The sequence below is a fragment of the Paenibacillus campinasensis genome (assembly GCF_002272015.1).
GTDB classification, from domain to species: domain Bacteria; phylum Bacillota; class Bacilli; order Paenibacillales; family Paenibacillaceae; genus Paenibacillus_AQ; species Paenibacillus_AQ campinasensis.
Genome location: NZ_NPBY01000009.1, coordinates 1 through 57671, shown reverse-complemented (window position 1 = coordinate 57671; position 57671 = coordinate 1). Strand labels below are relative to the sequence as shown.

Annotated in this window: 44 protein-coding genes and 1 pseudogene (1 of these 45 running past the window's edge); 8 read left to right on the top strand and 37 right to left on the bottom strand. The window is 53.6% G+C overall.

The genetic code is table 11. From position 1 onward, the window contains the following. The 8 genes and pseudogenes from nagZ to CHH67_RS02400 all read right to left on the bottom strand — a co-directional run. Positions 1–770, bottom strand: the start of a protein-coding gene (gene nagZ / locus CHH67_RS02430) for a beta-N-acetylhexosaminidase (protein WP_095263381.1). Its footprint begins 850 nt before the window's first position; only the first 770 of its 1620 coding nucleotides appear in the window; the start codon lies at positions 768–770; its stop codon lies off the left edge, out of view. Further along, complete coding sequence (locus tag CHH67_RS02425; RefSeq protein WP_095263380.1) at positions 770–1591, bottom strand: response regulator transcription factor; 822 nt, start codon at positions 1589–1591, stop codon at positions 770–772. The genes nagZ and CHH67_RS02425 overlap by 1 nt, the downstream gene beginning before the upstream one ends. Continuing rightward, complete coding sequence (locus CHH67_RS02420) at positions 1569–3425, bottom strand: cache domain-containing sensor histidine kinase (RefSeq protein WP_095263379.1); 1857 nt, start codon at positions 3423–3425, stop codon at positions 1569–1571. The genes CHH67_RS02425 and CHH67_RS02420 overlap by 23 nt, the downstream gene beginning before the upstream one ends. Next, a complete protein-coding gene (locus CHH67_RS26095) occupies positions 3422–3559 on the bottom strand; it encodes a hypothetical protein (RefSeq protein WP_176475513.1) in 138 nt (45 codons plus the stop codon). The genes CHH67_RS02420 and CHH67_RS26095 overlap by 4 nt, the downstream gene beginning before the upstream one ends. Further along, positions 3543–4898, bottom strand: coding sequence for an ABC transporter substrate-binding protein (locus CHH67_RS02415; protein ID WP_095263378.1), 1356 nt, complete (start codon positions 4896–4898; stop codon positions 3543–3545). The genes CHH67_RS26095 and CHH67_RS02415 overlap by 17 nt, the downstream gene beginning before the upstream one ends. Before the next feature lie 441 nt (positions 4899–5339). Further along, positions 5340–6074, bottom strand: coding sequence for a pyruvate formate-lyase-activating protein (gene pflA, locus CHH67_RS02410; RefSeq protein WP_095263377.1), 735 nt, complete (start codon positions 6072–6074; stop codon positions 5340–5342). A gap of 54 nt (positions 6075–6128) precedes the next feature. Further along, entirely contained in the window at positions 6129–8375 is a 2247-nt protein-coding gene (gene pflB, locus CHH67_RS02405) for a formate C-acetyltransferase (protein WP_095263376.1), read from the bottom strand. Positions 8376–8744: 369 nt separating this feature from the next. Then, positions 8745–11245, bottom strand: a pseudogene (locus tag CHH67_RS02400) (bifunctional acetaldehyde-CoA/alcohol dehydrogenase). Positions 11246–11584: 339 nt separating this feature from the next. Here CHH67_RS02400 and CHH67_RS02395 point away from each other — a divergent pair. Further along, on the top strand, positions 11585–12304 hold the full coding sequence (locus CHH67_RS02395) for a Crp/Fnr family transcriptional regulator (RefSeq protein WP_095263375.1): 720 nt from the start codon (positions 11585–11587) through the stop codon (positions 12302–12304). A gap of 142 nt (positions 12305–12446) precedes the next feature. On the opposite strand, the gene CHH67_RS02390 is transcribed toward CHH67_RS02395, so the two are convergent. The 8 genes from CHH67_RS02390 to CHH67_RS02355 all read right to left on the bottom strand — a co-directional run bounded on the left by CHH67_RS02390 (position 12447) and on the right by CHH67_RS02355 (position 20621). Further along, the gene (locus CHH67_RS02390; protein ID WP_095263374.1) at positions 12447–13274 is read right to left on the bottom strand and encodes a formate/nitrite transporter family protein; all 828 of its coding nucleotides are present in this window, start codon (positions 13272–13274) and stop codon (positions 12447–12449) included. Continuing rightward, complete coding sequence (locus CHH67_RS02385) at positions 13264–13632, bottom strand: nitrite reductase (NAD(P)H) small subunit (RefSeq protein WP_095263373.1); 369 nt, start codon at positions 13630–13632, stop codon at positions 13264–13266. Before CHH67_RS02385 ends, CHH67_RS02390 begins: the two co-directional genes overlap by 11 nt. Before the next feature lie 31 nt (positions 13633–13663). Next, positions 13664–16102 carry a nitrite reductase large subunit NirB gene (gene nirB / locus CHH67_RS02380; RefSeq protein ID WP_095263372.1) on the bottom strand — a complete coding sequence of 813 codons (2439 nt, stop codon included), beginning with the start codon at positions 16100–16102 and terminating at the stop codon, positions 13664–13666. A 199-nt stretch (positions 16103–16301) separates the two neighbouring features. Further along, on the bottom strand, positions 16302–16619 hold the full coding sequence (locus tag CHH67_RS02375; RefSeq protein WP_095263371.1) for a winged helix-turn-helix transcriptional regulator: 318 nt from the start codon (positions 16617–16619) through the stop codon (positions 16302–16304). A gap of 144 nt (positions 16620–16763) precedes the next feature. Then, the gene (locus tag CHH67_RS02370) at positions 16764–17435 is read right to left on the bottom strand and encodes a uracil-DNA glycosylase (protein ID WP_230875556.1); all 672 of its coding nucleotides are present in this window, start codon (positions 17433–17435) and stop codon (positions 16764–16766) included. A gap of 125 nt (positions 17436–17560) precedes the next feature. Next, positions 17561–18286: a ThuA domain-containing protein gene (locus CHH67_RS02365; protein WP_095263370.1), complete on the bottom strand. Its 726-nt coding sequence runs from the start codon at positions 18284–18286 to the stop codon at positions 17561–17563. A 58-nt stretch (positions 18287–18344) separates the two neighbouring features. Next, on the bottom strand, positions 18345–19313 hold the full coding sequence (locus CHH67_RS02360) for a sugar phosphate isomerase/epimerase family protein (RefSeq protein ID WP_095263369.1): 969 nt from the start codon (positions 19311–19313) through the stop codon (positions 18345–18347). A gap of 210 nt (positions 19314–19523) precedes the next feature. Further along, positions 19524–20621 carry a Gfo/Idh/MocA family protein gene (locus tag CHH67_RS02355; RefSeq protein WP_095263368.1) on the bottom strand — a complete coding sequence of 366 codons (1098 nt, stop codon included), beginning with the start codon at positions 20619–20621 and terminating at the stop codon, positions 19524–19526. A 139-nt stretch (positions 20622–20760) separates the two neighbouring features. On the opposite strand from CHH67_RS02355, the gene CHH67_RS02350 reads away from it, so the two are divergent. After that, on the top strand, positions 20761–21579 hold the full coding sequence (locus CHH67_RS02350) for a helix-turn-helix transcriptional regulator (RefSeq protein ID WP_095263367.1): 819 nt from the start codon (positions 20761–20763) through the stop codon (positions 21577–21579). A gap of 415 nt (positions 21580–21994) precedes the next feature. On the opposite strand, the gene CHH67_RS02345 is transcribed toward CHH67_RS02350, so the two are convergent. After that, on the bottom strand, positions 21995–22318 hold the full coding sequence (locus CHH67_RS02345) for a hypothetical protein (RefSeq protein WP_095263366.1): 324 nt from the start codon (positions 22316–22318) through the stop codon (positions 21995–21997). Positions 22319–22475: 157 nt separating this feature from the next. After that, a complete protein-coding gene (locus CHH67_RS02340; RefSeq protein WP_095263365.1) occupies positions 22476–23177 on the bottom strand; it encodes a TerC family protein in 702 nt (233 codons plus the stop codon). A gap of 430 nt (positions 23178–23607) precedes the next feature. Here CHH67_RS02340 and CHH67_RS02335 point away from each other — a divergent pair, with 430 nt between their 5' ends. The 3 genes from CHH67_RS02335 (at position 23608) to CHH67_RS02325 (ending at position 25673) form a co-directional block, all read left to right on the top strand. Continuing rightward, entirely contained in the window at positions 23608–24213 is a 606-nt protein-coding gene (locus tag CHH67_RS02335) for a TVP38/TMEM64 family protein (protein WP_244908062.1), read from the top strand. A gap of 93 nt (positions 24214–24306) precedes the next feature. Continuing rightward, the gene (gene msrA, locus CHH67_RS02330; protein ID WP_095263364.1) at positions 24307–25266 is read left to right on the top strand and encodes a peptide-methionine (S)-S-oxide reductase MsrA; all 960 of its coding nucleotides are present in this window, start codon (positions 24307–24309) and stop codon (positions 25264–25266) included. Between the two features lie 224 nt (positions 25267–25490). Then, entirely contained in the window at positions 25491–25673 is a 183-nt protein-coding gene (locus CHH67_RS02325) for a DUF2188 domain-containing protein (protein WP_095263363.1), read from the top strand. Between the two features lie 176 nt (positions 25674–25849). Here CHH67_RS02325 and CHH67_RS02320 read toward each other — a convergent pair whose 3' ends face one another. After that, complete coding sequence (locus tag CHH67_RS02320; RefSeq protein WP_095263362.1) at positions 25850–26563, bottom strand: YitT family protein; 714 nt, start codon at positions 26561–26563, stop codon at positions 25850–25852. Positions 26564–27089: 526 nt separating this feature from the next. Here CHH67_RS02320 and hmpA point away from each other — a divergent pair. Continuing rightward, positions 27090–28295 (top strand): NO-inducible flavohemoprotein, encoded by a 1206-nt coding sequence (hmpA, locus tag CHH67_RS02315; protein ID WP_095263361.1) that lies wholly within the window; start codon positions 27090–27092, stop codon positions 28293–28295. An 86-nt stretch (positions 28296–28381) separates the two neighbouring features. On the opposite strand, the gene CHH67_RS02310 is transcribed toward hmpA, so the two are convergent. After that, the gene (locus CHH67_RS02310) at positions 28382–28897 is read right to left on the bottom strand and encodes a Crp/Fnr family transcriptional regulator (RefSeq protein WP_095263360.1); all 516 of its coding nucleotides are present in this window, start codon (positions 28895–28897) and stop codon (positions 28382–28384) included. A 259-nt stretch (positions 28898–29156) separates the two neighbouring features. Here CHH67_RS02310 and CHH67_RS02305 point away from each other — a divergent pair, with 259 nt between their 5' ends. Then, positions 29157–29558, top strand: a complete 402-nt coding sequence (locus CHH67_RS02305) for a YhjD family protein (RefSeq protein WP_095263359.1) — start codon at positions 29157–29159, stop codon at positions 29556–29558. A gap of 51 nt (positions 29559–29609) precedes the next feature. On the opposite strand, the gene CHH67_RS02300 is transcribed toward CHH67_RS02305, so the two are convergent. The 15 genes from CHH67_RS02300 to CHH67_RS02230 all read right to left on the bottom strand — a co-directional run bounded on the left by CHH67_RS02300 (position 29610) and on the right by CHH67_RS02230 (position 51195). Continuing rightward, the gene (locus CHH67_RS02300; RefSeq protein WP_244908061.1) at positions 29610–30749 is read right to left on the bottom strand and encodes a GntR family transcriptional regulator; all 1140 of its coding nucleotides are present in this window, start codon (positions 30747–30749) and stop codon (positions 29610–29612) included. Between the two features lie 147 nt (positions 30750–30896). Further along, a complete protein-coding gene (locus CHH67_RS02295) occupies positions 30897–32486 on the bottom strand; it encodes a type 2 periplasmic-binding domain-containing protein (RefSeq protein WP_095263424.1) in 1590 nt (529 codons plus the stop codon). A 77-nt stretch (positions 32487–32563) separates the two neighbouring features. Beyond that, on the bottom strand, positions 32564–33460 hold the full coding sequence (locus CHH67_RS02290; protein ID WP_095263358.1) for a carbohydrate ABC transporter permease: 897 nt from the start codon (positions 33458–33460) through the stop codon (positions 32564–32566). Between the two features lie 34 nt (positions 33461–33494). Next, positions 33495–34463, bottom strand: coding sequence for an ABC transporter permease (locus tag CHH67_RS02285; RefSeq protein WP_095263357.1), 969 nt, complete (start codon positions 34461–34463; stop codon positions 33495–33497). A 586-nt stretch (positions 34464–35049) separates the two neighbouring features. Then, a complete protein-coding gene (locus tag CHH67_RS02280) occupies positions 35050–36156 on the bottom strand; it encodes a glycoside hydrolase family 18 protein (RefSeq protein ID WP_095263356.1) in 1107 nt (368 codons plus the stop codon). Between the two features lie 25 nt (positions 36157–36181). Beyond that, a complete protein-coding gene (locus CHH67_RS02275) occupies positions 36182–37963 on the bottom strand; it encodes a polysaccharide deacetylase family protein (protein WP_244908060.1) in 1782 nt (593 codons plus the stop codon). 36 nt (positions 37964–37999) lie between these two features. Continuing rightward, positions 38000–39829, bottom strand: a complete 1830-nt coding sequence (locus CHH67_RS02270; protein ID WP_155617462.1) for a glycosyltransferase — start codon at positions 39827–39829, stop codon at positions 38000–38002. A gap of 50 nt (positions 39830–39879) precedes the next feature. Further along, positions 39880–41190, bottom strand: a complete 1311-nt coding sequence (locus CHH67_RS02265) for a nucleotide sugar dehydrogenase (protein ID WP_095263353.1) — start codon at positions 41188–41190, stop codon at positions 39880–39882. A gap of 2 nt (positions 41191–41192) precedes the next feature. After that, positions 41193–42665 carry a polysaccharide deacetylase family protein gene (locus tag CHH67_RS02260; protein WP_244908059.1) on the bottom strand — a complete coding sequence of 491 codons (1473 nt, stop codon included), beginning with the start codon at positions 42663–42665 and terminating at the stop codon, positions 41193–41195. Positions 42666–43063: 398 nt separating this feature from the next. After that, positions 43064–43972 (bottom strand): hypothetical protein, encoded by a 909-nt coding sequence (locus CHH67_RS02255; RefSeq protein WP_095263352.1) that lies wholly within the window; start codon positions 43970–43972, stop codon positions 43064–43066. 17 nt (positions 43973–43989) lie between these two features. Beyond that, on the bottom strand, positions 43990–45351 hold the full coding sequence (locus CHH67_RS02250; protein WP_095263351.1) for a nucleotide sugar dehydrogenase: 1362 nt from the start codon (positions 45349–45351) through the stop codon (positions 43990–43992). A gap of 77 nt (positions 45352–45428) precedes the next feature. Beyond that, entirely contained in the window at positions 45429–46223 is a 795-nt protein-coding gene (locus CHH67_RS02245) for a response regulator transcription factor (RefSeq protein WP_095263350.1), read from the bottom strand. Positions 46224–46286: 63 nt separating this feature from the next. After that, on the bottom strand, positions 46287–47675 hold the full coding sequence (locus CHH67_RS02240; protein ID WP_176475512.1) for a glycosyltransferase family 2 protein: 1389 nt from the start codon (positions 47673–47675) through the stop codon (positions 46287–46289). Positions 47676–47697: 22 nt separating this feature from the next. Further along, a complete protein-coding gene (locus tag CHH67_RS02235) occupies positions 47698–48894 on the bottom strand; it encodes a HEAT repeat domain-containing protein (RefSeq protein WP_095263349.1) in 1197 nt (398 codons plus the stop codon). A gap of 54 nt (positions 48895–48948) precedes the next feature. Beyond that, positions 48949–51195, bottom strand: a complete 2247-nt coding sequence (locus CHH67_RS02230; protein WP_095263421.1) for a hypothetical protein — start codon at positions 51193–51195, stop codon at positions 48949–48951. Between the two features lie 1001 nt (positions 51196–52196). On the opposite strand from CHH67_RS02230, the gene CHH67_RS02225 reads away from it, so the two are divergent. After that, a complete protein-coding gene (locus tag CHH67_RS02225) occupies positions 52197–54212 on the top strand; it encodes a beta-galactosidase (RefSeq protein WP_095263348.1) in 2016 nt (671 codons plus the stop codon). A gap of 177 nt (positions 54213–54389) precedes the next feature. On the opposite strand, the gene CHH67_RS02220 is transcribed toward CHH67_RS02225, so the two are convergent. Both CHH67_RS02220 and CHH67_RS02215 read right to left on the bottom strand, forming a co-directional pair. Beyond that, the gene (locus tag CHH67_RS02220; protein ID WP_244908058.1) at positions 54390–55331 is read right to left on the bottom strand and encodes a hypothetical protein; all 942 of its coding nucleotides are present in this window, start codon (positions 55329–55331) and stop codon (positions 54390–54392) included. Between the two features lie 186 nt (positions 55332–55517). Further along, a complete protein-coding gene (locus tag CHH67_RS02215) occupies positions 55518–57089 on the bottom strand; it encodes a cobyric acid synthase (protein ID WP_095263419.1) in 1572 nt (523 codons plus the stop codon). Between the last annotated feature and the right edge of the window lie 582 nt (positions 57090–57671).

The window sequence follows — 57671 nt, the reverse complement described above, 5'->3', positions numbered from 1 at the left end:
ATCTCCTCACGCAGCAGGCCGGTCAATACCGGGCGCGACAATGTAGCAGGATAGCCGCTGTCCTCGATCGCCGGGAAGCTAACATGGGCGGTCATAATCGCATCAACGCCCTCGCGGATCGCTTGTGCAAACGGAACCAGCTCCACCCGGTTCAGCCGCTCCCGGTCATGCGGCACGGAGGCTCTGCCCAGATGGGAATCCACACTTGTGTCTCCATGTCCCGGGAAATGCTTTGCTGTTGCCGACACCGCTTCCTCCTGGTAGCCGCGGATAACGGCGCAGCCAAGGCGGGCAACCGCTTCAGGGTCTTCGCCGAAGGATCTCACCCCGATCACCGGGTTGCGAGGGTTGTTATTGACATCAAGGCATGGCGCAAAATTCATGTTGACGCCTACCGATCGCAGCTCGCGCGCACAGATTTGGGCGGCGATGTACGCATCCTCTTCGCGGCCGGACGCCCCCAGGGCCATGCTGCCCGGAACCCGGTTGACTCCGTCCTGGTCGATCCTCGCCACCATCCCGCCTTCCTGGTCAATCGCGATAAACAGCGGCGGCTGATCGCCGGCGGCCGCCAGCTCCTGCAAGGAATCGGATAAGGCCGACAGCTGGCTTAACGAACGAACATTGCGGCGAAAATAGATGATTCCGCCTACCTGATGTTGCTCCACCAGTGCCCGGGCATGCTCATTAGCTTCAATATCATCAAAGCCGCATATAAACAACTGTCCTACCTTTTGCTCCAAGCTCAACGATTGCAACGTCCACTTCATCAATTGGGCACCTGCTTTCCTATAGTCGATTTGGTTATATGGCTCTTCCCCGTCAGCTCCCGGTACTCGGATGGCGTCATTCCGGTCGCCTTCTGGAACACTCTCGTGAAATATCGCCGTTCATGATAACCGACGTATGCGCCGATCTGGGTAATGCTTCGATCGCTGTTCTCCAGCAGGAACCTGGCTGCCTCCACCCGTTTGCCGGTCAAGTACTCCACAAATGTCTGCCCGACATGGTTCTTAAACAGGAGGCAGAAATAACTCGGGCTGATGCCAAGCAGCTCTGACAATTCCTCAATGCCAAGGTCCTGGCCCATATGCGTGTTGATATATTCCAGAGCGGCGGTCATCATCTGCTCGGGTGTTCTTTTGCCCGTGTCATCCGGCTCCGGCGTATCGTCGAATAGAGGAAGATGGCCGTAATATCGTTCCTTCGCCTGTTTGATGCGAATTTCCTCGCCTGTCTCCCGAATCTTCATCTCAAGCTCCCCGTAATGGATCGGCTTGCTGATATAATCCTTCACACGAAGCTTGATCGCTTCTCTTGCATATTCGAATTCCTCATAACCGGTCAGCAGAAAGATCTCCGCATGGCAACCCTGCTCCCGAAGCTTCGCTATAAACGTCAAGCCGTCCATGACCGGCATGCGTATGTCGCTAAGCACGAGATCGGGCGTATACCGGGCAGCCAGATCCAGCGCCTCCATACCGCTTCGCGCCAGTCCGGACACCTCCATCCCCATCTCGCTCCACGGCAATACCTGGTGAAGGTTGCGCAGAATCGGAGCTTCATCGTCAACCAGCAGTACTTTCAGCATGTTCCCACCGCCTTCCATCGTGATAAGGGATTACGCATTGAATGACCGTGCCGCCAGGACGGCTGGAGCAGATGTACAGCCCGTAATAATCGCCGTACTGGATCCTTATGCGGTCGGCAACACTCCTTATGCCCAGCCCCCGCTGTTCCCGGTTCTCCATCACATGATCCGGCGCTTCATCAACGTGATTGTCCACAGGATCATCGCTCGCCATGTATTCAAAAGCCGCCAGCTGCTCGGCGTCCATCCCGAGTCCGTTATCCTCCACACGTATGATGACGTTGCCCCGCTCCTTCCAGGCCGTGACCCGGATCATACCCTTGTACGGGATGCCTTCAAACCCGTGCTGGATGCTGTTCTCCACCAGCGGTTGCAGCGTCAGCTTCAATATTCGGCTCATTCTGAGCTCTTTCGGGATATCAATCTCGTAATCGAACACGTCCTCAAAACGGAATTTCTGGATCTCCAGATAGCTCACCAGATGCTTGATCTCCTCTTCCAGTGTGATTTCCTCCCGCTCCTGGATGCTGATCCGCAATATGCTGGCCAGCCGGTACACCATCTCGCTCACCTTGCGCCCCTCATTCTGCACAGCCAGAACGTTGATCGACTCCAGCGTATTAAACAGAAAATGCGGCTTGATCTGGGCCTGGAGCAGGCGCATCTGGGCTTCGGTGTTCTGCCTCTGCTCCTGCTTGATCTGGGCAAACAGGCCGTTGATCCGGTTCATTAAATTGTTGAAGCCCTTGGACAGCAGCAGCAGCTCATCCTCGCCCTTTTCCTCCACCCGGGCATTCAGGTCCCCGTCTTCAACCCGGCGCATAAACCTGACGATGACGGCAATGGTGCCGGTAATCCGGTTCATGAACAAGCGGTTGAACACAATTGCCGTTACAAGGCAAGCGCCGATAATGACCAAAAACCATTTGGCAAATGAGGTGACTTCCTGAGACAAGGAATTCCAGTCCGTGAAAGACACCAGATTCCAGGCATAATCATCCAGATGATAGATGGAAACGATATTTTCCTCTCCGTTAAAATTCGCCTTGAAACTTTGGTATCCCTCCCTGAATTCCACATTCTGCCTCAAATATTGTCGAATGTTCTGCCCGTCCATCGTGCCGCCCGGGTCGAAAAGGATAAGCCCGTCGTTGTTGACCAGCATGAAGGAGGTGTTCTGATGATTGTTGGAAAGTGTCAAGTTGCGAAAAATATCCTCGAACTCCCAGGTCTTGATCTGGACAACGAGAAAACCGAGCTTGCGCAGCGTGTTGACATCCTTGACGAGCCGGATCTGCGTGAACACCGGCTCCGTGCCGGTCAGTTCCGGGAATTCATGCGGCGCGAGCCACTTCGGAATCCCGTTCAGTTCGATCACTTCATGATAGAGCCGGTTGTTCTTGAAATCATCAAACGGAAGCGCCTGGAAATTTTCTTTGCTGAAAATCGGAATCGGCGCGGACTCGCGGTTGAAATGGTACAAAAAAGCGTAGTTGATCGCTGGGTGATTGTACAGAAGGTTGCGGAAGCTGCGCTGCCGCTCGTTCAGGTTGAGCAGCTCCGAATCGGTGATCAGGTTCTGGGAATCCGGATCCTTGGCGCTGAGCGCCATCGCAAACACCGAGGTGGCAATCCCGTTGTCGGTGACATACTCCATCTCCTTAAACACGCTCGATATGCTGTAGCTGATCGCCTTTAGCGAATATTCGGCCTGCTGGCTGTATTTTTTCTCGATCGAATTGTAGGTGATGAAAAATGTAAATAAGCCAAGCGCAAATAACGGAATGATGATCAATCCCAAAAATGCGGTAAACAGCTTGTTCCTTAGATTCATGTGTTTGCTCCCGTAATGCTCAAGTTATAGCGGGCCAGCCCCACGCCACGATTGGTGAAATCCACTCCGTCTGCCGGAACAATGCTGCTGCCGGATAACATGACTAACCGCATCCACTCATTCCCTTCCCGCATTGGCTGCCTCCTGTACCTCCTGAACCCGCATCAGCATATCCCTGGCCCCGATCTTGCCGCCAATCACCTGCTGGATGCCGATGCTCAGTTCCGTATTGACCTCAGCTTGGACGAGGGCGTCAAAGGCCGGGTACGACTTGTCGATGTCGTTCAACGCCTTGAAAATGTCCTGCAGCAACGGATCATCCGAGGTGGAATTCATCACGGCCAGGTCCATCTTCATCGCCGGCAGCACGCCGTCCTCCTTCAATCCTCTAAGCTGCATCTCCTCATTCCACATCTGCTTGATAAAGAGCTTGACCGCGTGCAGCTTCCGCGGGTCTTTGGCAACGGCGGCAGAAAAACCGTACCCGTTATTCGCATCCTGCATCACGACAATCGGGTCGTCTTCATGGACCGGTGGAAGGTTAAAGTACCCGATCTGCCCCACCAGCTCACCCGCCTGCTCCGGATCACGAAAGATGGAGTTGGCCCAGGAGCCGTCCATCATCATCACCGCTTCGCCGGAGATGAGCTGCTCTCTCATGTCGGCATAATCAAGGCCAAGCTCCCCTTTTTTGAAATATCCCTTCTCCACCCATTCCTGGTGCTTCTCTACCCCTTCGACCACCTGCGGGTCTGTCCATTTCGTATCGCCGGTCTTGAAGCCGTAGGTGACCCCGGGGCCGGCGTAGTAACTCCACAGGTTGTTGGTCAGCATGAGCGGAATCCAGGCATCCTTGGAAGACTGGGCAAAGGGCACCTTCCCGTCCGCTTTGATCGCATCGGCAATCTGCTCAAGCTCCGCAAGCGTACGGGGAACGCTGAATCCTTTTTCCTCGAAATAAGGTTTGTTGTAATAAATGCCCTCAATCGTGCTTCCGATCGGCAAGCCGTAAATTTTCCCGTCATGGGTGAACGGGTCCAGCGTCGTGAATTTGTCCCTCAGCTCCAGCTCATCCAGAATCGGCGTCAGATCGAGCATCAGCCCTTCCTTGGCATACAGTCCGGCTTCCGGGCTCCCGAACACATCAAAGATGTCCGGTGGCTTGCCCGCAGCCATCTCCCCTCTCAGCTTCTCCTTGCGGTTCACCTCGGCATCCACCGCATCCAGCCGGATGGTCAGGCCAGGTACGGCCGCTTCCGTTTTGCGTACTACCTCATTAAGCAGGGCGAGGCGAAACTTCTTGGAGTCGCCCACCTGTGTATGACGGACGGTCATTTCAAACGGATCGGAGCTGACGCTGCCTGCTTCTTCCCCAGGCTGTGCAGGCTCGCCGCCGGGAACACTGCAGGAAACGAGAAGTATGGAGGCTGCCAGCCACCAAGCGATCCAGATCGCGGCGCGTTTATCGTTCATCGTTCATGACCCCTTCAACAATAACCGGTATTTTGTAAGCTTTCAGTCCCCTGATTCTCTGTTTATATCCCATTATAGAAAGCGATTTCGGTTTGCGGAAGGTCACTTTTGGCTATAGCAGGGATAAAATCGTCCACAGCTCTCGCGCCATTGCCTGCTTCCGGTAGGGGCTCTAACGTGATAGCTTGCCTGCAGAGCCCGAAGAAGACCGGTACGGGCGTCAAGCACCAGTCAGTCGTCAAGTCGCTCGTTGCAGGACGACGGCCTTGCACATAATAAAGAGCACTTAACCGAAGCTCCCCTTGTACGGACTAGCCCGAACAGGGATCAAGCTTGTGGTTAAGTGCTCATCATGGCTTATTGGATTGTCAGAAAACAAATGACCGATTCTCCCCGCGTGGTGGCGCATCTTCCGTGCGCGGCTCTGCCGCTACTTCCAGGCTATACGCTCGCAAGCGCCCTGCCTTCCTCGATCAGCCGGTAGGCACGATCCACCTCGGCTTCGGTTGGCGAAGGCACGCCTTCCAGCGGGTAGGCTTTGCCGAGAGCCTCCCATTTATAGACGCCCATCTGATGGTAGGGAAGAATTTCGAACTTCTCCACCCCTTGCAGGGTGCCGATAAATTGGCCCAGCCGGTGCAGGTCCTCCTGATCTTCATGGATGCCCGGAACATAGACGTGCCGGACCCACATTTTCCGGCCATGGTCAGACAGCCAGCGCGCGGTCTTTAACGTCCGTTCATTCGATTTGCCGGTCAAAACGATATGCTTCTCATCGTCGATATGCTTCAGATCCAGCAGCACCAGATCTGTGACCTCCAGCAGCTCACGAATTTTCTCCGGCTCGTTGTAGCCGTTCGTGTCCAGGGCAGTGTGCAAATTCCACCGGCGCTTAACCTCCCGGAACAGCTCGGTTACGAACGGATACTGAAGCGTCGGCTCGCCGCCAGACACGGTCAGCCCGCCGCCGGATGAACGATAGTAGGGCAGATACGATTCGATCTCGCTCAGCACCTCATTGATCGTCATCTCGCGTCCTTCATTCAGTCCCCAGGTGTCCGGATTATGACAGTATTGGCATTTCAGCAGGCAGCCTTGCATGAAGAGTACAAAGCGGATACCCGGACCGTCAACCGTACCGAAAGTTTCTAGGGAATGGACATGGCCTTTCATCATAGGAAGTCATCCTTTCTGTATCCGCTTTGTTATTGGCTGTACTGGTCTGCCGTGTTACATCGAGGCATGGAAGGTCCGGTTAATGACGTCGAGCTGCTGCTCGCGGGTCAGCTTGATGAAGTTGACCGCATAACCCGATACACGCACCGTCAGCTGCGGATAGTTCTCCGGATGCTCCATCGCATCGATCAGCTGCTCACGGTTGAATACGTTCACGTTCAGATGGTGCGCCTTGCTGCCAAAATATCCGTCCATCATCGAAACGAGGTTGTTCCGGCGAACGTCTTCCTCCTTCCCAAGCGCCTTCGGCACGATGGAGAAGGTGTTGGAGATGCCGTCCAGACTGTCCTCGTACGGCAGCTTCGCTACCGAGGTCAGCGAGGCGAGCGCGCCTTTGCGGTCACGACCGTGCATCGGGTTCGCGCCCGGTGCGAACGGCTCTCCTGCCTTGCGGCCATCCGGCGTGGTGCCGGTCTTTTTGCCATATACAACGTTCGACGTGATCGTCAGCACCGATTGGGTCGGCAGCGCGTCGCGATACGCCTTATGCTTGCGCAGCATGCTCATGAAGGTTTCCACAAGCTCAACGGCTATGCTGTCTACCCGGTCATCGTTGTTGCCATAGCAAGGGAAATCGCCTTCGATCTCGAAGTCAACGGCAACGCCTTGCTCGTTACGGATCGGCTTCACCGTCGCATATTTAATCGCGCTTAGCGAGTCGGCAGCAACGGACAAGCCGGCAATGCCGCAGGCCATCGTGCGCAGAATGTCGCGGTCATGGAGCGCCATCTCGATCCGCTCATAGCTGTACTTGTCATGCATGTAATGGATGACGTTCAGCGTGTTCATGTACAGCTTCGCCAGCCATTCCATCATCGGCTTGAAGCGGTTCATCACTTCGTCGTAATTCAGCACCCCTGCCGTAATTGCCGGGTACTCCGGTCCAACCTGGGCGCCGGATTTCTCATCCTTGCCGCCGTTGATCGCATACAGCAGCGCCTTCGCCAGGTTCGCCCGAGCGCCGAAGAACTGCATCTGCTTGCCGATCCGCATGGCGGATACGCAGCAGGCAATGCCATAATCATCGCCATAAATCGGACGCATCAGGTCATCGTTCTCATATTGAATGGAGCTTGTTTCGATCGATACTTTGGCACAGTACTTCTTGAACGCCTCCGGCAGCTTCTCAGACCACAATACAGTCAGGTTCGGCTCCGGTGCAGGTCCCAGGTTGTACAAGGTGTGCAGGAAGCGGAAGCTGTTCTTGGTCACGCGGGTTTCGCCGCCGACGGACATGCCTCCGATCGATTCGGTTACCCAAGTCGGATCCCCGCTGAACAACTCGTTATAATCCGGGGTGCGCAGAAACTTCACGATGCGCAGCTTCATGACAAAGTGGTCGACCAGCTCCTGGGCTGTCTGCTCGTTCAGCGTTCCTTCTTGCAGGTCGCGCTGTACGTAAATGTCGAGGAAGGAGGATACCCGGCCCAGCGACATCGCCGCTCCGTTCTGCTCCTTGATCGCAGCGAGATAACCGAAGTACAGCCATTGGAATGCTTCCTTGGCATTGTTGGCCGGTTTGGCAATGTCATAGCCGTGCATCTTGGCCATTTCCTTCAATTCCTGAAGGGCTCGAATCTGTTCGGACACCTCTTCACGCAGACGAATGACCGCTTCATCCATATGATCCACTTCAAGCTCCTGCAGTTCACGCTGCTTATCGCGGATCAGGAAATCCACGCCGTACAGCGCCACCCGGCGATAGTCGCCGATAATGCGGCCGCGGCCATAAGCATCCGGCAGACCGGTGATAATGCCCGCTTTACGCGCTGCTCTCATCTCGGAGGTATAGGCATCAAACACCCCTTGGTTGTGCGTCTTGCGAATGTGAGTGAACATGTCCACGATGCTTTGCGGAAGCTCGAAGCCGTAAGCATTGCATGCGTCGATCATCATCCGGATACCGCCAAACGGCTGAATGGAGCGTTTGAACGGCTCATCGGTTTGCAATCCGACGATCTGCTCCTTGTCTTTATCCAGATAGCCTGGCCCATGTGACAGTATGGTGGATGGCGTGTTGACGTCCACATCCAGAACGCCGCCGCGCTCGCGCTCTTTCACGCTCAGCTCGGATATAATTTCCCACAGCGCCTTGGTGTTCTCCGTCGGACCCGCCAAGAACTGCTCATCCCCATAGTAAGGTGTAATGTTGCGCTCGATAAAATCATTGACATCAACAGCCTTCGCCCATTTACCGGTCGTGAAGCTTCTCCAGCCGACTTCCTGTGTAATCACCGACATATTGAATCCCTCCAATATTTTTTTAGGCAACTTGAGCCCGGAGCGGGAAATCCACGGGCGACATCCCAGATCCGCTTATGTGACATATTTCACAAATGTGGATGCTGCTATCCCGCTCACAAGCTGCAAGCTTCCGTTTTTCTTCACTTGATCTGGGACTCCAGAATGCTTAAATCCTGCTACACCTTTATTGTAGACCTGCTGCCAGCCTCAATCTGTGATAATGATCACAAATCATGGCCTGAACGTGATTTTTATCACCTGTGACTCCGCTCCTCGAAACGCACTAGCCGCCATCATTCAAGCTTCGCCTCGCCTTGCGGTGCCGAGCCCCGTCTGACATCCGCCTCGGGAGCCCGCCGCAGCCGATTAGAACCGGCCGTAGAAGGCGTTGCGATAGATGTCTGCCAGTTCGCTGACCAGCGGCAGCTTCGGATTGCTCGTGGTGCACTGATCCTCGAATGCCCGGTCAGCGAGCTGTTCTACCCGACTCTCGAAATCGGCCGGATCGAAGCCCAGCTGCTGGAACGATTCTTCAATGCCCAGCTTGCGGTTGAGATCGCGAATGGCCTGGATCAGGCTGTTCACGCCTTCCTCGGTCGTGCGCGCTGGCAGTCCGAGAATGCGGGCGATCTCTGCATACCGCTGATCCGCCACGAACGACTTGTATTTCGGCCATGCGGCATGCTTGGTCGGCTTCTTGGCATTGTAGCGGATCACATGCGGCATCAGAATCGCATTGGTACGACCGTGCGCGGTATGGTACTGACCGCCCCATTTATGCGCCAGGCTGTGGTTGATGCCGAGGAAGGCGTTGGCGAAGGCCATGCCCGCCAGGGTCGAGGCGTTGTGCATTTTCTCCCGCGCAAGCTTGTCACCCGTCAATGCCGATGCTTCAAGATATTCGAATACCAGCTGGATCGCTTTGATGGCGAGGCCGTCTGTATAATCGTTGGCCATGACCGATACGTAAGCTTCAATCGCATGGGTCAGCACATCCATCCCTGTATCGGCAACCGCCGTTTTCGGCAGCGAGTATACGAATTCCGGATCGATAATCGCCACATCCGGCGTCAGCTCATAATCCGCCAGCGGATACTTGGTATTGCCCTGGATTTTGTCCGTGATGACCGCAAACGAGGTCACTTCCGAGCCTGTACCCGAGGTTGTCGGAATCGCCACGAATTGGGCTTTCTGGCCAAGTCTCGGATATTTGAACGTCCGCTTGCGGATATCCATGAACTTCTGCTTCAAACTGTTGAACTCGGTGTCCGGATATTCGTAGAACAGCCACATCGCTTTCGCGGCATCCATTGGCGAACCGCCGCCAAGGGCGATGATGCAGTCTGGCTGAAAGCGCGCCATCATTTCTGTTCCGCGCTCGACCGTCGTAGTCGACGGGTCCGGTTCCACTTCCGAGAACACTTCGATCGCAACCGGCGTCCGGCGCTGGCGCAGGTAAAATAAATTTTGCTCGGCACTTTAAACCACTGCATATTCACGGTACGTCGGTTCACCCTTTTCACATTAATCAGGTTGACAGCCGTTACGTTCGAAGACGTTGCATTCCGTCCGTAAGAGCCGCAGCCCAGCGTCAACGACGGCAGGTTCGTATTGTAGATATCCCCGATGCCTCCCTGGGAGGACGGCTGATTCACGAGAATGCGGCAGGTCTGCATGCGATCGGAAAACTTGGCAATGACCTCTTCGTTATTCGAATGGATGACCGAGGAGTGACCCATCCCGCCGAAGGCAACCATTTCCTCTGCCCGCTTGATCCCCTCTTCCGCATTCTTCACTTTATAGCAGGCCAGCACCGGGCTCAGTTTTTCCGCAGACAGCGGATAGCCAGGTCCAACCCCGGCCAGCTCGGCCACGAGAATCTTGGTGTTCTCCGGCACTGTAAAGCCGCATGCCTCGGCGATCTTGACCGCAGGCTGTCCGACGATCGCAGGGTTCACTGCGCATTTATCGGCAACCATTGCCCCGGCCGTCAGCTTCGCTGCTTCCTCTTTGCTTACAAAATAGCAGCCGTTCTCGATCATTTTCTTCTTCACCTGGTCATAGATCGGCTCTTCAATGATGACCGCTTGCTCGGATGCGCAGATGATGCCGTTGTCAAACGTCTTCGAGAGGATCAAATCATACACCGCCTGATCCAGATCAGCGGTTCTCTCAATAAAGCATGGCACATTCCCGGGACCGACGCCGAGCGCTGGCTTGCCGCAGCTGTATGCCGCCTTCACCATTGCCGAACCGCCGGTGGCCAAGATGAGCGCCACATCCGGGTGGTTCATCAGCAGATTTGTTTTTTCCATGGAAGGCTCCTCAATCCATTGGATGCAATCGGCAGGCGCCCCATGCTTCACTGCAGCCTCCAGCAAAATTTTGGCTGCCTCGCGGCTGCAGGCCTGTGCTGACGGATGGAACCCGAAGATGATCGGATTGCGCGTTTTGATCGAGATCAGCGCCTTGAATATCGTGGTGGATGTCGGGTTCGTCACCGGTGTAATGCCCATAATGATGCCGACCGGCTCCGCAATCTTTTGATAGCTTTCGTACGGATTATCCTCAATGACACCTACCGTCTTGTCATATTTGATGCTGTTGTGAATATATTCGGTAGCGAACAGGTTTTTAATAATTTTGTCTTCATATACCCCTCTTCCCGTTTCCTCCACGGCCATTTTGGCCAGCTGCATGTGCTGCTCAAGCCCGGCCATCGCCATCGCCTGCACGATCCGGTCTACTTGTTCTTGATCGAGAGCCATAAACTTCTCCCGCGCCCGGTTCGCTTTTGCAATCAATTGATCAATATAACCGGTTGCCGTTTGCTTTTTGTTATCCGCGTTTTCTTTCGTTACAGCCATCTCTCTTCGCCTCCTAATGGTATTCGTTTCTATGTTCAGCGCATCCTCACGCTGCTTACGGTTTGATCATATCATGCGCCAAACCAAAATCATGTGAATTTTTTCACAATATAAAAAATAACGAAATATTTCGTTAAAACACCTATACCTGTGCCTTTTCATTCCAATCACGATCCGCCCCACTATGCTATTCTTCCCCGTTTATCACCCCTTTTAAGTGAAAATGATCACAATGTTTGAAATTTAGACACTTTTGTCGCGTCACAAGTGAATTTTTTCACGTTATAATGTATTTAAAGATTGAATGTATTAAAAATAGGATGTTAGGAGATGCCAACAATGAAAACGATGGAACTGACAATGCAAGCCCAAGGAAACACACGCTGTTTTTCGGAGCAGAACTTGAACCGTCTGCTCGTTGCCATGAAAGATAGAACGCTCCCTGAAGGCTCCCATCTGTTTTGGGAAGGCGATTTTTCCGACAAACTTTATTACATCAAGAGCGGCTGTGTCAAATTAACGAAATCGACCGATGAAGGCAAAGAACTGATCCTCTATATGTATCATCCCGGCGACATGGTTGGCCAGGCCGATCCGTTCTTCGGAACGAATCACAGCTTCTCGGCCGAAGTGGTAGAGGACACGGTGGTCGGCGTCATCGATCAAAAAGAGCTGGAAATGCTGATCTGCCAACACTGCGATTTTGCGATTGATTTCATGAAATGGATGGGCATCCATCACCGCATCACCCAAACCAAATTCAGAGACCTGATGATGTACGGCAAGCCGGGGGCGCTCACGTCCACGCTCATCCGCCTGAGCAACAGCTACGGTCAGCAGCAAGAGGACGATACCGTTCTGATCAACAAAAAGATTACGCACACCGACCTCTCCAACATGATTGGCGCAACCCGGGAAAGCGTAAACCGGATGCTGAGCGACCTGCGAAGAAAAGACGCCATCGAATATATCGGAGGCATGATTCTGATCAAAGATATGACGATGCTGCAGGATATTTGCCACTGCGAGCTGTGCCCGGAGGAAATTTGCAGGATCTAGGCGAGCAATACCATAGCATGAGCCTCCCCCACCCGGCTGGGCTATCCTTCAGATCAACGATATCAAGGATGGCCTTTTTCTTTTGTCACAAAAGCGGACTTATGCAGCTGGCTAGCCTTTAAAGTCCGCTTTCTTGTTATGTTTATTTAGCCAGCGTCTTCTCCTGGCCGCTGTCCTGCGTCTTCGTGCTTGTCTTCGTCTTCGCCGAAGAGATGAACCAATAAGCCATCCCGAGAAACACACTGCCCCCGACAATGTTGCCAAGCGTCACCGGCACCATGTTGCCGATCCAACCGGCAATCGACACCGTCTCCGGATGCCCGGGCAGCATGACCGCCAGCGTAAGCAGCGACATATTCGCTACGCTATGCTCGTACCCTGTTGCAATAAAGGCAAACAAGCACCACCAGATCAGAATGAGCTTCGCCGTCTCCCCTTTGGTGCGCATGCCCATCCATAAAGCGAGACAGACGAGCCAGTTACACAGAATCCCCCGGAAAAACAGTTCCATAAACGGATCGTTCATCTTTTTGGCGGCCGCGGTAAAAATCAGGTGATCAGCCGGAATGCCCTTAAACAGTCCGGAGCCATAGATCAGACTGCTGAGCACAATGGCTCCGACAAGATTTCCGATGAACACAACCACCCAGTTCTTCAACGTATCCGATACGGTGGTCCGTCCGGACAGCGTGCTCATCGTAAAAAACATATTGTTGCCGGTAAACAGCTCCGATCCTGCAAACACAACGAGTGTGAGCGCAATCCCGAAGGCCGCTCCCATCACGAGAGACTGAAGCGGCGAACCTTCCGCTGCAAGCGGAGCGCCCAGCCTGAATATCAGCATGATGCCGATTCCGACATAAGCGCCCGCCAGCATCGCGGATACGAAGTAACGCAGAAAATTGGTCTTCATCTGTTCCTTTTTCTTGACCGCCGCCTGGACGACGGCTTCCACATCTTCAGCGAACACGGACCTCACCTCCCGGGTGCTCCGTCTGCTGGCCGCCTGCCGCCACGCCTACCTCAATCATTCCATCGGCCTCCCGGACCGGAAACGTTCGCACGTGGCCGGTATCCGGCGCTTGCACAAGGCCCGTCGTCAGATCAATTTTCCAGTCGTACAGCGGATCATATATATAGTGGCCGGATACGATGGCCTCGGCCAGCGTTCCTCCTTTGGGGTTAGGGTTTTTGTTCTCCAGTGCAAACCAGCGATGATCCGAGGTTCGGAAAACGGCGATTTCCTCGCCGCATACTGACACCTTCCTTCCGAGCAATGTCGGGAAATCCTCCGGCCGGCCAACAGGTGTAAACATTCCGTTCTCCATGTGTGTCATCCTCCGTTCAGGTTTTATAAAATCAGCTCATCGTGACCGGTTTGACGTCCTCAAACAGCGTTTCCCGCAGCGTCTCATCCTTCAGCACTTTCTTCCAAGGGTCTTCGACCTGCTTGAGGGCAAGCTCGATTCTTGCGACCAGCGCCTTCCGCTCGCCGTCATTGCTCAGCACCGCTTCGCGGATAGAATCAAGGCCCAGACGCTCCACCCATTCCGATGTTCTTTCCAAATATTTGCCGGTCTCGCGGTAATACTGCATCAGCGCCGCACAGATCTCAATCAGCTCTTCATCCGTCTTCACTTTGCAGAAAGAATCGGCAAGGCGAGCTTTCGTTCCCCCGTTGCCGCCGACAAAGATCTCCCAGCCGCCGTCATTGCCAACGATGCCGATATCTTTGGTGCAGGCTTCGGCACAGTTCCGCGGACAGCCGTTAACCGCCATCTTGAATTTCGCCGGAAAGTCCAGCCGCTCGAACTTCTTCTCGATCAAGGCGCCCATGCTCATGGAGTCCTGTGTGCCGAAGCGGCAGAACTGGGAGCCTACACAGGTCTTCACCGTCCGCAGCGACTTGGCGTACGCATAGCCTGACGGCATATCCAGCTCCTCCCACACCTTCGGCAGGTCCTCCTTCTTCACGCCGATCAGATCCAGACGTTGACCGCCCGTCACCTTGACGACTTTCACATTATATTTCAGCGATACATCCGCAATTTTCTTCAGATCCTCCGGTGTCGTCACCCCGCCGTACATCCGCGGCACTACCGTAAACGTGCCATCCTTCTGAATGTTTGCGCTCAGCCGCTCGTTCACAAAGCGGGACTCTCGCTCCTCCTGATGCGTTTCAGGATTCAGCATGACGAGGTAGTAATGGATGGCAGGCCGGCACTTCGAGCAGCCCTCGGGATTGCTCCAGCCCAGGACATGCATGACCTCTCTCGTGGAGGTGAGTCCTTTATCCCGGATCTGTGCCACAATTTCATCCCGGTCGAGCGTCGTGCACGGACATATTCCCTGCTTGGCACTGGCTGTATAGCCGGCCCCGAGCACGCTCTGGAGAATCTGCTCCACCACCGGCTTGCAGCCGCCGCAAGAGCGGGTCGCTCCCGTGCAGGCCTTAATTTCATCTACTGTCGTTAAGCCCTCACCGTTAATGGCGTCCACAATCGCCTTTTTCGTCACCCCGTTACAGCCGCACACAATCTCGTCATCCGGCATGTTCTCCACCATCGCGGCTTTGCTGCCCCCGTGTCCTCCGCACCCGGTTCCCATGATGGAAGCATAGATTTCATCCGTCATTTCCGCCTTCTGTCTGATCAAAGACTGCAAGCTGGCCGATTCGCTTACGTCGCCGAACAGGATCGCTCCGACGATGCGCCCGTCCCGCATCAGAATTTTTTTGTATGTCTTCTTCCACTCATCCTTAGCGGTAATCACGGTATGCTCCGGCTGCTCCAGGAACTCGCCGGCCGAGAACACATCAACTCCGCTGATCTTCAGTTTGGTCGATACCACCGATCCTTCATACGGCTTAGTGTCCACCCCGCTTAAATGCTTGGCCAGCACCTGTCCCTGCTCAAACAGCGGAGCCACCAGGCCATAGCATACGCCGCGATGCTCACAGCATTCGCCTACCGCATATACATCTGGCATCGACGTTTCCATATAGTCATTGACGACAATCCCGCGTCCGGTCTCAATGCCGCTCGCTTGAGCCACCGCCGTATTCGCGCGAATGCCGACCGCCATCACAACCAGCTCGGCCTCCAGTTCGCCCCCATCCTTGAAGCGCAACCCTTTCACCCGGGTATCTCCCCATATTTCAGTCGTCTGTTTCCCGAGCAGGAAACGAATTCCCTGGCGCTCAAGCTCCTGCTGCAGCATCCGGGCCGCATGGGAGTCGAGCTGGCTCTCCATCAAGTCGTCCATCAGGTGAACGACAGTGACCTCCATACCGAGACTCACCAGCCCTTTGGCTGCCTCAAGTCCGAGCAAACCGCCGCCAATGACAGCCGCCTTCTTGTAGATTTTGGACGCTTCGAGCATGCGGGTACAATCCGCAATATCCCTGAAGCCAACGACGCCTTCCTTATCACTGCCTGGAACCGGAAGAATAAACGGACGCGAGCCGGTCGCAATAATCACCTTGTCGTAAGGCACGTTCAAGCCATTGTCGCAGACCACCACTTTGTTTGCCTCATCAATGGCTGTCGCTGCCGTACCGGTGTGAAGCGTAATCTGATTGTCTTCATACCATTGCCAGTCATTCAATACGATATCATCGATCGTTTTGCTGCCCTCCAGAACGTAAGACAGCATGATCCGGTTGTAGTTCGGGTGTGGCTCCTGGCCAATGACCGTAATATCATAGGCTCCGCCCAGTTTAATAATTTGTTCAATCGTGCCAATTCCGGCGATGCCGTTTCCTATGACAACTAATTTTTGTTTTTTTCGATTCGTCACGATGCATTCCTCCCCGCTCGTTATGCAGCTTATCTCTTCCCTTACATGTCAATTATATCGTTTGAGCCCTTTTATTTTTGTGATATTTTTCACATAATATAGTTAAAAATTTAATTATTCATACGAAAATAAACCCTGACTGAGAACATGTCTCAGGTCAGGGTCTATTTTTGTGGAAGTGCCGAATGAACCACCGTCATTATTCAATCCATTGCTCCGCCCAACTGGAGATTTCATCCATTACGGGACGAAGCGCTTTCCCCTTTTCAGTTAATTCGTATTCAATACGAACCGGAGTCTCCGGGTAAACATGTCGTACCAAAATGCCCTCACATTCCAAGTCCTTCATTCTCTCGGACAGCATCTTGTCACTCATGGACGGTATGACACTGGAGATGTCTTTAAACCGCTTCGGTCCGCTCATCAGCGCCTGAATGATCAGTCCATTCCATCGCTTGCCAAGGCATGCAAACGCCGACTCAAACCGGGGACAGAGCTTGATGTTTGTAGCTCCCATATCCTTCACCTCTTTGCGAAGTCACCTTGTACTCATCATTATACGGGTAAACACTAACATGTGAAACTTACGATTAGTTAGTATGTTTCATTTTAGCATATTTTTAGGCTTCTGAAAACCTTTTAGCCCTTTTTCCTCATAAAATCAGCTGTTTCTTCTTAAAATTTGAGATAAATGATCCAGATCAGACATAACAATATCGGTCAGCTTCCTGTTATATAGTATAGCAGCCGGATGAAACAAAGGGAATATTTGATAGATTTCCCTTGAGAAGATATAGCCCTTATCCGGCATTGCCGGATCGGCCGCCTGCTGAACTGGCCCTTCAATCAGCTTGCCGTGCAGTGAAGTAATCGTTTCGTGACTGCCAATCAGTCTGTGCAGCGCCGTATTGCCCATCGGCACAATGATCTGCGGCTGAACCCAGCGAATCTCTTCATCCAGTATGGGCGCATGCGCCAAGATTTCAGTTTTGGTAGGCGTTCGGTTGGAACGGCTGATCACCGTCTCCCCTGACGCCCGGGTCAGCGGCTTCTCCTTATACGGTCTGCTGCGGATGACGCTGGTGATATACACCTCATCACGGGTAAGCCCAAGCCGCTGTAAATACCCGTCCAGCTCCTCCCCGGCCTGACCGGAAAACGGCCGTCCTTCCTGGATCTCTGTCGCTCCCGGCGCTTCACCGACAAACATCACCTGTGCCGGATACGTGCCTCCCCCAAGCAGAAATCCTTCCACCGGGTGCCCGCTCAGCCGGGCTCTGCAGACGGCAATGACGGATGGATCCACCGGCGCGCTTCGGATTCCACTCAGCATTCGGTTCCCCTCCTTCCAGGTTATCCACCCTTTCATACATTATATTACCCTAAGATGCAAAGAAACCGGTCAAGAATATATAATCCTTGACCGGTTCTGCCGCTATTATGAATGCGGAAGCTAACTTATACGACCGGAATCTGCAGCGGACGGATCGGCTGACTGTTTCCGAACACCTGTTTACCCGCTTTGGATGGTGCCCACCGAATCGCATTGGAAATGACTTTCAGCACTTCAGGGTTGCGGTAGGTTGGATAGGTTTCATGACCTGGACGGAAGTAGAAGATATTGCCATGTCCGCGCTTGAATGTGCATCCGCTGCGGAACACCTCTCCTCCGGAGAAATTGCTGATAAAGATCAGCTCATCCGGGGCTGGAATGTCAAAGAACTCCCCGTACATCTCCTCTTGATCGATAATGATCGGACCTGTAATTCCTTCAGCGATCGGATGCGTCGGGTTGACGCTCCACATCAATTCCTGCTCCCCGGCTTCCCGCCATTTCAAATCGCAACTTGTGCCCATCAGAGCTTTGAATGGCTTGGAGAAATGGCCGGAGTGCAGAACGATCAGCCCCATACCGTCAAGCACGCGCTTTACCACTCGATCTACAATCTCGTCGCTAACCTTGTCATGAGCCATATGTCCCCACCACAGCAGTACATCGGTGGAATCGAGCACGTCCTGGGTCAGTCCATGGTCGGGCTGATCCAGCGTTGCCGTCCGGATGATAAAATCCGGATGAGCCAGACCCTCGGCCAAAGCCATATGAATCCCTGTCGGATACACGGCTTTAACCTCCTGATGAATATTTTCGTGAACGAACTCGTTCCAAATCGTTACATTAAGCATGTAGCTGTTCCCCCTAGAAATGCATTTAGTCGTTAGCTTGCACAGCGGATCAAATAACTTATACCCACCACATTTCTCCGAGCGGCTCTTCGATAAGCACTTGTTTCAGGTTATCCACCGCTTTGGAGAAGCCTTCTTCTACAGACATCAAGCCATCCTCATGCTCGATGCTGACCACATAATCATACCCGACGAGACGCAGAGCGCTCATCATATCTGCCCATTCCTTCACATCATGACCGAATCCGACGCTGCGGAACTGCCAAGCGCGATCCAGCATATTCGTGTAGGACTGCATATCCGTCAAACCGTGCTTGTTAACATTGATTGGATCAATGCTGGTGTCCTTCGCATGGAAGTGATGAATCGCTCCGGCGCGGCCCAAAATTTGAATCGCTTGTACCGGATCAATGCCCTGCCACCACATATGGCTCGGATCAAGGTTCGCCCCGATCACTTCGCCGGCAGCCTCACGCAGACGCAGCAGCGTGCCTGGAGTATGAACGGAGAAGCCGCCATGCAGCTCAAGACCGATCTTCACATTGCGGTCAGCAGCGAATTTACCCCACTCGGTCCAGTAAGGAATCACTTTGTTTTCCCATTGCCAGTCCAGGATTTCCTGGTAATCGTTCGGCCAAGGAGCTACAGGCCAGTTCGGATATTTGGCATCCTCATGGTCACCTGGGCAGCCGGAGAACGTGTTAACGACAGGCACTTCCAGTTTCTCAGCAAGCTCAACTGTTTTTACGAAGGCATCGTGAAAATCTTTTGCGATCGCTTTTTGCGGGTGAAGCGGGTTGCCGTGGCAGCTTAGCGCACTGATGATCAGCCCGCGCGATTCCACCGCATTTTTGAAATTCTTCAATGCCGTTTCATTCTCAAGAAGCTCCGCCGGGTTGCAGTGCGCATTCCCCGGGTAACCTCCGGTTCCAATTTCAACCGCTTTCAGCCCTTTGGCTGCAACGTAGTCAAGCGCATCTTCCAGCTTGCGCCCGCTGAACAGTACCATAAATACTCCAAGTTTCATTGTTGGATCTCCTCCTGTTTCCATGAATTGATTCGAATTGATTCGGGAACTTCCCTTGCTGTAATTACCACAATAAATCCGGGCAGTAACTTTCTTCGACAAGCACTCCCTGTGCTCCTGCTTCACGAGGAGATGTTATCAGGCAGTATCTTTTACTGAACAGCCGTGCATATACACCATCTTGTGTCATGCTTCCCTCTGCTTGGCGGATTAGCCCAAATCGGCCTGCTGCGGAGCCGGGAGCTTGCCGTAATGATAAGTGCTCTGCAGCACGATATGGCGGCCCTCCAGAGACGACTGCTGGAACGACTGCATAATCTCCAGCACATGGTACGCAAGGCGTCCGCTTGCGCGATGATCCTTGTTGCTGTGGATCGATTCAATCATGTCATTAATGCCGAGCCCGCGCTCATTCTGCCCGCACTCGAACACAGGATCCAGCGTTTTCCATTCATCGGATCCTTGCTTGCGCAGCTTAACCTCACCATTGAAGTAGTTCGGATCGCCGAGGCTGAGCGTGCCCTGCGTGCCGTAAATCTCAAGCCACGGCAGCGACGACCCGCCGAAAATATCGAAGCTGGTAATCATCGTGGCAATCGCTCCGTTCTCGAAATCGAGCGTGCCTGCCAGATGCGTCGGGGTCTGCACCGTAATCGGCCTGCCCTGCAGCGGACCGGAGCCTATGCTGCGATCAGGAATCTGAATGCCTGCCGATGCGCTCACCCGGCTTGCAGGACCCAGCAGCTCGACCAAAGCCGACAGATAGTACGGCCCCATGTCCAGCATCGGCCCGCCGCCCGGCGCATAGAAAAATTCAGGATTGTGGTGCCAGGCCTCCGGCCCGGAACCCATCATGAATGCGGTCGCCGCAATCGGACGGCCAATCAGCCCGGATTCAATGGCTGCCTTGGCTGTCTGGACGCCGGAGCCGAGGAACGTATCCGGCGCACAGCCGACGCGCAGCCCTTTCAGGTCTGCCTTGTTCAGCACCTCTCGTCCTTCTTCAAGGGTGATCGCCAGAGGCTTTTCGCTGTATACGTGTTTCCCGGCCTCAAGCGCCGCTACATCGACACTTGCATGACTGGCCGGAATCGTCAAATTAATAATCAGATCAATGTCAGGACGCGCCAGCATCTCTTCTACCGTGCATACGCCCGGTATGCCGTATTCCTTGGCCTTTGCTTCTGCGTAATCCATAACCAGATCGGCGCACGCGATCACTTCAACCCACGGGCTGTTCTTCAGGTTGGTGAAGTATATGCCGCTAATATTGCCGCAGCCGATAATGCCTGCTTTCATTTTTGTCATCGTTGTCACTCCTTGACCCATTGGATATGCCCGGTCTAGTAACCATGGTATTCTGAAACGCTTTCGTTTAAAATGAATAATATGATTGAAACATGAACTATCTGGTCATTATTTTCTTTTTTGAAGGAGACATTTCGTCATGGAACCATCTTTTACAAGCCAAGTCGTCGCAGCAGATTTTTCCTTTCACCGTAAGCCTTTTGAGATGACGCTCCCCGACGGTTTTGACTCCTACTTAATGCGGCTTCAAACCAACGGACGCTGCCGTGCGATCATCGACGGCGAACTGGTCCATATCGAGCCCGGCGATCTGCTTATATGCCGTCCCGGTCAGCCTTACGAGCTTAAGATTGACGATGAACTTAACGCCCATGGAGAACTGACGATTGAAAGCGGCGATTATCATATCTTTATCAAAGGCGATTGGGTTGATGCATGGTGGAACGCTTTAAAGCGCCCGGCCAAAATCCGGATGCCGCTGGAAGAACGCTACCTGAGCCATTTTCGCTCGCTCGTGCTGGAGCAGCGGCGCATCACCAACCCCTATCCCCAGATCGCCGACTATACGGTCCGGATTCTGTGTCTTGAGGTGGACCGGCTGCTGTCCGAGCAGCCATCCACAACGCCGAAGACCTATCTGGCATACCGCATGAAGAACTATATTGAAGAGAACGCCTCCTCGATGTTCAAGCTGGAGGATGTCGCCGGGCATGTCGGCATCAGCGTCTCCCGGGCAGTGCATCTGTTCAAAGAGGCGTTTGGCACCACCATCATGCAGTACACGATGGAAGTGCGGCTGAACATGGCCAAGGAACGGATCGTATTCAGCCCGCTCTCGCTTGAAGATGTGGCGGAGACGTCGGGCTTTGCCAACTATACTTATTTTCACCGGGTATTCCGGTCCCGATTCGGCGTATCGCCCAAACAATACCGCATGGCCAGCCGCACGCCTACCTGAGCAGCTGATGCTTAGACACTGCCTGACTTTAGCTGCACATTCTAACAGCGTCTGTGTCTGCCACTGTGCGAATGCCGCTTCGGACGATAATCGCATAAGCGTAGGCAGCAAGTCCAAAGGCAACAGTGGAGTGAACCGCATCAGACTGTTATTACTAAACAAGCCCGGACAAGGATCCACTCCTTCCTCCGGGCTTGTTAGGATTCACGCGATAGTTCAGATGACGCTTCACCAGCTTAACAGGTCAAAGACTGGCATCCTCTAACGCGCTCCCTTCACTTCCATATCTCCATATTCCTTACAAAGATCCTTTTAAAGAAGAATCCAGACATGCCTCAACAGCATGCTTTACCTCAGAATACAAGAGCGGCTCGCAAGCGACTGTTATCCACAGTCTTTGCAAGCCGCCCGCCTTCTATGTACCGCTCTTGCGGGCGGCAGCGATCTGTTCCATCGCCTCGGTAACCACCGCGGCCAGATCGTCATTCCCGTAGAGGGACAAAACGCCAAGAACGGTATGATCCGCAATATCCCCGGCTTCCTCCTTCGGCACAGTCAGCGCAAGCGCTCTGGCCAACGGTTCATTCACCGGTTGATCGGGATATGCCTTGCGGTAAAGCTCCGCAGGGTCCAGCCCCTGATTCACGCACCACTGGGCGAACACCAGGATCATCATATCCTCATCCTGCCTGTAGCTTTCCACAATCCGCTCTTCTAGGGATTTTGATTCTGAATCCATATGATCGGTCTCCTCCTCATGTATCCAAGGGCTTCACCCGCGTGCAGCTCCAAGCGCGCAGGGAAGGATGCGGATTGACCCAGCATCAACCGCATGTTGACCCTTTCCTCATGAGCACATTATAACGGCATCTTCGCCAGGAGACAAAACCCGCGGATTAATCCGCCATCTTCACTTGCACAGGCTTGCGTTTTTGCTTGTCATCATTCTTTTTCTTCGTCCACAAGCCTAGACCGATAATAAGGATAACGACAATAATTTCAAATCCATACTTCAACACGTTGTTTGCAAACCAGTGATGAATGAGCGGCTCTTCTACGATCATCTTGGAAGCGGTCCATGTCAGAACGGCTGCACCGATCGTAATGACTACCGGATAACGTGTGGTCAGCTTCAAAATAATTGTACTTCCCCATACCATAATCGGCACCGAGATGGCCAGACCGAGAATAACGAGCAGGAAGCTCTCGCCCGCTGCACCGGCAACCGCAAGCACATTATCCAGACCCATCATCGCATCCGCGATAATAATGGTCCGAATGGCTGCCCACATCTGGTTCCCTGCCGAAATTTCATGATCCTTCTCATCCACCATCAGCTTGTAGGCAATCCATAGCAATGCCAGACCGCCAACAAGTCGCAAGCCTGGAATCATCAGCAGATATACAACAAGCAGCGTCGCAACGACACGAACGGCAATGGCGCCGACCGTTCCCCAGATGATGACCTTCTTCTGGTCTTCCTTCGGAACGTTGCGTGCAGCCAGACCGATGACGATCGCGTTATCGCCTGCCAGCACCAGGTCAATGAGGATAATGGACAACAGCGCGGTCCAAAATTCTACTGACATGATATCCATGCTTCTTCACTCCTTCTTTCTTGATATCGATATGTTTTCCTGATACCGACGTCCACCATGCAAAAACGTTGTTTCCTTTTTCTAAGCAGTTCAACAACGTTTTATAAGCGCAAAAAAGACCTTTACCTCATCAATAAATAAATGCAGGCAAAGGTCTCGCTAAACAACTGGTTCGTTGCCAGTAAAGCCGGAGTTCGGTGAACTCGTAATGACGACTTTACTGCTGGAGCTACTCCCCTTTGGGAACTATTCGGCTGGACACATTATAGCACATGACCAACATGTTGTATATATAAGTTTTGACATGAGCACCACTTCTTTCTTGGGGCCAGGACTGCATATTTTCAACCCGTACGTAAACGGACGGCAGCGGCTCTTTTCTGGTATGATAGATATATTCGCCAGCTCAGCAAGAAAGGAAATTATGATCATGAAATGGCTCGTTCCTGCAGTCTATCTCTGTGTGCTCGTTATCGCCTTTATATACAGGCAAGACATCTTCATCTGGCTGGAGCAGTCCCCGGCATTTCCACTGATGATGCTGCTTGCAACGGTGTTCGCTCTGTTTCCCTTGATGCCGTACAAGGCGGTCATCGCCGTGCTCGGGTATACCTACGGGACGATGGGGGGAGCGGTTATCGCCTGGGTCGCCACCACCATCGCAGCCATCGTGGTTTATGCGGTAGCCCGAGTGGTGTACCGCGACTCCGGCCACAGGCTGATCGAGCGGTATCCGGCTCTGGCCTCGTTTACGAAGGCGGTGCAGACCTACCCATTTCGGGCAGTCATCATCGCGCGGCTGCTGCCGGTCATCCCGCAGACGGCCGTCAACATCTATGCCGGGGTGGCGCCTGTTCCTTTCTGGACTTATGTGATCGCTTCTGGCATTGGCAAAATCCCGTCCATTCTCATCTATGCCTACCTCGGTCACGGCCTGTCCTTGAACCCCGCGCTGTTCGGTACTGTGGCCGTCATCATCATATTGCTGTCCACACTGCTCATGATCGCCTATCAAAAGAAAGGCAGCCGAAGATGAAACTTTCCTCCTGCCTTTTTGGCTTCATGGAACCAAATGATTTATAATATAATGCACAGCGTTTAAATTCTAACCCTATTATGGAGGGATAATATGAATCACTCAACGAATGAACTGGCGACATTTGCCGGAGGCTGCTTCTGGTGTATGGTCTCTCCGTTCGATCAGCTGCCCGGCATCGTGAAGGTCGTATCCGGCTACACTGGCGGCCATACCGAGAATCCGACCTATGAAGAGGTATGCTCCGATACTACCGGCCACTACGAGGCTGTCCAGATCACCTACAATCCGGACATTTTTCCTTATGAGCGACTGCTGGAGCTGTTCTGGCAGCAGATCGACCCTACCGATGCAGGCGGCCAATTCTATGACCGGGGCGCCTCTTACCGGACGGCAATCTTCTATCATACCGAAGAACAGCGTGAGCTGGCGGAGCAATCGAAGCAGGCGCTGGCACAGAGCGGACGTTTTGACAAGCCGATCGTGACCGAGATCCTGCCGGCGAGCACGTTCTACGAGGCAGAGGAATACCATCAGGACTACTACAAGAAAAATCCCGTTCACTACAAGCGGTATCGCAAAGGCTCCGGGCGCGAGGATTTTATCGAATCCCACTGGAGTGAGCCGATTGACAAGAACGAGCTGAAACGCCGTCTCTCCCGCCTTCAATATGAGGTAACCCAGAACAATGCTACCGAGCCTCCATTCCGGAACGAATTCTGGGATCATGAAGGCGAAGGAATATACGTGGACATCGTCTCCGGCGAGCCGCTGTTCTGCTCGCTGGATAAATATGATGCCGGATGCGGGTGGCCGAGCTTTACCCGTCCCATTCAGGATCATGTCATTAAAGAGCGGATCGACCTCAGCCACATGATGGTGCGTACCGAGGTTCGCAGCCGCCGCGCCGACTCCCATCTCGGTCATGTCTTTGACGACGGCCCGGGTCCGGACGGCTTGCGCTACTGCATTAACTCTGCCGCGCTGCGGTTTGTGCCGAAGGAAGACCTTGAGAAGGAAGGCTATGGACAATATTTAATGCTGTTTGAATAAAGGCGGATCCATTCTACAACTGCCTGATATTCGGCTGAAGAAGGGGATAACTCCCCTTCTTTTTTTGTTGTGTATGCCGCGCTCGCCTTCTAACTTGCTGTTGGATGCTTTCTTATCCTCGGTCGCCCAAAGTTTGGCTTCGGTCGGTTAAGCCCATGTTCTCACGGGTAATAGGTCTGTAACGAAGCAGCTGCTGAAATCGATGCTGAAATGGAGGGATATCCATGCCTTGGAGTGCGAATGATTATCCGCCGTCCATGAAATACTTGAAGCCGCGTGTCCGCAAAAAGGCGGTTGAGATCGCCAACGCGCTGCTCGAGGAAAACTACGAGGAAGGCAGAGCGATTGCCATCGCCACTGCCAAAGCCCAGGAATGGGACGAGAACCATCCGGAGGACGAGGAATAACCGGGATTCATCTTGATTATACCAAGACAAACGCGAGTACCCGCACGGGGGACCAGATGCGTAAGCGGCTGCTGACTTACGACCATGCGCAGCTTGAATAATCAAAAGCGGTCATTCGTGATAAGACTCACGAGTGACCGCTTATTGTTATTTCCGATTCGGTTATGATTCAAGGGTTACACCGACCTCCCGCTCACGGGATGGGCGCTGCCAGGCTTGGCGGCAACAGCAGCTCGCCGGGCCGATGCACGTTTGAATATCGGCTTGAGCGGCTTCGGTTTCGCGACTTGCTTCTCCCGGCCATAAGCGACCGTCATCGAAATGACCTGCCCTGCAATCGTAACCGCCAGAATGGTGAACATGGTCTCCATCAGCGGCAGATACGCCAGCGACAGAAGCAGCACCGCGGCATCCATGATCAGAATGACCGTACCGACCTTAAGTCCGCTCCATTCACTGATCAGTACGGAGATCGCATCATCCCCGCCCGTAGCACCGCCATAACGCAGAACGATTCCCGCTCCAAAGCCGGTAAGCACACCGGAGATTAGAGCCGCAACCAGCAGGTTATGGTGAAGATCGATCACCAGGGTCGAATACCGCTCCATCAACGCATAGAACAAAGAGAACATCGCCGCTGCCACGACCGTGTTAATGATGAACTTCTTTCCCTTCAAAAACAGGGCAACCAGCAGCACCGGAATATCCAGCAAAATCATGCCGAGCGCTGGCGGAATGTCCAGCACATACTTGCCCAGCAGTGCCAGGCCTACAAATCCGCCTTCGGATAAATGGTTCTGAAAATTAATATGATAGTAGGTAAAAGCCATTAATAACGTACCAAATAACATCGCTGACATTTCAATAATGAAGTCTTGTCTTTTCCTCATACAGGATCCCTCTTGTCGTAGTAGATTGGTCAGACAAAGGCCCATCTCTACGCACAGGCATCCTGGAGGAGCTCATCCTTCGGATAATCATCCTATCCTTCCTTTCGTAGAGACCGTCCTTGTCTTCAGACGTCCGACATCGCTCTACGGAGGAAGCTATGTGTATGATAGATCATAACGTTTCCAAATCGTCCTTTGGGGAATTGTCCTTCGGGGACACATGGTATCCTGATCCTTTCTTTATTTAGTTGTTTGCCAAGTTCCAATTGTATTATACCACAAAGTGAAGGCCGACTAAACAGGGGCTGGAGATATTTGGGCAATCAAGCAGTAAAATACACGCCGGCTCCCCCTCATGGCTCATGCTCCCTCTATGTATACGACCAGCATCGTTCACATATTCGAAAAATCCAGTGTGACGATAATCACAAATGGATGTTCGGGCCATCCCTATACTTGACACATACGAATGATTTACAATGCTTATTCACGAGAAACAGTATCTGGAAAAAAGGGAGGCCGTGTTATGCTGCACAAAGAAACGATTGAAATCATCAAATCCACCGTGCCGGTACTCGAAGTTCACGGGACCGAGATTACGTCTGTGTTCTACACAAGACTGTTCGACAATCATCCCGAGTTGCTGAACATATTCAACCATGCGAACCAGCGCCAAGGGCGTCAGCAAACTGCGCTGGCCAACGCCGTATATGCCGCCGCAGCGCATATTGACCGCCTGGAGGAGATTGTGCCTGTCGTCAAGCAGATCGGCGAGAAGCATCGCGCGCTCGGCATTTTGCCGGAGCATTATCCCATCGTGGGCACAACCCTGCTTGCGGCAATGAAGGAAGTGCTGGGAGATGCGGCGACACCTGAAATTTTGAATGCTTGGGCGGATGCCTACCAGGTGATTGCTGATGCGTTCATCAGCGTGGAGGCGGAAATGTACGAGAAGGCAGCCCGTGTGCCTGGCGGCTGGTCCGGCTTTCGGCGTTTTGTCATCGATCGGAAAGTGACGGAAAGCCCGTTGATCACCTCATTGTATCTCGTGCCGGAGGATGGCGGGGAAATCGCGAGCTACGAACCCGGACAGTATATTACACTGCGGGTGAAGCCAGAGGGAGACTCGTATTCTCATCTGCGGCATTACAGCTTGTCCACGGCTCCCGGAAAGCCTTACTACCGCATTACAGTCAAACGCGAGGACGGGATGAATGGCGAAGGCGCCGGCGTCGTATCCACCTGGCTTCACCGCCAGGCTGAGGAAGGAACGGTCGTTGAAGTCAGCGCGCCAGCCGGCTCCTTCACCTTAAATTCCGATTCGGAGTTGCCCCTGGTTCTCATTAGCGGCGGGGTTGGATTGACCCCGCTGGTGAGCATGCTGGAAACGGCGCTCACCAAGCAGCCGTCCCGTCCAGTCGTATATATTCATGCCGCCAAATGTGGAAGCCAGCATGCGATGCGCGATCATATTGAGCAACTGACTGTCCAGCATCCGCAGCTCCGCTCTTACGTGATCTATGAATCTCCAGAGCAGGAAGACCAGTGCCATAAGACAGGCTACATTGACCTTGAGTTGTTGCAGGAAACAACCGATCCGGGCTCCGACTTCTACTTCTGCGGACCGGTGCCGTTCATGCGCGCCGTATACAGCCACCTGAAAGCGATGGGCGTGCCTGCGGATCGGGCGCATTACGAATTTTTTGGACCTGCCGGAACGATCGAGCAATAATCTGTTTTCCTTCAGAGGCTCCGCTCAGCGTACATAGCATCTGCGCGCTGGGATGGCAGCCTCTTTATGATTCAGCATAAGCCTGCCTAGCCCCGTTCGTTAAATTCCGGTGAACGCAGCAGCCGATTAACCGTTTCCCGCCGTACGCCGATCAGCTGTCCGATTTCCTCCTGGGTCAAATATTCGGTCAGATGCCTGCCGTCGGAGTGCTCGTCCAGCCAGCGCATTAGCAGTGTCAGCCGCTCCTGCGGCGTGCCCACGGTCAAGTGGTCCAGCCGGGTCTGCATAAAGCGCAGCTTCTCCTGAAGCAGACGCGCCACCTCCAGCGGTTTCTCCGGATCTTCCCGGAGCTCTCGGTACCAGGTCTCCGCCGGGATCACTTCCACTTCGCTCTGCATCAGCGCCGTAGCGGTTCCATGCGTTTCCTTCGGACTGATGAGCGAATGATGAGGAACCGTTTCACCCGGATATAAAATGTTGAAAAGAACCATATTGCCATTCTCGTGCAGACGCGTGACCTTGAACAGACCGCTTTCGATACGATATAAATACTTCCCGCTATCCCCTTGCCGAAACAAAATTTCTCCCTTGTTCAGTCTCATTCCCGATCACACTCCTTTGTCGCGTAGGTTTATGCTAAAGACAACGAAATTCTCCATAACGATATGGAGCCATGAATCACACAATGCGATTACCGTAACTATAACAGATGAATGCGCTCAACATCCCTGGAAGAACCAGAATTTGTGGATTGTTTTTCAATGGATGAAGTTCTAAGATGAAAGAAAAGGAACGTATGTTCCTGTATATGTATAAGGTATCACGCTGCATCTACATCACTTGAATCAAGGATGTGCCGCTATGACAAGACTATCCAAGACGCCTCCCCCTCCATCGGAGGAAGACGCCGCCCTGGTTCGAGACTATGTCACTTACTCGGTGCTGCTCGCTTGTGCGAACCGGGATCTCCGGACGCTGCGCACCCTCGATCTGAAGCTGTCCAGCCTGTATATCCACAGCTTGGATGAAGTGAAGAAGGACATAACGGAACACAGACGCCGCATCCAGCTGCAGCTTCGCCGGCACGGCATTCGGCTGTATCGTGAAGAGCGGTGTGCCTATGGCATAGAAGCCCATTACTTGTGCCGAGGCTTCACGTGCAGCCTTGTCGCGGAATGGGCCGAGATGAAGCCGATCTGGATTCATCTTATGATGAATCACATCATGAACCAAGTGTCTCCCGGAACACAAACAGACTGCTGACAGCGGGGACATCCGCTATCAGCAGTCATTATGCAGCATGGCGCTCCATCGCTATTCGACCACGCTGCCCTCCGGGGCCAAGGCCGTGGTTCCTCGCTCCACCAGCTTGACCGGAACGAGCACGCGGCCTGGCGTCTGTCTTCCCTTCTCCAGCCACCCGACAATGATTTCGGCAGCCTGACGCCCGATTTCATAGAAATTTTGCTCAATCGTCGTGAGCGGGATAAGCACATGCTCGGTTACCGGATTATTGTCAAAGCCGATAATCGAGAACTCTTCCGGAATCCGGATGCCTCTGTCCAGGCATAAATTGAGCAGCGATGCGGCAATGAGATCATTTTCGGTATGGACCGCCGTCACGCCATCCGCGCTGTACGAGTCCAGCAGCTCCTTATAGAACCGCTCCCCTCCGACCTGCTCCCGATATCCCTTCATATTGAGCCGGATATAGCGGCTGTCAATCGGAAGGCCGTGGTCTTTCAGCGCCTGGCAGTAACCGAAATACCGGTCTCTGACGGAGGAGGTCGATTCAATCGTCACCGCGGTCAGGAAAGCGATCTTGCGGTGGCCAAGCTCTATCAGCCGCGAAACCGCCTGGTAAGAGCCGTTAAAATTGTCGGATACGACAGCCCCGAGCGGCAAGCTTTCAAAATATTTATCTATCGTGACGATCGGATACTCGTCCAGACAGAGCCGGTGCAATATATCGTAATTCGTCTGGTCATTCCGAGGATATAAAATGATGGCCGCGATGCCCTTTCGAGTCAGCATCTCCAGCAGATCGCGCTCCTTCTGCGAATCGTAATCACTTTGATGGATGCTCAAATAGTAGCCGTTAGCGTTCAGCCAGTCCGAGGCCCCGCGAATATACCCCATCGTCCCCCGGTCATCCTCTGACGGCAGGATCAGCGATATCATCTTCCCGGTTCCCTCAGCTCTGTTCTCCTGTCCCCGGTTTCTGGGCTTGACGAAGCTGCCGCTTCCCTTGATCCGGTAAATGTATCCGTCCCGCTCCAGTTCATCGAGCGCTCTGCGCGTCGTGATGCGGCTGACTCCGAATCTAGAGCTCAGCTCTGCCTCGGTCGGCAGCTGGGATTCAGGACGATACAGGCCCGATGAAATTTCCGACTTCAACTGATCCATGATCACGCTGTACAGCGGTTTATTGTCTTTAGTCAACTTCGTTCTCATCCCATCTACGGTTCTCTTTTTCAGTATCTCTCCCGGTATTAACACTTGCAAAATTCGGACGACGCTGCATCCTTGTTATAGTAAATTATAGCGTTTTCCGCATTGCCGTGTAAACTGAGGGGCAGCTTGCCTCCCTGCAATCATGGCTCACTTTACATTTATATACCGCTCATACTGCGCTCTCTTGATGTCCAAATATTTGCTTGCTCCCATCCTCTCCAAGGTGGAGACATAGGTGTCCCAATCCGTATCCAGGCTCGCTTTGCCGGTCACGAACTTCACGCGCATCTCTTCAATATACTTGTTGATGTCGGTGAGAATCGCGCTCGTTGTTCCCGCTTCCTCGTCGGTTGGCACAAAATCCGGCCACAGCTCCTTCGGCGCCAGCTCGTCCAGCTCGGCAGGATCGGCCTTAATCTCATTTTCCACCGTCGTGCCTCTTGCAGCCATCCGCAAGTCGTCGTCCGGCTCGACATACGGATAATAAGCGCCATATACATTGTCTACATATTGGAATGCCCCTAGCTGCACACCGCCCTTGTAGTTCAAAATTTCATCCTTGTATCTCGGCTTGCCGTCCACGATCTCATACGTTTCCCCTTCCAGGCCGAAGGTGCCGAAGTTAATCCCTTCTTCCCCGTAGAAGTAGTCAATCCATTTGATCGTTTCGACTGGATACTTGTTTTTATTGGTGATAATAAAACCGAAGATGCCTTTGGCCGGCGGCCCCAGCGTACTGGCCACCTTATCCCCGTTCGGACCTTCCAGGGCGTTGATGCCGACATAGTGCTCGGACGCTTCCTTGCCGATATACCCCGGTCCCTCCCATACGAAGGAGCCGATCAGGTTATTCGCGCCGTCGGTGGACCATTTGGCGTAATCATAGCCGGTCGTGAAGTTCTGCTGCGCCAGCGAGCCGTCCTGATACAGCTCATGCATATACCGCAGAAGCTCCCTGTATTTCGGATCATTAAACGTCGTTTTCACCTGACCGTCCGTATCCTTATACAGATACTGGCCAAACGCCTTGGCACCTCCCTCGCCCATGCCGAAGCTGCCGGCCAGGAAGCTCTCCAGGAATGTCCAATACTGCGTTTCGAGAACCCAGCCGAGGCGGTTCGGATCCTTCTCCCGCACGGTCTTTAGCGCCTGACGGAATTCCTCCGTCGTTGCCGGCACCGGCAGCCCGGCCTCATCGAGCCAGCTCTTGTTGATATACAGGCGGACAGAGTTGAACGCCTTCGAGAAATCAACATAAGGCAGGGCATAGATATGCCCATCCGACATCGTGATGGCGCCTCTAATGTCCGGATTGTCATTCAGCAGCTTTTGCAGGTTGGGCGCATGCTCCTCGATCAGATCCTCAAGCGGGATGAACAGCCCCTGCTTGCCGTATTTCATCAGCTCGTCTGTGCCGAAGGCAATCCGGTAGAAGGCGTCGGGCAGATCATTCGAGCCGAGCATCACATTTTTTCGCTCCGTGACCGCTGAGCCGGCCAATTCCTCAAACTCGACATGGATGCCGGATATCTCCTCATACTTTTGCCACATCCACAGCTGGTCTGCAGGCGGATGGACGTCGGTGTATCCGCGCTTGACCATTTTCAGCGTAATCGTTCCTGGATCGTCCGTCTCTCCCGGCTCCGGCGTTGCCGTATTGTCCGAGCCGCTGCATGCCGCAAGCAGCAGAGCACACGATATTGTCCAGGCAAGCAAAGCAAACCATCTTGTTCTCATCATTCTCTTAACCCCTCTTTCGTTCATGATCATAAGGCAAGCGCAGCCTTGGCGCACCGGCGGTGATGAATCCGGCCTCAGCCTTTAATTGCACCCACCATAATGCCTTTCTCAAAAAAACGGGACAGCATCGGATACAGCAACAAGAGCGGCAACGCAGAGATGACCACAATCGCATATTTCAGACCTTCCTTCACCATCATCTGGTCCGCATACTCCGCGCCCACCGATATCCCGGCCATCTCCTTGAAATCGTTCTGGACCAGAATTTCCCGCAAAATAAGCTGAAGCGGAAATTTCTCTCGGTCCGTTAAATAAATCATCGCATCAAAATAGGAATTCCAGTGGCCTACACCGTAGAACAGAATCATGACGGCAATGATCGGCATCGACAGAGGCAGCACAATCCTGTACAGCATCTGAAAATCATTGCACCCGTCCACATACGCGCTCTCCTCCAGCTCATCCGGAATCCGGGTCTGGAAGTAGGTGCGCATAATAATCATGTTGTAGGCGCTGATCGCGCCGGGCAGAACAAGTGCCCACATTGTGTTCAGCAGGCCAAGCTGCTTGTTGACCAGATAGAGCGGAATGAGGCCTCCGCCAAAAAACATCGTAAAAGCAAACAGCATCGTAAACAGCCTTTTCCCATAAAAGCGCTTTCTTGACAGCGGATAAGCGCCGAGCACCGTCATCCCAATATTGATCGCGGTCCCGGTCAGCGCATACAGGAGCGTATTTCCATAGCCCCGCCAGATTTCGCTGTTCTCGAACAGCTTGGCATAGCTGTCCAGGTTGAAGCCCGCGGGATACAGCAGCAGCGGCTTGTCCCAAAGCTGACGCGGATCGGAGAACGAGGCAAACAACACGAACAGCAGCGGGTACAAAATAACAATTGTAATGAGGATCGCCAGCACGAGGAGGATCGCATCGGCCAGCTTCTCCCCCGGTGTGCGCTTGATGTTCAGCAGCACGGCTCACACTCCCTTCTTGAATGAACTTTGCCTTCTACCACAGGCTTGTTTCGCCCACTCGCCGGGCCACCGCGTTCACGATGATCAGAATGATAAAGTTAATGATGTTGTTGAACAGCCCGACGGCTGCAGAGAAGCTGTACTGCGTATTCAGCAAACCGCTTTTGTACATATAAGTGGAGATGACCTCCGAGGTTTCCAGATTCATGGCGTTCTGCATGAGCAGAATTTTCTCGAAGCCAACACTCATAATGCCGCCGGCACTCAGGATCGACAGAATGACAATCGTCGGTATGATGCCGGGAAGCGTAATGTGCCAGATGCGGCGGAGCTTGCTTGCCCCGTCCATATAGGCCGCTTCATACAGGTCTGGAGAAATGCCGGAGATCGCCGCGCTGTAGATGAGCGAGGACCAGCCAATGCCCTGCCATACGCCCGACCATACATACAGATGCCAGAAGTTTGAAGGCTCGGCCAGGAAATCTTTCGGCTGACCGCCGAGTGCAACGAGAATGGAGTTAAAGACACCGTTGGTTGGAGAGATGAAGAAAAACAGAATGCCGACCGCAACAACGACCGAGATGAAGTGAGGCGCATAGGAGATCGTTTGGGCGAAGGAGCGGAATTTGCGGCTGCGCAGCTCGTTGAACAGAAGCGCAAGCAGAATCGGTGCAGGTATGCCGACAAGCAGCCCGTACAAGCTGATCCCGAGTGTATTTTTTAAGATAGTCCAGAAGTAATAAGCATTGAACAGCCGCTCGAAATGATCGAAGCCGACCCATGGACTGTTCCAGATGCCTAACCCGGGCATAAAATCTTTAAAGGCGATCTGCACGCCGTACATCGGCCAGTAATGCCAGATCAGAAAATAGAGCACCGCCGGTGTAATAATGATGTACAGCCCGAGATTTCGTTTCAGCTGCTTCTTCGCATATGTCCATCTCCCCGGGCTTGTTGCCGGCTCCGCGGACGCCGAGTTTAACGGTTTTAGCGGGACGCTCATACAGAATTTGACCTCCTTTGTGCATGGAATCATGAAATCGACCGCCTGCCTTCAAGCAGGCCAATCTCCTGTGACCGGATGGGTTCTATGGGAAGAACAACGCATCCTTATCCACCATGTGCGCGATCACCTCCGCCTCTTAATTTGTACTACCATTTTTTTGTGACTCTCATATTTGTTATAACACATTCTAGTGAGAACTCATTTTACCGTCAATATCCCTTGAAAAAACGTTACTTTAGTATCATTCTCCCGAAATTTGTTATGACAAATAACGACATAAACCTGGGCTGATATGGCTGGATAAACCGAATTTCGACAGAAATCCGATCTAGCTCCAGTACGCTATTAGGCATAATTCACTACCTGAACAGCTCCATGCGACAGGCCTAATGGATAGCGGATGATATAACAAAACGCCCCGCTCACTCCTGCTCAGGCAGAAAGGATCGGGGCGTGTAGCACCACATATGTTATTGTCACAGCCTCAAGGCGGAGGACAACTCCACCCTTAAAACGGATGTCTTGTCCGGGATGCCTTGTCCAGGCTGGCGTGTAACCGAGCAATGGTGTCATTCGGTTAACGCTACATTCCTTCATCACCGGCTTCGTGCCATCCTGACGATTCCTCGGCCAGTATCCGCAGCGTTTCCGGGTCCAGTTCACCCAGCCGCCACAACACGATATCCGAAATGCCCGCAGCCTCCGCCTGCTTGATCCATCCCGCAAGCGTAATACCATCGGCATACCATACCGTGTGCTTCGACCCCTGTTCATCGTTGTACTCAAAAAACAGCGCTCCGCTATCCGGATCCCGCTTCGGATCATCTGCGCTCAGCTCCGCCAGCTCTCCTGCCCGCTTCTCGGTGACGGCAACAACGCTGCCGTCTTCACTCCAGGCAAACCCGCCTGTAGCCAGCGCCAGTTCATGCTCCCCCGGAAGACCGTTCAGCTTGCCCGCCAGTTTCCGGATTAATTCATGATCCGCCTTCGGCCCGGGCCCGCTGTGACCGCCATACAAATTATAGGCCATCATGACATAGGACGGCCCTTCCGGCAACCGCATTGCATCCAGATCGGCGCCAGGCTCAAGCACCACCCGCAGGCTCAGTCCTTCCTTCCGCAGACGCTCATACAATTCCTTATAAAATCGGGACAAGCGGCTCCAGTCTGTCGGCTGCACCTTTTCGTAATCGATCTCCACCCCGGAGAATCCGTACCTTACCGCTGTCGCAGCGATCTCCTCGATATGGCGGCTGCGCGACTCCTCCGAAGAGATTAGGCGGGATACGAGCCCGGGGTCCTTCTGTACGATCACACCGCCATCCTGGAAGTAATCATTGACAATCGTCAGCAGCATGCCATGTATTCCCGCCTCCACGGCCGTCTCCCGCACGCGGGGCAGCCCCTCTGCAAATGCCGGCGTAAAATGGAGCGCATCCGACGCATCATAATAAGCCGCAAAAAAACGAACACTTTCCAGCTGGGAGCCTAGAAGCTGTAAGTCCTCCGCACCTGCCTCCCACTGCCAGTCGGTGACCCATGCGGACAGCGAAATCGAAGCTGCCGATGAGCCTGCAGGCTCCCCGGCATCTCCTCGCTGTTCTCCACCCCATATGACAAAGACCACGGCCAATATGCACACTGCCAGAGCAGCTGCGGCAACAGCCCATCGTATAGCCTGCTTGCTCATCGGACCATTCCTTTCGCGCTGCTTATCAGAAGTTATCAATGGCCCAATCCACTACGGTGTCAAACATGTTTCTTGCTTTCACCGCCGCGCCTTTCATCCCGGTCTGCTTGCTTGTGAACAGCACGGTACGCTTGTGATCCGGAAGCTCTTCCGTTGTCACCGTCACCTGATCAAATATCGCATCATAAATGTCATCCTTCTCATTCTGCTCGTGATACTGCGCTTCAAGGGCTACGCCGCCAGTGCGGATCGAAGGGTCGATGGACAAACGCTCGAGAATGACCTGCTGATCCGCGATAATGCGTACGGAATTGCCGGTAACCGAAACTTCCAGCTGCCGCTTGCCCGGAATATTGATCGGGTATTCCGGCTCATCCTGACGGGCGCCGGACTGGGTTTGTGCCTTGGAATAGACCGTCGCTTTATCAAATCGGAGATCTTCTTCGCCCCACTTCACATCCGACAGCTTGTAGGTGAACAGCTCCTTCGGAAGCTCGCCCTCCTTCTTCTGCTCCAGCCGAATGACGTTATTGTCCAGCAGTACGCGGAGATATGATGACTTTGCTCTGTCATGCCGGATGTAGATCGACTGCTTTCCAACGACGTTGCCGAGCAGCGTTGCCGAGACGGTTGTTGTCGCATCAAACGCCGCCTGCTCGCTGTCGTTCAGATACACCGTCCCTTTGCCGGACGGAGGCGAAGTGACGATGATCTGGCTGCCCGCGAACTCGGCGGCTCCGTCGAGCAGGCTCCATTTCTCCGCGAGCGCTTCATCCCCGCGAACGAACTGCAGACGCTCCCCGGTATCCTTGCGAAGCTTCATCAGGAGATGATTGGTCGACCAGTAAGGAGCGGGCTGGACCCGCGTCAGGTTGTGCGGTCCGCTGTCCTTCGTGTTCCAGGCACTCCCTTCGCGGCTGAAGTTCAGCTTGAACAAATCTTCAATCTGTGACACATTGGCGTCCCGAACCAGATTGTTCATCCCCTGGTCAAGCGCGTTGGCATGCATGATCATATACGTGCCCGGCACATAACCGAGCGATTCGGTATACACGCTCCGCATCAGCTCATAATCAGCGCCAATGCGTTCCTCCATCTGTTGCCGGTTCTCCGTCGGAATCATATTCTCGTCGCGAATGAAATCCATCAGATAGTGATTGTAGTATTCCACATCCGACTTGTCCGTCAGCTCGTTCTCGTCCTTCACGCCGATGAACCCGCCGTCTTTATCAAAAATGTTGATATACGTCAGCCGGTATCCGTTCGTCCCGAGCTCCCAGAAACCCGTTTCTTCCATCTTCAGCATCTCTTTCGGCTGGAGGAACTTTCCTTCACTCGCCCCCATTTTGTTGGCATAGGACAGGAAGGTCGCCTTGCCGTTGTACTTTTCCAGAATAGGCTGGGCGAACAGCGCGGAATCATTTCGGCCGTCCTCAAACGACAGGAACAACGCCCGCTTGGGCAGCGGCTTGCCCCGCTCATAAAAATCGATGATATCCTGCTGCGAAATTGTCACATATCCCTGTTCATGCAGCACCTTGAGATGATCATTAAGCTGGCTCTTGGCAACCAGCTTGGACGAACCGCTTCGCCCAACTCCGAAATAGGAGATGGCAATAAAGCCTTCTGTCTGATCCCAGCTAGCCCGGTCAGGCTCGCTGTAGGTTTTCAAATCAAATACGGTATTGACCAAAATAGCGGTCAGCAGCACCAGCAGGAATACCTGCACAACGACCTTCATTTTTTTCCTGCGATTTTTTCTATCCACATTGAGCGCCGGATTGCGCTTGTTATCCATTACCGTCATCCTCATTTCAATATCCTCGGACACCGGTTGATGCCGTTATCCGGTTAATCCGCCTTTGCGCTTGCGCGCTTCTTTCTTCAGTCTGGCTTCCACATCCTGCGGCGTGTCCCGGGTCCCCCAGGTGGACTTCCAGAACGTAAACCAGGCGACCGGCATCTGCCACAGCAGCACAAACTCATAGAACAGGCAGAATACAAAACCGAATATCCACAGCCTGCTCTTGCGCAGCAGCAGATGGGCCAGGCTCATCAGCATCGCCATCATCAACAGCCCCAGCAGGAACGTTCCCGGGAAGATGCCGTGCACAATCGGCACATACATCAGGTTGTAGGCAACAACGATCGGGGCGGCGATCGGAACGATCAGGCCGACGTAGAAGAACAGCGCCATGAACGGCTCCTTGCGCCATATGAATCCGCCGGCCCGAAGCGACTCCCGCAGCCAGGAGCGTTTCCAGCGCATCTGCTGCTTCAGAAACACGTCGACCCGCGAAGGTACGATTGTCGAGCAGACCGCGGAATCCTGATAGCCTGTGCGATGCTCCTTCAATATAAAGTTGGTCATGCTTCGGTCATCACCGAATGTCGCCGGCTTGCCAAGAAACTTCTGGTTCAGCCAGTCGTCGGCATACTTCAGCACCAGATCCTTGCGGTAACAGGACAGCGGCCCGGACAGACAAGTGACGCTGTCAAACCACGATTCCGCAGCCTTCATAATGCGGAACGCGATATAATACCGGACCGTCTGCAGCTTCGTAATGGAGTTGGTATATTTGTTCTCCACATCGGTCCGTCCGGCCACACCGCCCATTTTCGGGTCTTGGAAAGGCTGGACCAGATGGCGGATCGCCGTCGGGTCCAGGAAGCTGTCCGAATCCACAAACACGACCAGATCATGCTTCGCCATCTCTACCCCTTTGACAAGTGCGGCCCGCTTGCCCGCATTTTCAGGCAGCACTGTATAGAAGAGCCGATCCTTCGTTGCATAGCGCTCTGCCTCGTTGTGGATCGTCTCGATCATATCCCTGATTCTCTCCACCGACTGGTCTGTCGAGCGGTCATCCACCACGATGACCTCCAGCTTATCGACCGGATAATCCTGGTTCATACAGCTCAGAATCGTTCGCTTAATCCATTCCGCTTCATTGAAGCATGGGATAATGATCGATACGCCGGGCGTATAGCTCGGGTTAATCGGAACATCCCGGTACAATGCGCCAAACAGGTAGCGAGTCAGCAAAAAGGCCGCCGCAATCAAGCTGTACAAGTACAGCACCATATTATATTTGAAATAGATCAGACTTTCGGTCCGAAGCAGCATAATGAACAGCACGGTGCCGAGCAGAAGCGCACTGGCGGAATACACCGAGTATCCCCAGCGCTTGCGCTGCATGTATTCCGTGAGCGGCTTCGCGAACTCCATCGCCAGCATATATTCCACTTGTCCCGCCTCGCCCTGGGCCTCGAACCTGCGCACGACCGTCGCGTCGATCTTCACCCCGGATTCGAAGCCCTCCGGCATTGCGCCTGGCGGAATGTTGAACCTCGCCCTGATCTTGTCCCCCGGCTTCAGTTCCGGATGTTCGGACGGCAGCCTCAGGAGAAGCCCGGTGGCCGAAATATCCGATGCTTGTGCGCGGATGCCTTCACGCCGCCTCCACTGCCCTTCACGTTGCACCAGCACGTCAAAGTCGGCGGCATACCGCAGGCTAAGCATCCGGAGCTTCTCCAAGTATTCGGTATCGGACAGATCAGCATCCAGGACATGTCGGCCTCTTCGATCTGCCGACACCCGAATCTGCTCCGGGTCCGGAACATAGGACAACCGTCTCCGGTCGGCTCGCGGCTGTGTCAGAACCTCTTTCATTTTTTGGCGTCGTTTATTAAATATCACAGCAATTTCTCCAATCTATCAGCTTACAAGCTCCAGTAGCGGAAGCCTCTGCTCTCGCATTCCGCCCGGTTATAGGCACCCTTCACATCAACCAGAATCCGTTCGTCCGCCGAGCCGAACATCCGCTCCACATCAGCGAGGGATAAAGCTTTGAATTGACGGTGCGGCACCGCCATAATGGCCATGTCCAGGCTGTGAAGATCGGTCATCTCCGACAGCTCGATGCCGAACTCTTCATACGCGTGTGCCGGTTCGATATAAGGATCTACTACCAGCGGCTGAACTCCGTATTCCCGAAGCTCCCGAATCAGGTCAATGACCTTGGAATTGCGAATATCGCGGCAATCCTCCTTGAAAGCCAGCCCCATGACGGCCACTTTGGCGTTTCGAAGATCCAGGCGATACTTCACGGCAAGCTTGATCGCCTGCTGCGCCACATACTTACCCATGCCGTCATTGATGTGCCTCCCGGCTAGAATAATTTTGGAATGATATCCGAGATCCTCTGCCTTGTAGGTCAGGTAGTACGGGTCAATCCCGATGCAATGCCCGCCCACCAGGCCGGGCCTGAACTTGAGGAAATTCCATTTCGTCTCCGCCGCACGCAGCACCGCGTTCATATCGATCTCCATCTGGTGAAACAGCATCGACAGCTCGTTCATGAACGCGATGTTAATATCGCGCTGGGCATTCTCGATCACCTTGGCCGCTTCCGCGACCTTGATGCTCTCCGCCCGGTGAACACCGACCTCGATAATGAGCTCGTACAGCCGGGCCACCGTATCCAGCGCCTCCCCATCGCTGCCAGACACAATCTTCACGATATTCTCCAAACGGTGCACCTGATCCCCCGGGTTGATGCGCTCCGGCGAATAGCCGACCTTGAAGTCCTCGCCAAGACGCAGCCCGGACGCCTCTTCCAGAATCGGCGCACATACTTCTTCGGTGACCCCGGGATATACCGTGGATTCGAATACCACCAGCGATCCGGGAGTCAGCGCTTGACCGACCATCTGGCTAGCCCCGCGCAAAAATTTCAGGTCCGGCACATTGCCGCTTTTCACCGGTGTCGGAACAGCGACGATGAAGCAGCGGGCCTCCTTCAGCTTGTCCGGATCGGAGGTGAACGCCACGGTGCTATCAGCCAGCTCCACCCCAAGCTCGCCGGTAGCATCAATGCCCTGCTGATAGAGCGCAATCTTCTCCTGGCTCAAATCAAAACCGATAACATCCACCTTTCTCGAAAAGGCAACGGCCAGCGGCAGCCCGACATAGCCAAGCCCCACCACCGCAACCTTGTCGGTACGGTTCACAATATTGTTGTATAGTCCCATCCCTAATTCCTTTCCCTGGCACCGCTCTGATGCTCGATCATATCCGCCATTTTCACAAAGGTATATCCCTTATCCTTCAGTCCTGTCAGCACGCGCGGCAGCGCTTCAATCGTATGAAGGCCATCCAGCATATGCAGCAGAATGACGCTTCCCTCTTCCGTCTTGGTCATAATGCCGTTCACGATGTCATCCGCTGTATTGCTCGTATCCCAGTCAAGCGTAGTCACGTCATACATGGCCATGATCGGATAGCCGGTTGCCGCAATGGCCTTGGCACGCAAATCATCGACCACGCCGGTTGGCGGCCGAAACAGCATGACCGGCTGCTCCTGTATCGCTTCGGTGATGACTTGATGGGCCTTGACCACATCCTCCTGCAGTTCCTCGGGAGTCAGCGTCGTGACAACAGGGTGACTGTAGGTATGGTTGGCTACATCATGGCCGCCCTCCAGCATCGCCCGGGCCAGGTTCGGATTGTCCTCCACCCCTTTTGCCCGAAGGAAGAAGGTTACCTGTACATCATGCTCCTCCAAAATATCCAGAATCTGCGTTACCGTCTTGTCGCTTCCGAAATCATCAAACGTAAGCGCGACTTCTTTGCGGTCCGTTCTCGCTTTATACACCAGCTCATAAGCAGCATCGTGATAGTCCGGGTTGATCTTGGCCGCATCATAACCCGGAATGGATGCAAGCGGCTTGCGTTCGCCGCCATTCTCAACCAGCTCATCCAGTGTGATCAGCCGGTATCCGATGTCTTCCGCTGCCTGAGCAATATACTTCACCGCGGCCACAACTTCCGGATTGATGTCCGTGTTCATGGAAATAATACCGCCCCGGGTCATATACCGGGCGACATATTCCCCGATCTCCTCTGCGCTTTGCATGTCACGGTCCCGCGGATTAATTTTATAGCTGACCACAGCCTTCATTCCCAGATGTGCAGCCGCTAGCGGAACGTCCTCTGGGTAGTCTCCAGATCGTGTGCGAACATAGCGGGGCTTCACGCCCGTCTCGCGCTCAATGACCTCGTTAGCCAGCTGGATCTCCTTATATATGCCGTCATAATCAAGCGTGCTCATATCGAGCTGATTCAGCGTATTATTCTCAATTTCATGCCCGCGGGCCGCAATCTCCTTGGCGATATCCGGCTCCTCCGCGACCCTGACGCCCGGGAGAAAGAACGTCGCCTTCACCCCGTGTGCATCCAGCTCATCCAACAGCGCTGTCATCGTCTTCTGGTCCCCCATGCCATTAAAGGTAAGGGACAGCTCCTTTCGGGCGGTGTACACATAGGAAATTTCCCTGCTCTTATCCCCTTCATACCGTTCCACTGCCGGGGCCGGCGCTTTGACCTCGCCCTTGATCGTGCCTGATGGATGGCCCAGCAGACTGCATCCTCCAAACACCGGAATAATGGTTAGCAATATTAAAAACCGGAATCCTGAAAACATTGTCTCTTTTACTTTAACTTTCATTTCCACGCCTCTCTCTCAACCAATAACCACGTCTTTTGACTTATTTCAGAAATGGAATATACCGCCAAAGAATCACCTGCTATGCTGTCAATGTAACCGGAGCCGCCTTTCCAGCCTAGGAAGTTTGACATAGCGACTCATAGTATACGACCGGCTTCTCTACAATTCCTATACAGCCTGACAGCATGCTGTCAGGGGTCATTGATGCAGAAATGATAAAGGTGCTCATTTTCATTTCATGCCCATGCGCGAAAAAGCCCGTGAACACGCAAAAAAAGGCCGAAAACCAGCTCGGTAAGAGCCAGTCTTCGGCCTTTTATGTTTTTTTTATGAACAATGTACATTTCTTGTATGCTTGTGATGTTCAGTACGGTGCAGCAAAGGGTCCACAACTGACATCAACGTTCTTCTTCCGCCATGGACATCCTTCGATCCATCCACGCCTGATAGTGATGAACGGCCAGACCGGCGAACGACGGATGCCCGCTGCCGAGCGTTGCCGCCCGCTGTGCTTCCTCCTCCATCGCCTGCTCGCTTTTGGAATAGAAGGTCAGATGGTCGCCCTCGTCCGTGTTGCCAAGCTCCATGCCAATCCATACCTGCTTGCCAAGCTCATCCGCCTGTTCAAGCTCCTGGCGGGACAGTTCGTACATCAGCTCCCCATCGTCACGGTAGGCCATGACGGCAATGGCATCCATTCTGGATATGATCCAGCGGCTGAACGATCCGGAACCGGACGGGCCAGGAATCCTATCGAGCCAGAATGGAACCGCGGCGCTGATATATAGCCCTTGCCGGGACACTTCCCTTGCCCATGCCGACATATTGATGCTCCATTCCGCGACGACCTGCTGCTGCTCCTCCTCCCATCGCTCTCTCACATAGGGCTCCACATCAAACTGAATGCCGTCAAACCGTTCCTCCTGCCGGGATGCCGCGTGAAATCGCTCCAGCCAGGAGAGCAGCTTCATCCCCTCATCAAGTCCCTGCGAATAGGCCCATTCGGGATGCCCGTCCAGCGCATGAACCTCAATGCCAGCCTGATGCGCAAGCGCATTGAAACGGCGATAGTCCTCATCCCGGACTTCCTGCTGAATTTGCAGAAAGATCGTCGTGATCCCTTCATTCATACTGAAGGAGACGATCTCCTCGGCTTGGCTGCGGATCAGCTTCGCTTCCCACACCCAGGTCGCTTTGTTCTCATTCACCGAAGGCGAAGGGAGAAGAAGAGGAAGAAGGACGAGCAGCAAAAGTCCGGTGAGCCCTGCCAAGATGAACAACCTTGCCCTTGCCGATACGTTCTTCATTCCTCGCCTCCATTCTTTTAGGCTAATACCGCCTCGCCAGGCTCAGGGATGTGCTGGACGGAATGACCGATTTTATAAATATGCGGCTTGGCATGTGCTTTAAACGCATTCCGCGTATCCAGGATCGGAACCCCAAGGGAAGCGATGGTGCCATAATCAAATCGGCTGTGGTTGGTGATAAGCACCATGCAATCATACCGGCTGAATGCCGACAGATCGTATTCAATGCTGCGGACCGTCTCCCCTTGCTTGTTCATAAAGGAGGTCGCGTAAGGATCATAATAATCCACCGCAGCTCCGTTCTCCTTGAACAGTTCATAGACCTCAAGCCCCGGTGATTCCCGCAGATCGCTGATATCCGGCTTGTACGCCATGCCGAGCAGCAAAATTTTGGATCGTTTGACCGATTTGGCGTATTCATTCAGAATGGTGGCTGTTTTATTGATGACATAATAAGGCATGTTGTCATTCGTCGACTGGGCCAGCTCGATAAATTTGCTGTAGAAGCGATAGCCCTTCGCCTTCCAGGACAGATACATTGGATCAAGCGGAATGCAGTGGCCACCAATGCCCGGTCCCGGATAGAACGGCATGAATCCGAACGGCTTCGTCGCCGCTGCGTTGATCACCTCCCACACGTCAATCCCCATGCGGTCGCACATCATCGCCATTTCATTCACAAAGGCGATGTTGACACTGCGGAACGTGTTCTCCAGCAGCTTGGACATTTCCGCAACCTTCGGACTGCTCACCGGCACCACCGTCTCCACATATTGGCTGTACAGCGCCTCGCCCAGCTTCAGGCATGCTTCGGTCGTTCCGCCGATCACCTTCGGCGTGTTCCGCGTATTAAACCGGCTGTTGGACGGGTCGACACGCTCCGGCGAAAAGCACAGGAAGAAGTCTTGGCCAACCTTGTATCCAAGCCTTTCCATCTCGCCCTGAATCAGCTCCTCGGTTGTGCCCGGATAGGTCGTGCTCTCGAGTGTGATCAGCGCTCCCCGCTTCATGAACCGCTTCAGCTGGTCCACCACCATCGTAATGTAAGAGGTATCCGGGTCCTGATTCTCGCTCAGCGGAGTAGGAACACAAATGCTGACCGCATCAATGACCGCGAGCATGCTGTAATCGGTCGTCGGCTTGAAACGTCCGGTATCGATGCAGGCGGCAAGCTCTTCGGATGAAATATCGGTGATATAGGATTCGCCACGGTAAATACGTTCGATTTTATCCACGTCCAGATCAATGCCCACCACGGTAAATCCTTGCTTCACCATCTCTACGGCCAGCGGCAGCCCGACATACCCCAAGCCAACGACACCCAAAACAGCCTTTTTGCTTTCAATTGCGTTCAATAACGTTTTGTATTCCTCATTCACAAGCACTCAACCTCCATTGGATGTGTATAGTCTGTTGCTCCAGCTCCAGCATCAGCGACAACAAGCTTCTTATCGATTTATTGCAAGCAGCGGCGGATGCGGGCGTCCAGCTCGACGGGCGAGAACGGCTTCGTTACGTAATCGTCCACGCCGCTTTCAAAGCACTGGCTTATCGTCTGCTCCACCCGTTTTTCGGTCAGCACCACAATTTTGGGCGGATGCTTCACCGCAAGCTGCTGGATATGATGAATGAACGGCAGCCCGTCGATCCCGTGCAGGTTCAGCTCCGTAATCATCAGATCCGGCTCCCACTTCACGATCAGGTCAAGCGCCTCCAGGCCATCTGCAGCCTGCAGCGTTTCATATCCTTGCATCGCCAGCCGAATATGCAGAAAATCGCGCACGGCCGCATCCTGATCGACGATCAATATCCGGCCGCGGCCCCTTTCAGATTTCTGCTCTGTATAAATATAAATATCCGAGCTGGTGCTCAGGCGAGTCGCTTCCGCCATCTGTTTGATCACAGACGAAGCTGGCGGTTCTGTCAGGGCAGCAAGCGTAATCCGAGGCTCGCCCAACCTCTGCTCCTCCAGCAGCTGCTTCAGCAGAAGCGCCTCATAATGGGCAGCATCCAGAGAATAGCCCGGCAGCGTCACCGCCAGCGTCCGCATTGCCGCATCCTCCCGAACTTGTGCGCCTGATGCGGACAGCTGCTCCACATAACCGCGGACAGCATCCTTCATCTCGCTCAGACGGTCGGCGCTGTACAGAAACATCAGCGCAAAACCGCTGCCTCGATGCTGGCGAGCTTCTTGTTCCAGCTCGTCGTATAAATCTGTTGACTGTACACGCTGCAATGTAGCTTGAGACATGATCCACTCCACCTCTCTTTAATTATTGAATGTATATCTTATTGAACCGGGCCTGGCTGCGGTCTAAGCTGTCTTGGACTTCTCTTTCCAGCTCTGCCGGGTCATCGTGCCCCATGTGTTGTTGTTCTGCAAATATTGAATATGGCCCTGCACTCTCCACAGCACGCCCAGCTGGTGGTATCCCACAAACTTGAGCGCCGAGAACAGCAGCATTTTCACCAGATCTGACAGCTTGTTGTACCGTCTGAACGCCATCTCCTCCAGCAGCAGCGCCCCGATGCTGAGCAGGTAGCCGCCCAGGAAATTGACAAGTCCGAATACAAGCAGCACATGCCAGTTGGTCATATCCATCAACACATATCCAAGCAGAGCCAGCAGGCCCGTAATTCTGAAGTAAGGGTTCAGCGCTTCAAAAATGACGTTGTAAGGCATCGTAAGCCAGCCCATCACCTTGTATCTCGGGTTGAAGAGCATGTCGCGATTCTCGATCATGTTCTTCAGGTTTCCCCGGCCCCAGCGTTTGCGCTGGTTCGAGAGAATATGATACGAGTCTGGCGCCTGTGTCCAGCACACCGCTTCCGGACAGAAGGCTACACGATACGGAATTTTATTCTTCAGCATATAGCGGTGAAGCTTGATGATAATGTTCATATCCTCACCCGGATATCCGCCACGGTAGCCGCCAACGGCAATGACATAATCCTTGCGGAACATGCCGAACGCTCCCGAGACGATGATGAGACCGTTGATATGGCTCCAGCCGATGCGGCCGCCCAGAAAAGCTTTCAAATACTCAATGGACTGGAACATGGGCCACATCTTGCGGGGAAGCGAAACTTCCTTGACCGCTCCGTTCTCAATGATGCAGCCGTTGGCAATCCGAACGTCTCCTCCGATCGCCACCGTCTCCTCCGGATTTTCCATGTACATTCTCGCCATCCGGATCAAAGCATCCTTCTCCAGCAAAGAATCGGCGTCAATCGACGAGATGAGCGGATAGCGCGACAGATTAATGCCGGCGTTCAGCGAATCGGCCTTGCCGCCGTTTTCCTTGTCAATCACATACAGATGCGGATACTGCGGATTATGGTAAACGCCGCGAATTCTCTGCGTATCCAGACGCCCCCGGATTTCAGGGTTCGGAATAGCCTCTAGCTCATATTCCTTCAACAACACGTCCAGCGTGTCATCAGAAGAGCCGTCATTGATGACAATGACCTCGTAATTCGGATAATTGAGTGTCATCAGACACCGCACGTTCTCGGTGATCGTCAGCTCCTCGTTGTAGGCTGGCACCAGCAGCGACACCGACGGAACGAGCTCGGAGCCGGATAATGTGTTGTATGCCGAATAGGCAGCACGTCTGGAAATGTTCCAAATATTTCTGAAAGATAGCATCATAATTACAAAATAAAGTGCACTAACGATCATGACGTAATAAATTGCCGTCATGCCATAAACGAGCAGGATGTCCCTAAGCAGTGTAATCGCCTCCTACCCCTGCCATTTTGCCGATGCGCTTGCTCGGCTTCGCCCCGCCGAAATAGCGGTCATACAGCAGCTTTTTCTTGTTGAAATCCACCATCTGCTCCACTTCCTCATGGTTCCCTTCCTTCGCCATGATCCGTTCGATCCGGTACAGGGCAGTCTCCCTCGCCGGGCCCGTACCGTGAAGGGCCGCCTGGCATAATGTCTCAAATCCCTGCTCACCGAGAAGGGCCAGACTCTCTGCGCTATAGTTGCGCACATGCCAATTGTCGTCCTTCAGCGCCTCTGCCAGCAGCGGAATGCTGCCTGCCGCATGGAGACGGCCAAGCGCTTGCGCGCAAGCGGCCCGAACCTCCCATTCATGATCGTTCATCAATTGGGCAATCGTCGCATCCTTGAGCACCGGATTCGAGCTAAGGTACAGCTTGACCGCCTCGGCCCGCACATCCTTCTCGCTCGATCCGACGAGCCGATCCAGGGTAGGGACGGCGCTTGGCACCGCCTGCCCCCACATCGCCACCAGCGCCACCTTGACCAGGCCTGGTTCTGGGTCGTCAAGGAAGCGCCGCAGCAGACTTGCCGAATCCAGCCTCGTCTCCAGCAATATGTCAGCCGCCAGCGCGTGAATCGGCTTGCCGCTGGCCAGCAGCTGCAGCAGCATGTCCCGAATCTGCTCCGGCTGATCGGCGCTCTTCGCAATCGCCCTGGCGATGATGATCGCCAGCGGGCCATAGTTCGTGCGGGCGAGCAGCTTGAGCAGCTGCGGCACCGCCTCCGATGCCCGCATCCCGCCTAGACGGTAGGCCGCCTCAATCCGCTTGCCCTTCCGGAAGCTGGACAGGCTGCGAATGTCCCGCTCAACAAAACCGGCTTCCCGGCACAACAGCAGCAGCTTCTCTCTTGCTTCCCCTTTCAGTTGCTCAATCCACTCCATCAGCTTGGCCTGGATGACGTCGGCCTCGATGCGATCCAGCCTGCCGGGGGGCAGCTGCAGTTTGACATCATCGTGCAGATGCATCTGCACGTATACGAAATAGTCGCGATGCTTCGCCGTGTATGCCTCTATTTTGCGAAGGGCTGCATTATGCTTGATTTTCATGCAGAACAACAGAATAATGCCTGCTGTAATCATCGCCAGACAGATATAGATAAATCCATAAGCCAAGGCTATATTTGAAAACATATCCGGATAGTTCCTCCTTTTGATAGGATCTAGGTGCAGCGTTAGGTATAGGCGTTAAGGCAGCCGCTGGAACAGCTCCTGCATCTCGTAATAACTTTTCTTAAGCCGCTCTTGATATCCAACCGTTTCCCAAGGCTCCCATGTGTACAGTGGAATATGCTGCAAATTGATGGTGCTTGCGGCATCTGACGGGATGTCCGGCACCTCTTCGCCCGCCGGATCGGCGGCTCTCTCTGCAATCCACGGAATCAGCCGTACGCCCTCCGCGGTTGTGGTGGTGAATTCCCGGTTGTCCCCAAGCGGACTGTAGTCAATGACCTGCAGCGAGCTTGGATCGCCAAAGCCCAAGAGCATCCAAGGGATCCGCATTTCCACGGTATTTCCCTCATACTGCCACGTCGTAAGCGAATTGAATTCCGGCGAGCCGGGATCGCTGATGCCCCGCTTGAGCAGGCCTACGGTTTCATCCAGGAAGGGATGGGAGAAGCGGGTATCCGGCGGATTCATCAGCAGGCTGATCGCCAGCTTCCAGGAATGGAAGCTTCCGCCCGGCACCTTCGGGTCGTCCTTGGACCCTTCTGCCGGATCTTCCGGCAGCATCCAGTATCCTTCCTTGCCATACAGACGCTGGTGAAAATCATAGGATGGAGCAATCGCAACCTGGGACTCGCTGTCCTTGCCAAGCTGGATCAAAGCCTCGAGGCCTCCGCCGTCCATCCGGATTCCGCCCAGCTCCTTCTCAGGCACGTCCCCGCCCTCAATGGTGTCGGCACCGATGAATAATCTGGACCGCTGCGGATCAAAGGGCTGCTCCAGCTCCATGCCGATATACAGGTAAGCTTCGTCATGGGTGAGGCGCATGCTGCGAATGCCTGGCGCCTCTCCGCCCCATAACTGCACCTCCTCCTCGGGAAGCTGGTCCCAGTCGGACAAATCGCCGTCAATGACGATGTCCCCATCCTTGCCGGACTGCATGGCCAGCAGGCCGAACATCTTTTCATTGGTAAGCACATTGAGCCAGAATGGACGCCGGTCATCGGGAATTTCAAACGGCATCGTATTCCATGTTTTTTTGAACCATTCGTCCTGCCACATGAACAGGATGGCTCCGGAATAACCTTCCTCATATATGTCTTCAGTCAAGGATACATTCACCTTGCCCTGCTCGATTTCATCATGACCGCCCTGGTCGCGTCCTCCCGGCCCATAATGGGAAATTCCGATGGAGGATGGGACCCCGTACTCGGTAACCATAATCGGCATGTCCGTGAATTCGGCCTTCAGTCTGCGAAGATACGCTTTGTAGGTGTTGTAGCCCCCTTTGTCATCCGGGATCGTCCAAAGCGTCTCATCTGTCCGGAAGAAATCCGGATAGTACGGATACACGTGATAAGAAGCAAAATAACCTGCTTCCCAGTCGACCGGCTGTACATGTCTGGCGTCCACGGACACCATGTCCTCTTCAAACAGCGGCTCTCCGGGATGCTCCAGCACGTCGGTAGTCACCCAATTCGTAAACGTTATCGGGTGCTCCCAGCCGTACTTCCGCTCTGCGGCAGCGGTGTGGTCCAGCATCGAGGCAAGCCAGCTTTCGAACGGACTTGCTCCTTCCACGGCAGAGAAGTAGGCCCCTTCATAACGCGGCATATCCTCGTGGAGCCGGTTCGTATTGTCCACCATCGCCGGGTCCCATTCGGTACCGATATGCCAGGCCATTAAATACTTGCCCGCGTTTACCGTGTATTTGCCGCTGGCGCTGCCCTTCTTCTCCTCCAATGTGATGTCCCCGTATACCGCTGCGACTGCTTTTTCAATCTCCTGCTTGAACATCTCGACAATTTCCGGATCATAGGCATCCTGACGTTCAATCAGCTGCTCCTCCGGGGACCAGATGCCCTGCATGAAATAGAGGGCGTCTTCTCCCTTATCATGGTTGTACTTCACAAGCGCTTTGTAGAAGACCGGGTTATGGACCGTGTAAATTCGGATCACATTCGCTCCCATCTCATCGATCTGCCGGAACCAGCGCAGATAGTCCTCCTCACGAATTGGCATCTCGCCCGGAAAATGCCCCGGTACCGTCGCTCCCAGGTTGACGCCCTTGGCAAACATCGTCTGCCAGTTTCCATGTTCGTCATACACCTGAAACTCTGTGCCTTCGGTTTTGAACTTCATCTGGACTCCATCTGCATCCGCATAAGCGGGCAATGACGGACGCATCCATCCGAATATTACAGCGACACCGCAGAGAAGCATCACCGTAAGCAAGCATACTGCGACTATCCATTTACGTTTGCTCATCGTCTCGTCTTTCACCTTCTCCTTCTGTGACATGTTCATGGCCACATACCGGCTGAATCGACGTTTGAGCTACATCGCCATTCTATAGCCGATATCGTCCCGTTGCCATATTCCTTCTTTACCAACTTTTATTTTGACAATAATAGTCATAAAGAATCGAATATGGAATTTTCCACTCTTTTTTCATAAAAGGCGTCTGCTCGTCTTATTCTTCTGTATTCGTCCGCTTGAAACCGTTCTAACGCCGTCTGTAGCGCTGGCCCCTTATGTAAGTTTAAAAGGCTATGGATGACAGAACATGTAAGGGCCGGCACGTATTGCGAGCTTGCATATGAACACGCTCGGACGGAAGCGAATCGATTATTTAAACGCAAGAAAATTTCTAAAGTTACGGTCATTTTTACATCATTATCCATATATATTACAAAATTGATACCAAAGTCATACAGAGAAACGAGGGAAAACCGCGTCCTGCATAGGGTTTCCACAAATCGCCTTTTGATCAAAATAAGAAGGGAGTCCCGTACCGGGATGGGTATTATTTTAAAACAACGACCTTCGCGTTCAAGTGGTAAGTATCGCCTATTTTTTTAGGAACCTGTTTCTGCAGTGATGAAATGGGTGTCTCAATTAGTTACAAAAATGATAATTTTCCGCGCAAACTGCTTACGACGGAGACCCTGCAATTCATTTTATAATTATGATTCTCATTAAAATCATTTCCTGATCCCACCATCAGGTCCTGTTATTCACATAACATAAACAACCACTGGAGTTAGAGGCTGGGTTAAATAACGGCGAACCTTCATAAACGGCTGCCCCATTCCTTGTTCTTGAAGAGCAGCCCCAGCGCAAGGATGATAAAGGATGTCCCCCTTTTATCCTAAATCGCAATATTGTGCTATTAAGCAACAAAATCTTGTTAGGTCCACAAGCTTCGTTCCGATACAATAAAGGAGACAGAACAGGCGCGAATAAAGCGCGAGAGGAGCTATGATCATATGCCGGATTTGCAACCTTGGTCCCGTCTTCGAATGGGTGTAGATTATTATCCCGAGCACTGGGATGTGTCAATGTGGGAGGAAGATGCTCTTCTAATGAAGAGAACAGGTGTCAAAATTGTGCGATTAGCCGAATTTGCATGGAGCCGTCTGGAGCCTGCCGAAGGTCAATTTGACTTCACCTGGCTGGACCAGGCCGTAGATCTATTTCATCATCACGACATCGGGGTAGTCCTGGGCACGCCCACGAACACCCCTCCGCGGTGGTTAACCGATTCCTGCCCGGACGTGCTGCCGATCACCGCCAGCGGACAGCCTGTACATGTGGGAGTCCGCGGCCACCGCTGCTTCAACAGCCCTTCCATGCGCACGTATGCCAGCCGCATCGTGCACAGGCTTGCCGAACATTATGCGGGCCACCCGGCCGTGGAGGGATGGCAGATCGACAATGAATACTGGCTGCTGGAATGCCACTGCACCGCCTGTAATGAACGATTTCGCGAGTGGGTGAAAGCGAAATATGAAACGCTCGACGAGGTGAACCGTTCCTGGGGAACGGTCGTATGGAGCGGCGAGTTCAATGACTGGACTCAAATTACGACACCGCTTGGCGGATCTCCATTCCAGAATCCGTCTTACCTGCTGGATTATTACCGGTTTCAGTCGGCTTCGGCTGCCCAATTCCAACAGGAGCAAATCGCTTTGATACGGAAGCTTGCACCGGAGCATTACATCACGCATAACTTCCACAGCTATCCGCAGAAGCTCGATCTGCATCAAATTGGCGAAGAGCTGGACTTTGCTTCCTTCGATTATTATCCGAATACATCGCCGGACAAGACCTCTACTGGCCCTTATAGCGGCGCGCTGTCCCTGGATTTGACGCGCGGGATCAAACGACGGGGCTTCTGGATTATGGAGCAGCTGAGCGGACCTCCCGGCTGCTGGTTCCCGATGTGGCGGACGCCGCAGCCCGGTTTTATTAGAGCTTTTGCCTGGCAGACGATCGCTAGAGGCGCGGACACCGTCGTTCATTTCCGCTGGCGGAGCGCGCTTCAAGGGGCTGAACAGTACTGGCATGGCCTGATCGACCACAGCAACGTGCCGGGACGTCGCTTCGAGGAGTTCACACAGCTGTGTGAGGAGGTCAACAAGGCCGCGGCTAATCTGTCAGGCACCACCGTGCAGAGCGAGGCGGCCATACTGTACGCAAGCGACCAGCTGCTCTCCATGGGCATTCAGAAACAGTCCGAGGGGCTCGATTATTATGAAAATATAAAGCAGTGGCACAAGGCGCTAACCAAGCTTGGCATCGGGGTCGATGTCATTCATACCGATGCCCAGCTGGACAGCTACAAGCTTGTCATTGCCCCTCATCTCTATTTGATGGACGAAGCCTTGGCCGAGCGGCTGGAGTCCTACGCCGCTTCGGGCGGCACCGTCATTCTGACCACGCGATCCGGCGTGAAGCAGATGAACAATATTTGTCATATGGAGCAGCTGCCTGCGCTCCTCTCGCGCTGTGCCGGGGTAACCGTCTCCGAGTATGACCCCATTGGCAAGGATGCCCATATCATCACGACCGGTGATGCTTCTTATGCTTGCTCGCAGTGGAATGATCTGCTCGTGCCGCAGACCGCTGAACCGATTGCATGGTACAACGATGACTTTTACTGCGGCACTCCGGCAGTTACGCGCAACCGCCTCGGAGAAGGAACGGTGTATTATACCGGAACCCAGCCGGAGGAAGCATACCTGATTCGGCTTCTCCGTGAAGCCGCCTCGGTCGCCGGTCTCAGCTGCTTCGACAAGGAGCTCCCGGAAGGCGTGCAGCTCACCGTGCGTACAGGTGAACAAGCATCCTATCTATTCGTGCTCAATTTGAGCCGAGAGGAAGCTGTTGTCGAGCTTGAAGCAGCGTATCCGAGCCTGCTGACCGGCGAGGTCTGCGGGCGGGAGCTGACCCTTCCGCCATATGGCGTGGAGATCTTGGAACTGCCGCGTGAACATGCATAGAGCCCGCTGACGCATAGGCGGGCGAGCTTCTTGCGGGCGAGCTTCTTGCGGGCGAGCTTCTTGCGGGCGAGCTTCTTGCGGGCGAGCTTCTTGCGATACAAAAAGCCTCCCTCCGTCCATGGCTGTGACGCCATAGACGAGGGAGGCTTTTGTATAATTTCCGGATGCTGCTATTCGTTACTGCACTTCCACTGCAAATGATACGGTGAACACTTCACCATTATGTTGAAACTGGCCCCATATTTTATAAACACCGCTCTCTGGGAACGAAGTAACGAACTCGGCTTTAGGCCCGGTGTCCTGCCCGTCAAGCGGATGTACATGGAGATAATGCTCCGTATCTTCGGATAGGATGACCACATGCCCGATTGCACCCAGATACGGCTCCAGATCCTGGATTCCTTGCTTAGTTGCCGCATCCCGGATATCAAAGGTCAGAATTGCTTCCTCATTCGAGAGGGTATTGCTGAGCGTCAGCTCAACTTCCTTGCCGTCGACCTCTGCGATCAGGCTTTCGTCTGCCATTAGCGGTTGCAGCTCCGCTACTTCTCCATCCGCCTCCATCCAGTCACTGACGGTCATGCCACCTTGGCCCTTCGGTACAAAATCGGCAAACAGCTTGTACCTGCCTCCATACGGAAATTCGGTTGTCACCGTAAATCTGCCGTTCTCCTCATAATCAGGGTGAATATGCTCAAAAAACGACAGGTCCTCATTGACTACAATCAGATGCATCAGTTTCTCATGACTGATATCAAAATCTTGAACCGGATTCCCCTCCGAGTCAGTTACCTCCAGCGTCAGCTCCGCATTCTCGGCTGCTCTGACAGGCCCGTTGAACGAAAAATCCACCTTGTAATTGTCGCCCGCAGCGCTGTGCATATCCGAGTGGCTATCGTGCCCGGCATGACTGTTGTCTCCATGACTGCCAGACTTATGATCTGCCGAGCCTTCCTCATGTTCATCGTCATGCGTTGGTGATATGACCGCCGTATTTTCCTGATCGGATCCGACATGCCCTTCGGCATGATCGTCGCTCGTGCCCGGCCCCTTGCATGCCGTCAACAAGCCAGAAACAAGTAATAAACCGACTGCCATGAGCATTAATTTTTTTATCATTGCGACCTCCCTATCATTCTTGTTCTCGTGCTGTTATCGCCCTGATCTCGCTACGAAATAGCACTTTTTATATCACACAGTATACCCCCCTATCCTATATATAAACAAGTTTTACTATCATTCTCCACATATAAATGCAACAAAAAAGGATGCCCAAGCGCGTTGCTCTTCGGCATCCTTCAAAGGTTAGGTCGCTTTATTCATCCCGATAATCTCATAAATCCGGTTCATATCCAGATGCTCGCGGACGATGTTGGCGACACGATCAAACTCCTGCTGCTTGCGCTCCCTGGCGTTGAAGGACACGGAAACGGCGGGCAGGCCTTTGGTCATGCGAATCCCGTTCAACCAGGCTCTGCGAAACAGATCATTGTCAAACAAACCATGCAGATAAGTGCCCCATATTTGTCCGCCTGGCACACCACAGCCTTCCTCATGCCAGCCATGTTCCTCAGGGGATGACGAAATGTCGGAGACTCCCTCTATGCGAAATAAAGATCTGCAGGAAGCTCCCCCCTCATCCAAGTAACGGGTAATTCCCATGTGAATTTCGTATGCCTCAAGCGGCAGCGCGTGCTCTTCATCCGGGAGGTGCAGCCTAAGGGGATGATGATCCGCCAGGTGTCCAGATGCTCTTACGGTTCTTTTATGCTGGAGGAAGGTTGTCGTGAGTGGCAGCAGTCCCAGCCCGCTCGCTTCCCGGGTGCTTCCCTCCACCGCATGCGGATCTAGCAGCTGCTCGCCAAGCATCTGATAGCCGCCGCAAATGCCGACAAGCTGGGTTCCTCGTTCCCGAACCTGGTGCAATATGGCCTGATCAAGCCCCCGATCCCTCAAAAATTGAAGATCGCTGATCGTATCCTTGGTCCCGGGCAGTATGACAACATCCGGTGTGCCAAGCTCATCCGCGGCGCTGACATATCGCACAGCGGTATCCGGTTCCCAGCCGAGCGGATCAAAGTCGGTAAAGTTGGAGATGCGCGGATAACGAATAACGGCAATGTCCAGTTCCCGATCATGGCCTCCGGCATGACGGCGGCGAAGTTCCTCTAGCGCCACAGAGTCCTCGGCATCGATCCGCATATCCTCCACATAAGGAAGAACGCCAAGCACCGGGATGCCTGTCCGCTCTTCCAGCCAATCCAGCCCGGGCTTGAGCAGCGCCAGGTCTCCCCTGAACTTATTGATAATAAACCCTTTTACCCGTGCGGCTTCATGCGGTTCCAGCAAGGCCAGCGTGCCGACGATGGAGGCAAATACCCCGCCGCGATCGATATCGGCTACGAGGATGACCGGGGAATCCGCCCAGCCGGCGAGATTCATGTTGACGATATCCCGGTCTTTCAGATTGATCTCCGCAGGGCTTCCGGCCCCTTCCATCACCACGATATCGTATTCCGCACGCAAGCGATCCAGCGCTTCCAGCACGATCTGTTTAGCCGTCGGCAAAAATTCCGTCCGATAAGCCATTGCACTCATATGTCGCTCCGGCACGCCATGAATGACAATCTGCGAGGTCATGTCCTTGACCGGCTTGATCAGAATCGGATTCATATCGGTTGTCGCGACGATGCCGCACGCCTCAGCCTGAACCCCCTGCGCCCTCCCAATCTCCTTGCCATCCAGCGTTACATAGGAGTTCAGCGCCATATTTTGCGATTTATATGGTGCTGGCCTGAACCCGTCCTGTAGAAAAATACGGCACAGTGCCGTCGTCACCACACTCTTCCCGACATCAGAAGCTGTTCCCTGGAGCATAACCACCGCCCCTTTTTCGCTGGCAGCAGCCTTGTTCTTCCTGGTCTTAATCGGCTCCAACTCCATTGGCTCTCCCCATCTCTATACGAACTTTCCACGCTCCGCTCCTAAGTGGAGCGCGCGTTGTCATACCTCATTATCGTCGGCTTTTATGCGCTGCGCAAGTTATTGAAGAGTAGCCTGGTGGGACGGATGGTATCCCTCTAACATGTGTTGCGGATGTATGAAGCTAAGGCTAGCCCCTTCAATCCTGCTTCGTTTCATGTATAAAAGCGACCTGCCGCCATCTTCTGGCGCAGGTCGCTTAGTAGATACGTTGCTTTACTATCCTGTTTCGGACAAGTTCATCCGGATGGAATGCCGCCTTTTTCGCTTACAGAGGGGCACGAAGACGCAGCTTGGGCCCCCATCACATCGTCAAACTTGGCGACTGGCCTAGTGCGGCACCTGCGAACGAAAATCCCCTCGGCTCGACTGGTCCCCGTGGTAAAACACCACATCCCCGTCCCTTTGCGTGAACGTATTTCCGTACGGGTCAGCATACGTGCTGCCATAGCCCTCCAGCCGCCACTGATTCATCAA

What these genes read in the sequence shown, in the direction of transcription:
- CHH67_RS02415 (WP_095263378.1), bottom strand. Translation starts at nt 4,898, where the DNA reads ATGAACGATAAACGCGCCGCGATCTGGATCGCTTGGTGGCTGGCAGCC.
- CHH67_RS02325 (WP_095263363.1), top strand. Translation starts at nt 25,491, where the DNA reads ATGCCTTGGAGTGCGAATGATTATCCGCCGTCCATGAAATACTTGAAG.
- CHH67_RS02240 (WP_176475512.1), bottom strand. Translation starts at nt 47,675, where the DNA reads ATGACGGCAATTTATTACGTCATGATCGTTAGTGCACTTTATTTTGTA.
- CHH67_RS02265 (WP_095263353.1), bottom strand. Translation starts at nt 41,190, where the DNA reads ATGGGACTATACAACAATATTGTGAACCGTACCGACAAGGTTGCGGTG.
- CHH67_RS02395 (WP_095263375.1), top strand. Translation starts at nt 11,585, where the DNA reads ATGAAAACGATGGAACTGACAATGCAAGCCCAAGGAAACACACGCTGT.
- CHH67_RS02420 (WP_095263379.1), bottom strand. Translation starts at nt 3,425, where the DNA reads ATGAATCTAAGGAACAAGCTGTTTACCGCATTTTTGGGATTGATCATC.
- CHH67_RS02385 (WP_095263373.1), bottom strand. Translation starts at nt 13,632, where the DNA reads ATGGAGAACGGAATGTTTACACCTGTTGGCCGGCCGGAGGATTTCCCG.
- CHH67_RS02310 (WP_095263360.1), bottom strand. Translation starts at nt 28,897, where the DNA reads ATGAGACTGAACAAGGGAGAAATTTTGTTTCGGCAAGGGGATAGCGGG.
- CHH67_RS02370 (WP_230875556.1), bottom strand. Translation starts at nt 17,435, where the DNA reads ATGCTGAGTGGAATCCGAAGCGCGCCGGTGGATCCATCCGTCATTGCC.
- CHH67_RS02285 (WP_095263357.1), bottom strand. Translation starts at nt 34,463, where the DNA reads ATGAGCGTCCCGCTAAAACCGTTAAACTCGGCGTCCGCGGAGCCGGCA.
- CHH67_RS26095 (WP_176475513.1), bottom strand. Translation starts at nt 3,559, where the DNA reads ATGCGGGAAGGGAATGAGTGGATGCGGTTAGTCATGTTATCCGGCAGC.
- CHH67_RS02275 (WP_244908060.1), bottom strand. Translation starts at nt 37,963, where the DNA reads ATGACGGTAATGGATAACAAGCGCAATCCGGCGCTCAATGTGGATAGA.
- CHH67_RS02355 (WP_095263368.1), bottom strand. Translation starts at nt 20,621, where the DNA reads ATGACAAAAATGAAAGCAGGCATTATCGGCTGCGGCAATATTAGCGGC.
- pflB (WP_095263376.1), bottom strand. Translation starts at nt 8,375, where the DNA reads ATGTCGGTGATTACACAGGAAGTCGGCTGGAGAAGCTTCACGACCGGT.
- CHH67_RS02235 (WP_095263349.1), bottom strand. Translation starts at nt 48,894, where the DNA reads ATGTTTTCAAATATAGCCTTGGCTTATGGATTTATCTATATCTGTCTG.
- pflA (WP_095263377.1), bottom strand. Translation starts at nt 6,074, where the DNA reads ATGATGAAAGGCCATGTCCATTCCCTAGAAACTTTCGGTACGGTTGAC.
- CHH67_RS02335 (WP_244908062.1), top strand. Translation starts at nt 23,608, where the DNA reads ATGAAATGGCTCGTTCCTGCAGTCTATCTCTGTGTGCTCGTTATCGCC.
- CHH67_RS02365 (WP_095263370.1), bottom strand. Translation starts at nt 18,286, where the DNA reads ATGCTTAATGTAACGATTTGGAACGAGTTCGTTCACGAAAATATTCAT.
- CHH67_RS02320 (WP_095263362.1), bottom strand. Translation starts at nt 26,563, where the DNA reads ATGAGGAAAAGACAAGACTTCATTATTGAAATGTCAGCGATGTTATTT.
- CHH67_RS02270 (WP_155617462.1), bottom strand. Translation starts at nt 39,829, where the DNA reads ATGAAAGAGGTTCTGACACAGCCGCGAGCCGACCGGAGACGGTTGTCC.
- CHH67_RS02360 (WP_095263369.1), bottom strand. Translation starts at nt 19,313, where the DNA reads ATGAAACTTGGAGTATTTATGGTACTGTTCAGCGGGCGCAAGCTGGAA.
- CHH67_RS02425 (WP_095263380.1), bottom strand. Translation starts at nt 1,591, where the DNA reads ATGCTGAAAGTACTGCTGGTTGACGATGAAGCTCCGATTCTGCGCAAC.
- CHH67_RS02340 (WP_095263365.1), bottom strand. Translation starts at nt 23,177, where the DNA reads ATGGATATCATGTCAGTAGAATTTTGGACCGCGCTGTTGTCCATTATC.
- CHH67_RS02375 (WP_095263371.1), bottom strand. Translation starts at nt 16,619, where the DNA reads ATGGGAGCTACAAACATCAAGCTCTGTCCCCGGTTTGAGTCGGCGTTT.
- CHH67_RS02300 (WP_244908061.1), bottom strand. Translation starts at nt 30,749, where the DNA reads ATGAGAACGAAGTTGACTAAAGACAATAAACCGCTGTACAGCGTGATC.
- CHH67_RS02260 (WP_244908059.1), bottom strand. Translation starts at nt 42,665, where the DNA reads ATGAAAGTTAAAGTAAAAGAGACAATGTTTTCAGGATTCCGGTTTTTA.
- CHH67_RS02345 (WP_095263366.1), bottom strand. Translation starts at nt 22,318, where the DNA reads ATGGATTCAGAATCAAAATCCCTAGAAGAGCGGATTGTGGAAAGCTAC.
- CHH67_RS02350 (WP_095263367.1), top strand. Translation starts at nt 20,761, where the DNA reads ATGGAACCATCTTTTACAAGCCAAGTCGTCGCAGCAGATTTTTCCTTT.
- CHH67_RS02295 (WP_095263424.1), bottom strand. Translation starts at nt 32,486, where the DNA reads ATGAGAACAAGATGGTTTGCTTTGCTTGCCTGGACAATATCGTGTGCT.
- CHH67_RS02255 (WP_095263352.1), bottom strand. Translation starts at nt 43,972, where the DNA reads ATGAAGAACGTATCGGCAAGGGCAAGGTTGTTCATCTTGGCAGGGCTC.
- CHH67_RS02230 (WP_095263421.1), bottom strand. Translation starts at nt 51,195, where the DNA reads ATGAGCAAACGTAAATGGATAGTCGCAGTATGCTTGCTTACGGTGATG.
- CHH67_RS02215 (WP_095263419.1), bottom strand. Translation starts at nt 57,089, where the DNA reads ATGCTCCAGGGAACAGCTTCTGATGTCGGGAAGAGTGTGGTGACGACG.
- CHH67_RS02245 (WP_095263350.1), bottom strand. Translation starts at nt 46,223, where the DNA reads ATGTCTCAAGCTACATTGCAGCGTGTACAGTCAACAGATTTATACGAC.
- CHH67_RS02220 (WP_244908058.1), bottom strand. Translation starts at nt 55,331, where the DNA reads ATGATAAAAAAATTAATGCTCATGGCAGTCGGTTTATTACTTGTTTCT.
- hmpA (WP_095263361.1), top strand. Translation starts at nt 27,090, where the DNA reads ATGCTGCACAAAGAAACGATTGAAATCATCAAATCCACCGTGCCGGTA.
- CHH67_RS02225 (WP_095263348.1), top strand. Translation starts at nt 52,197, where the DNA reads ATGCCGGATTTGCAACCTTGGTCCCGTCTTCGAATGGGTGTAGATTAT.
- msrA (WP_095263364.1), top strand. Translation starts at nt 24,307, where the DNA reads ATGAATCACTCAACGAATGAACTGGCGACATTTGCCGGAGGCTGCTTC.
- CHH67_RS02305 (WP_095263359.1), top strand. Translation starts at nt 29,157, where the DNA reads ATGACAAGACTATCCAAGACGCCTCCCCCTCCATCGGAGGAAGACGCC.
- CHH67_RS02280 (WP_095263356.1), bottom strand. Translation starts at nt 36,156, where the DNA reads ATGAGCAAGCAGGCTATACGATGGGCTGTTGCCGCAGCTGCTCTGGCA.